This is a genomic window from Bradyrhizobium sp. USDA 4354 (genome assembly GCF_054060315.1).
This window is the reverse complement of sequence record NZ_JBSSDC010000001.1, coordinates 6,923,085-6,980,755: the sequence shown is the minus strand read 5'-3', so window position 1 is coordinate 6,980,755 and position 57,671 is coordinate 6,923,085. Positions and strand designations below refer to the sequence as shown.

At 64.9% G+C, this 57,671-nt stretch carries 44 protein-coding genes and 3 pseudogenes (2 of these 47 cut by a window edge); 27 read left to right on the top strand and 20 right to left on the bottom strand.

Annotated elements, in window-relative coordinates; genetic code table 11:
- The 3 genes from ACVIIV_RS32475 to ACVIIV_RS32465 all read right to left on the bottom strand — a co-directional run.
- Nucleotides 1-250, bottom strand: partial view of a TRAP transporter large permease gene (locus ACVIIV_RS32475; RefSeq protein ID WP_456747821.1) — the beginning only. Its footprint begins 1,175 nt before the window's first position; only the first 250 of its 1,425 coding nucleotides appear in the window; it begins with the start codon at nucleotides 248-250; the stop codon falls past the left edge of the window.
- Nucleotides 247-810 (bottom strand): TRAP transporter small permease subunit, encoded by a 564-nt coding sequence (locus ACVIIV_RS32470; RefSeq protein ID WP_456747820.1) that lies wholly within the window; start codon nucleotides 808-810, stop codon nucleotides 247-249. Before ACVIIV_RS32470 ends, ACVIIV_RS32475 begins: the two co-directional genes overlap by 4 nt.
- A 94-nt stretch (nucleotides 811-904) precedes the next feature.
- Nucleotides 905-2,011 (bottom strand): TRAP transporter substrate-binding protein, encoded by a 1,107-nt coding sequence (locus ACVIIV_RS32465; protein ID WP_456747819.1) that lies wholly within the window; start codon nucleotides 2,009-2,011, stop codon nucleotides 905-907.
- A 1,488-nt stretch (nucleotides 2,012-3,499) separates the two neighbouring features.
- Here ACVIIV_RS32465 and ppc point away from each other — a divergent pair.
- On the top strand, nucleotides 3,500-6,289 hold the full coding sequence (gene ppc, locus ACVIIV_RS32460; RefSeq protein ID WP_456747818.1) for a phosphoenolpyruvate carboxylase: 2,790 nt from the start codon (nucleotides 3,500-3,502) through the stop codon (nucleotides 6,287-6,289).
- A gap of 76 nt (nucleotides 6,290-6,365) precedes the next feature.
- Here ppc and ACVIIV_RS32455 read toward each other — a convergent pair whose 3' ends face one another.
- From ACVIIV_RS32455 to ACVIIV_RS32440, 4 genes are all read right to left on the bottom strand, one after another.
- Nucleotides 6,366-7,532: an SMP-30/gluconolactonase/LRE family protein gene (locus ACVIIV_RS32455; protein WP_456747817.1), complete on the bottom strand. Its 1,167-nt coding sequence runs from the start codon at nucleotides 7,530-7,532 to the stop codon at nucleotides 6,366-6,368.
- 113 nt (nucleotides 7,533-7,645) lie between these two features.
- On the bottom strand, nucleotides 7,646-8,560 hold the full coding sequence (locus ACVIIV_RS32450) for an SDR family NAD(P)-dependent oxidoreductase (RefSeq protein ID WP_035709243.1): 915 nt from the start codon (nucleotides 8,558-8,560) through the stop codon (nucleotides 7,646-7,648).
- Nucleotides 8,561-8,684: 124 nt separating this feature from the next.
- A complete protein-coding gene (locus tag ACVIIV_RS32445) occupies nucleotides 8,685-9,824 on the bottom strand; it encodes a thiolase C-terminal domain-containing protein (protein WP_456747816.1) in 1,140 nt (379 codons plus the stop codon).
- A 3-nt stretch (nucleotides 9,825-9,827) separates the two neighbouring features.
- Complete coding sequence (locus ACVIIV_RS32440; RefSeq protein WP_128917044.1) at nucleotides 9,828-10,241, bottom strand: Zn-ribbon domain-containing OB-fold protein; 414 nt, start codon at nucleotides 10,239-10,241, stop codon at nucleotides 9,828-9,830.
- 179 nt (nucleotides 10,242-10,420) lie between these two features.
- Here ACVIIV_RS32440 and ACVIIV_RS32435 point away from each other — a divergent pair, with 179 nt between their 5' ends.
- The 4 genes from ACVIIV_RS32435 (at nucleotide 10,421) to alkB (ending at nucleotide 14,015) form a co-directional block, all read left to right on the top strand.
- Nucleotides 10,421-11,770 (top strand): amidase, encoded by a 1,350-nt coding sequence (locus ACVIIV_RS32435; RefSeq protein ID WP_456747815.1) that lies wholly within the window; start codon nucleotides 10,421-10,423, stop codon nucleotides 11,768-11,770.
- Nucleotides 11,763-12,449, top strand: coding sequence for a DUF2848 domain-containing protein (locus ACVIIV_RS32430; RefSeq protein ID WP_456747814.1), 687 nt, complete (start codon nucleotides 11,763-11,765; stop codon nucleotides 12,447-12,449). The genes ACVIIV_RS32435 and ACVIIV_RS32430 overlap by 8 nt, the downstream gene beginning before the upstream one ends.
- A gap of 156 nt (nucleotides 12,450-12,605) precedes the next feature.
- Nucleotides 12,606-13,352, top strand: a complete 747-nt coding sequence (locus tag ACVIIV_RS32425; protein WP_456747813.1) for a 2OG-Fe(II) oxygenase — start codon at nucleotides 12,606-12,608, stop codon at nucleotides 13,350-13,352.
- A 9-nt stretch (nucleotides 13,353-13,361) separates the two neighbouring features.
- A complete protein-coding gene (gene alkB / locus ACVIIV_RS32420) occupies nucleotides 13,362-14,015 on the top strand; it encodes a DNA oxidative demethylase AlkB (RefSeq protein ID WP_456747812.1) in 654 nt (217 codons plus the stop codon).
- An 89-nt stretch (nucleotides 14,016-14,104) separates the two neighbouring features.
- Here alkB and ACVIIV_RS32415 read toward each other — a convergent pair whose 3' ends face one another.
- The 6 genes from ACVIIV_RS32415 to hpaH all read right to left on the bottom strand — a co-directional run bounded on the left by ACVIIV_RS32415 (nucleotide 14,105) and on the right by hpaH (nucleotide 20,482).
- Entirely contained in the window at nucleotides 14,105-15,733 is a 1,629-nt protein-coding gene (locus ACVIIV_RS32415) for a thiamine pyrophosphate-dependent enzyme (protein ID WP_456747811.1), read from the bottom strand.
- Nucleotides 15,734-15,758: 25 nt separating this feature from the next.
- On the bottom strand, nucleotides 15,759-16,628 hold the full coding sequence (locus ACVIIV_RS32410) for a fumarylacetoacetate hydrolase family protein (protein WP_456747810.1): 870 nt from the start codon (nucleotides 16,626-16,628) through the stop codon (nucleotides 15,759-15,761).
- On the bottom strand, nucleotides 16,628-17,611 hold the full coding sequence (hpaD, locus tag ACVIIV_RS32405; protein WP_456747809.1) for a 3,4-dihydroxyphenylacetate 2,3-dioxygenase: 984 nt from the start codon (nucleotides 17,609-17,611) through the stop codon (nucleotides 16,628-16,630). Before hpaD ends, ACVIIV_RS32410 begins: the two co-directional genes overlap by 1 nt.
- A gap of 108 nt (nucleotides 17,612-17,719) precedes the next feature.
- Nucleotides 17,720-19,258 (bottom strand): 5-carboxymethyl-2-hydroxymuconate semialdehyde dehydrogenase, encoded by a 1,539-nt coding sequence (gene hpaE / locus ACVIIV_RS32400; RefSeq protein ID WP_456747808.1) that lies wholly within the window; start codon nucleotides 19,256-19,258, stop codon nucleotides 17,720-17,722.
- A complete protein-coding gene (locus tag ACVIIV_RS32395; RefSeq protein ID WP_456747807.1) occupies nucleotides 19,251-19,649 on the bottom strand; it encodes a 5-carboxymethyl-2-hydroxymuconate isomerase in 399 nt (132 codons plus the stop codon). Before ACVIIV_RS32395 ends, hpaE begins: the two co-directional genes overlap by 8 nt.
- A gap of 26 nt (nucleotides 19,650-19,675) precedes the next feature.
- Entirely contained in the window at nucleotides 19,676-20,482 is an 807-nt protein-coding gene (gene hpaH / locus ACVIIV_RS32390) for a 2-oxo-hept-4-ene-1,7-dioate hydratase (protein ID WP_456747806.1), read from the bottom strand.
- Nucleotides 20,483-20,593: 111 nt separating this feature from the next.
- Between hpaH and hpaR the strand changes: the two genes are divergently transcribed.
- From hpaR to ACVIIV_RS32350, 8 genes and pseudogenes are all read left to right on the top strand, one after another.
- Nucleotides 20,594-21,112 (top strand): homoprotocatechuate degradation operon regulator HpaR, encoded by a 519-nt coding sequence (gene hpaR, locus ACVIIV_RS32385; protein WP_456747805.1) that lies wholly within the window; start codon nucleotides 20,594-20,596, stop codon nucleotides 21,110-21,112.
- A 115-nt stretch (nucleotides 21,113-21,227) separates the two neighbouring features.
- Nucleotides 21,228-22,004: an HpcH/HpaI aldolase family protein gene (locus tag ACVIIV_RS32380; RefSeq protein WP_456747804.1), complete on the top strand. Its 777-nt coding sequence runs from the start codon at nucleotides 21,228-21,230 to the stop codon at nucleotides 22,002-22,004.
- A gap of 163 nt (nucleotides 22,005-22,167) precedes the next feature.
- Complete coding sequence (locus ACVIIV_RS32375; RefSeq protein ID WP_456747803.1) at nucleotides 22,168-23,691, top strand: UxaA family hydrolase; 1,524 nt, start codon at nucleotides 22,168-22,170, stop codon at nucleotides 23,689-23,691.
- A gap of 246 nt (nucleotides 23,692-23,937) precedes the next feature.
- Nucleotides 23,938-24,457, top strand: a pseudogene (locus tag ACVIIV_RS32370) (PAS domain-containing protein).
- Nucleotides 24,435-25,739, top strand: a complete 1,305-nt coding sequence (locus tag ACVIIV_RS32365; RefSeq protein WP_456747802.1) for a methyl-accepting chemotaxis protein — start codon at nucleotides 24,435-24,437, stop codon at nucleotides 25,737-25,739. The pseudogene ACVIIV_RS32370 and the gene ACVIIV_RS32365 overlap by 23 nt, the downstream one beginning before the upstream one ends.
- A gap of 176 nt (nucleotides 25,740-25,915) precedes the next feature.
- Nucleotides 25,916-29,185 (top strand): transglutaminase family protein, encoded by a 3,270-nt coding sequence (locus tag ACVIIV_RS32360; protein ID WP_456747801.1) that lies wholly within the window; start codon nucleotides 25,916-25,918, stop codon nucleotides 29,183-29,185.
- 27 nt (nucleotides 29,186-29,212) lie between these two features.
- Nucleotides 29,213-31,726, top strand: a complete 2,514-nt coding sequence (locus tag ACVIIV_RS32355; RefSeq protein ID WP_456747800.1) for a circularly permuted type 2 ATP-grasp protein — start codon at nucleotides 29,213-29,215, stop codon at nucleotides 31,724-31,726.
- Nucleotides 31,723-32,601 (top strand): transglutaminase family protein, encoded by an 879-nt coding sequence (locus tag ACVIIV_RS32350; RefSeq protein ID WP_456747799.1) that lies wholly within the window; start codon nucleotides 31,723-31,725, stop codon nucleotides 32,599-32,601. Before ACVIIV_RS32355 ends, ACVIIV_RS32350 begins: the two co-directional genes overlap by 4 nt.
- A 177-nt stretch (nucleotides 32,602-32,778) precedes the next feature.
- Here the strand turns inward: ACVIIV_RS32350 and ACVIIV_RS32345 are convergent, their stop codons facing one another.
- From ACVIIV_RS32345 to ACVIIV_RS32320, 6 genes and pseudogenes are all read right to left on the bottom strand, one after another.
- Nucleotides 32,779-33,078, bottom strand: a complete 300-nt coding sequence (locus ACVIIV_RS32345; RefSeq protein WP_183240544.1) for a hypothetical protein — start codon at nucleotides 33,076-33,078, stop codon at nucleotides 32,779-32,781.
- A 612-nt stretch (nucleotides 33,079-33,690) separates the two neighbouring features.
- Nucleotides 33,691-34,521: pseudogene (locus ACVIIV_RS32340) on the bottom strand (phosphodiesterase).
- A gap of 280 nt (nucleotides 34,522-34,801) precedes the next feature.
- Complete coding sequence (locus ACVIIV_RS32335; RefSeq protein WP_456747798.1) at nucleotides 34,802-36,082, bottom strand: ABC transporter substrate-binding protein; 1,281 nt, start codon at nucleotides 36,080-36,082, stop codon at nucleotides 34,802-34,804.
- 28 nt (nucleotides 36,083-36,110) lie between these two features.
- The gene (locus ACVIIV_RS32330) at nucleotides 36,111-36,947 is read right to left on the bottom strand and encodes a carbohydrate ABC transporter permease (RefSeq protein WP_456747797.1); all 837 of its coding nucleotides are present in this window, start codon (nucleotides 36,945-36,947) and stop codon (nucleotides 36,111-36,113) included.
- A complete protein-coding gene (locus ACVIIV_RS32325) occupies nucleotides 36,944-37,894 on the bottom strand; it encodes a carbohydrate ABC transporter permease (RefSeq protein WP_456747796.1) in 951 nt (316 codons plus the stop codon). Before ACVIIV_RS32325 ends, ACVIIV_RS32330 begins: the two co-directional genes overlap by 4 nt.
- A complete protein-coding gene (locus ACVIIV_RS32320) occupies nucleotides 37,887-39,038 on the bottom strand; it encodes an ABC transporter ATP-binding protein (protein WP_456747795.1) in 1,152 nt (383 codons plus the stop codon). Before ACVIIV_RS32320 ends, ACVIIV_RS32325 begins: the two co-directional genes overlap by 8 nt.
- 150 nt (nucleotides 39,039-39,188) lie before the next feature.
- Between ACVIIV_RS32320 and ACVIIV_RS32315 the strand changes: the two genes are divergently transcribed.
- The 11 genes and pseudogenes from ACVIIV_RS32315 to ACVIIV_RS32265 all read left to right on the top strand — a co-directional run bounded on the left by ACVIIV_RS32315 (nucleotide 39,189) and on the right by ACVIIV_RS32265 (nucleotide 52,160).
- The gene (locus tag ACVIIV_RS32315; RefSeq protein ID WP_456747794.1) at nucleotides 39,189-40,088 is read left to right on the top strand and encodes a LysR family transcriptional regulator; all 900 of its coding nucleotides are present in this window, start codon (nucleotides 39,189-39,191) and stop codon (nucleotides 40,086-40,088) included.
- Nucleotides 40,089-40,305: 217 nt separating this feature from the next.
- The gene (locus tag ACVIIV_RS32310; RefSeq protein WP_456747793.1) at nucleotides 40,306-41,133 is read left to right on the top strand and encodes a metal-dependent phosphohydrolase; all 828 of its coding nucleotides are present in this window, start codon (nucleotides 40,306-40,308) and stop codon (nucleotides 41,131-41,133) included.
- A 112-nt stretch (nucleotides 41,134-41,245) separates the two neighbouring features.
- Nucleotides 41,246-42,136, top strand: a complete 891-nt coding sequence (locus tag ACVIIV_RS32305) for an alpha/beta fold hydrolase (RefSeq protein WP_456747792.1) — start codon at nucleotides 41,246-41,248, stop codon at nucleotides 42,134-42,136.
- Between the two features lie 236 nt (nucleotides 42,137-42,372).
- Nucleotides 42,373-42,903, top strand: coding sequence for a GTP cyclohydrolase I FolE (gene folE / locus ACVIIV_RS32300; protein ID WP_456748881.1), 531 nt, complete (start codon nucleotides 42,373-42,375; stop codon nucleotides 42,901-42,903).
- Between the two features lie 29 nt (nucleotides 42,904-42,932).
- Nucleotides 42,933-44,456: an FAD-dependent oxidoreductase gene (locus ACVIIV_RS32295; RefSeq protein WP_456747791.1), complete on the top strand. Its 1,524-nt coding sequence runs from the start codon at nucleotides 42,933-42,935 to the stop codon at nucleotides 44,454-44,456.
- 128 nt (nucleotides 44,457-44,584) lie between these two features.
- A complete protein-coding gene (locus ACVIIV_RS32290) occupies nucleotides 44,585-45,160 on the top strand; it encodes an HdeD family acid-resistance protein (protein ID WP_456747790.1) in 576 nt (191 codons plus the stop codon).
- Nucleotides 45,161-45,355: 195 nt separating this feature from the next.
- Complete coding sequence (locus ACVIIV_RS32285; protein WP_456747789.1) at nucleotides 45,356-46,567, top strand: ABC transporter substrate-binding protein; 1,212 nt, start codon at nucleotides 45,356-45,358, stop codon at nucleotides 46,565-46,567.
- Between the two features lie 344 nt (nucleotides 46,568-46,911).
- Nucleotides 46,912-48,126, top strand: a complete 1,215-nt coding sequence (locus ACVIIV_RS32280; protein ID WP_456747788.1) for an acyl-CoA dehydrogenase family protein — start codon at nucleotides 46,912-46,914, stop codon at nucleotides 48,124-48,126.
- Between the two features lie 16 nt (nucleotides 48,127-48,142).
- Nucleotides 48,143-48,436: a glutathione binding-like protein gene (locus ACVIIV_RS32275; RefSeq protein WP_456748880.1), complete on the top strand. Its 294-nt coding sequence runs from the start codon at nucleotides 48,143-48,145 to the stop codon at nucleotides 48,434-48,436.
- Nucleotides 48,437-48,791: 355 nt separating this feature from the next.
- Nucleotides 48,792-48,917, top strand: a pseudogene (locus ACVIIV_RS32270) (double zinc ribbon domain-containing protein); the annotation flags it as partial.
- A 75-nt stretch (nucleotides 48,918-48,992) separates the two neighbouring features.
- On the top strand, nucleotides 48,993-52,160 hold the full coding sequence (locus tag ACVIIV_RS32265) for an ATP-binding protein (RefSeq protein WP_456748879.1): 3,168 nt from the start codon (nucleotides 48,993-48,995) through the stop codon (nucleotides 52,158-52,160).
- Nucleotides 52,161-52,455: 295 nt separating this feature from the next.
- Here the strand turns inward: ACVIIV_RS32265 and ACVIIV_RS32260 are convergent, their stop codons facing one another.
- Nucleotides 52,456-54,195, bottom strand: a complete 1,740-nt coding sequence (locus tag ACVIIV_RS32260; RefSeq protein ID WP_456747787.1) for a methyl-accepting chemotaxis protein — start codon at nucleotides 54,193-54,195, stop codon at nucleotides 52,456-52,458.
- A 223-nt stretch (nucleotides 54,196-54,418) separates the two neighbouring features.
- Between ACVIIV_RS32260 and ACVIIV_RS32255 the strand changes: the two genes are divergently transcribed.
- The 3 genes from ACVIIV_RS32255 to eutC form a co-directional block, all read left to right on the top strand.
- Entirely contained in the window at nucleotides 54,419-55,801 is a 1,383-nt protein-coding gene (locus tag ACVIIV_RS32255; RefSeq protein WP_456747786.1) for an ethanolamine ammonia-lyase subunit EutB, read from the top strand.
- Nucleotides 55,802-55,945: 144 nt separating this feature from the next.
- Complete coding sequence (locus ACVIIV_RS32250; RefSeq protein WP_456747785.1) at nucleotides 55,946-57,532, top strand: B12-binding domain-containing radical SAM protein; 1,587 nt, start codon at nucleotides 55,946-55,948, stop codon at nucleotides 57,530-57,532.
- Nucleotides 57,533-57,538: 6 nt separating this feature from the next.
- On the top strand, nucleotides 57,539-57,671 hold the 5' portion of the coding sequence (eutC, locus tag ACVIIV_RS32245) for an ethanolamine ammonia-lyase subunit EutC (RefSeq protein WP_456747784.1). The gene runs 653 nt beyond the window's last position; the window shows 133 of its 786 coding nt (coding positions 1-133); it begins with the start codon at nucleotides 57,539-57,541; the stop codon falls past the right edge of the window.

Sequence of the window (57,671 nt, the reverse complement as noted above, 5' to 3'; positions counted from 1 at the left end):
GGCGCTCCATGAGTCCCGCCTGCTCGGTGATGAACCCCATGAAGATGAACAGCGGCACGGCGGCGAGGAGTTCTTCCTTCATCATGCCGATGGTCTGGAAGTAACCAAGCTCGAAGACCGTCCCGCCCATGCCCCAGTAGCCGAACGAGAAGGCGAGAAACAGCAACGTGAACGAGATCGGCACACCGATGAAGATCGCGCCAAGCAGCACCAGCAGCATGATGAGGCCGATGAGCGCTTCTGCGGTCATATCTCGACCTTCTCCTTGTGCTCCAGTTCGACGCCGGTGCGCGCCATGTAGATGCTCTTGATCAACTCGGACACGCCCTGGACCAGCAGCAGGAGGCAGGCGAACGGCACGACGAATTTGAACGGCCACAGCACGGGCCGCCACGGTGTCTGGTCCGAAGTCTCGTTGATCAGCCAGGCGTAGTGAAATTCGTTCCAGCTGATCAGGAGCAGCATGATCAGGCTCGGGAAGAAGAAGACGACATAGGAGATCGTATCGATCCAGCCCTTCCTGCGGATCGAGAACTTCTCCCAGAAGAAGTCGGTACGGATATGAGCGCCCTTGTGCAGCGCGTAGGCGGCGCCAAGCATGAAGAGCGAGCCGTACAGCATGTAGGTTGCGTCATAGGCCCATATGGTCGGTGCGTTGAACAGGTAACGCGATCCAACCTCGTAGGCGACGGCGAGAACCAGCGGCACCGAGAGCCACGAGATGATCGTGCCGGTCCGATCCGTGAAGCCGTCGATCATCCTGATGATGGCCAGTAGCGCCGGCGGCTGCCTGCCTGTTATCTCAGCCATGCCTCGCCCCTTTCGCCGATCATTCGTGCGGCGCAAAGCAGGCCGCCTGCGTGCGAATTGAGGGCGGCCAAATCGGCCGCCCTCGGAGGAAGTCCTATTTCTCGGTCGGGAAGTAGTTGTTCGCCATGAAGGAGTATGGCGGGAAGTAGGACCTCTTGTACGGCACCACAGCGCTGGCATAGGCCTTCTGCGAGTCGTGCACCTTCTTGAAGAACGGGTTCCTGGCGCCCTCGGCCGCCGCGATCTCGTCCCACTTCTTGATGAAGGCCAGCAGGATCTCCGTCGGCGTGCGCAGGATCTGTACGCCGTGCTTCTGCTGCATCTCAATCAGCGCATCGGCGTTCTGGCGCTGCCACTTGGTCCACCAGACGAGGAATGTCTCGTTGGCCGCCGACTTGATGATCTCCTGATGTTGAGGGCTGAGCTCCTTCCACACATCGCCGTTGATGACGAGCTCGCCGACCGTCACGTTCTCATGCAAGCCGGGCGAATAGTGATACTTCCAGACGTTGTGGAAGCCGAGCTGCAGGTCCTCGATACCGCCGACCCATTCCGCGCAATCGATCACGCCGCGCTGCGCCGAGGGAATGATCTCGCCGCCCGGCATGTTGACCACCGTGAAGCCGAGCGCCTGCCACACTTCGCCGGCCATGCCGGTCTGGCGGCATTTCATGCCTTTCATGTCCTCGACCGTCTGGATCGGCTTCTTGAACCAGCCGAACGCCTGCGGGCCTGCCGGCAGGATGGGGAATACGACGACGTTGAGCTTGAGCTCCTTCTGATAAAACTCGTTGTAAAGCTCGAGGCCGCCGCCGTGATAGAGCCAACCCATCACGTCCATGAAGTCCATGCCGAAGGTGCCGCCGGGACCGCCGGTGAACAGGATCGCGGTCTTGTTCTTGCCGGTCCAGTAGCCGGCCCACGCATGCGCTCCGTCGAGCACCTTCTTGTGGGTTGCGTCCAGCACCTCGAACGCCGGCACGACCTGGCCGGCCGGCATCGCCTCGATCTTCAGCGCACCAGCGGACAGCTTGTTCACCCGGTCGACGAAATAGGTGAAGTTGTCATAGAGCGTGAGCGACGCCGGCCATGTGGCCTGCATCTTCAACACCTTCGTCTGCGCCATGACTGTTGTGGTGGATACGACAAACGCCGAAGCGATCAGGGCAACGGCGACCATCCCCAGAAACAAGCGTTTCATGAGCAATCTCCTCCCTTGGACAACGTGACCGCGGCGAATTATTCTCTTCGTTGTTCTTGGTCGCCACGTCTTCAAACCACGTCTGTCACCATTCTGCCACCATCGCCGCAAGTTGTCATCTTGCTTTCTGGCCGTAGCAAGCGCTGGAATTGGACATGGTCAAGACGTCAGCGCTTGGCCCTTGGGCGATGAAGCTCCATTCGTTTGTTACGCTGGCTGTCGGTAGCAAACCAGACGCCCCGGGGCGCCTTTGGCTGCGGCTCGTGCCACCAGCCTCACGTTGCTCCAGGGCTATCGCATTTGAGAGCGACCTCTCTGTGGCCATCCTTCGAGACGCCCGCCGTTGGCGGGCCCTCAGGATGAGGACCAAATGCGCTGTAGCAGTTTCAGCGGCATCGATGCCGCTTAGCCTCATTCTGAGGAGACCGCCACCGGGTCCGCGCGAAGCGCGGCCCGATGACAGGCTCCGCGGTCGTCTCGAAGGACGAGGCGCGCGCTCAGCTCGCGAAAAACGCCATATGCGATTGCGCTACGCGTTGCCCGGCGGGCAAAACACGCCACATGCAGGGCAAGGGCGGGGCGCAAAATATTCTGATTGACCGAATTCTCGGTTTCGGGTAAACCGCACTCCATCCCGGCCCGTCAAAGGGACGTTTCGCGATCGTCACGATACGTAGGCTGGGATGCGATGGACGCGGCAGCGCCGGCGCGTGACGGGATGGCAGGGCGGGCCGAGGCCCGTGAGCCGTCACGATCCGCGGACGACACGGCGCGGTCACAGCGTTTCTTTTCGGCATTGGGGGCGAGCACGCGCGAGCTTCCGACTGTTTGGGGAGGGACGTCCGCGGACGGCAAAAGCGTGTGGTCCTGACGCCCGGAGTCTGTGCGTCAAGGCTTGCGGTGGTGAGGCGGCCCGACCGGGTGCGCGCACCGATCATCTGCAAGGCGACGGGGGCAATAGTGCATCGCTCCCCGGGGAGAGCGCGCCATAAGCCGTAAAACCATTGCGCAGGGAAGGCCGGGAGCCCGGCGTTACCTGTGGTCACCCCGCGTGCGTTTTTCGCGTGCGGACCTTGGGTGCCAGCCGGCGCCCGGCCTTCCCTGCGCCCTCTCTTCTCGATGAGGGCGAAACGGACAGCAAAGCTCGGGCGCCTGCGCCGCGAGAAGGCGAGCCCATGTGCATTGACGAGATTACAGGCAACCCCCCGTGCCCCGGACGCAGCGCAGCGCGCCCCCGGCGATGCGAAGCATCGTCCGGTGCGGCGTGATGGGCTGCAGAGCCGGGGCCCATGTTGCGGCAATGTGCTCGGTGGCTTTGGGGGCCGGCTCGGCGCAGCAACGCTTGCGGCGTTGCTGCTTGTCCGGGACACGTGATCATCACCCCCAGCACTGTGCGCCGCCACCAACTGCATCTTGCGCTGCGGTAGAAAAATATCGCACACTCGACGGGCCGGGGAGCCATTGGGAGCTCTAATAGGGGAGCGAGCCATGTCCCTCCAGACCGTACCATCCGACGCCACTGAGCATCGCCCCAACCGCCCTGAGGATGTCCAGGCGCTAGAGGCCGACGCGCGGCTGCGCGACGACATCCGCCTGCTCGGGCGCATTCTCGGCGATACCGTGCGCAACCAGGAGGGAGCTGATCTGTTCGACCTGGTCGAGCGCATCCGCCAGACCTCGATCCGGTTCCACCGCGACGAGGACCGGCTCGCGCGCCGCGAGCTCGAGCAGATCCTCGACAGCATGTCGATCTCCGAGACGGTGCGGATCGTCCGCGCCTTCAGCTATTTCTCGCATCTTGCCAACATCGCCGAGGACCAGAACAACATCCGCCAGATGCGTGCCGGCAAGGATGGCGGCTCCGGCGTGCTGGCGGAGACCTTGGCCCACGCCAGGGAATCTGGCATCGGCGCGGACGTCTTGCGCAGCTTCTTCAAAACGGCGCTGGTCAGCCCGGTGCTGACCGCGCATCCAACCGAGGTCCGCCGCAAGAGCACCATGGACCGCGAGATGGAGATTGCAGCCCTGCTCGACCGCCGCGAGCGCGTTGCGCTGACCGCGGAGGAGGCAGATGCCAGCGACGAGCAACTCCGCCGCGAGGTGCTGACGCTGTGGCAGACCAACCTGTTGCGCCGGACCAAGCTCACCGTGCTCGACGAGGTCGGGAACGGTCTGTCGTTCTACGACTACACCTTCCTGCGCGAGGTGCCGCGCCTCGTCAACGCGCTGGAGGACCGGCTGGAGGAGGGCGGCGAGCATGCGGCAAGCGAGCTCGCCTCTTTCCTGCGCATGGGCAGCTGGATCGGCGGCGACCGCGACGGCAATCCCTTCGTCACGGCCGATGTCATGCGCGGTACGCTGCGGCTACAGTCGAGCCGCGTCATGCAGTTCTATCTGAACGAGCTGCACGTGCTCGGCTCGGAGCTGTCGATCGCGGCCCACCTCGCCGACGTCTCCGAAGAGCTGCGCACCTTGGCGGAGCGTTCCCCGGACACCTCGCCGCACCGGAGCGGTGAGCCCTACCGCCTTGCGGTATCAGGTATCTATGCGCGCCTGACCGCGACGGCTGAAAAGCTCGAGGTCGAGATCACGCGCCGGCCGGTCGGCAAAGCGGCGCCATACGAGAGCGTCAGGGAGCTGCAGGCCGATCTCGACGTGCTGCACCGCTCGCTGATCTCCAACAACGCCCGCGTCATCGCCCGTGGCCGGCTGCGGCTGCTGCGCCGCGCGGTGGATTGCTTCGGCTTCCATTTGGCCCGGCTCGACATCCGGCAGAACTCGGCCGTGCACGAACGCACCATCGCCGAGCTGATGGATGCCGCCAATCCCGGCATGTCCTATCTTGCGCTCGGCGAGGACGCGCGCATCTCGCTGCTCACCAACGAATTGCGCTCGACGCGCGCGCTGGTGTCGCCCTTCGTCAAGTACAGCGACGAGACGATGGGCGAGCTCAACGTGTTCCATGCCGCCGCGGAAGCGCATGCGAAGTTCGGCTCGGATGCCATTCCCCAATGCATCATCTCGATGTGCAAGGGCATGTCGGACATGCTCGAGGTCGCGGTGCTCTTGAAGGAGGTCGGCCTCGTCCATCCCTCCGGGCGCAGCGCCATCAACATCGTGCCACTGTTCGAGACCATCGAGGACTTGCAGGCGTCCAGCGGCATCATGGACCGCATGCTGTCGCTGCACGATTACCGTCGCCTCGTCGACAGCCGCGGCAGCGTGCAGGAGGTCATGCTCGGCTATTCCGACTCGAACAAGGACGGCGGCTTCGTCACCTCGGGCTGGGAGCTCTACAAGGCCGAGATCGGACTCGTCGAAGTGTTCGAGCGGCACCACGTGCGGCTGCGCCTGTTCCACGGCCGTGGCGGCTCGGTCGGCCGCGGCGGCGGGCCGAGCTATGACGCCATCATCGCGCAGCCCGGCGGCGCCGTGAACGGGCAGATCCGCATCACCGAGCAGGGCGAGATCATCTCCTCGAAATATTCCAATGCCGAGGTCGGCCGCAACAATCTGGAGATCCTCGCCGCCGCGACGCTCGAAGCAAGCCTGTTGCATCCGCGTCAGAGCGCGCCGCGCCGCGAATATCTGGTCGCGATGGACGAGCTTTCCAATCTCGCTTTCAAGGCCTATCGCGGCCTCGTCTACGAGACCGAAGGCTTTGTCGATTATTTCTGGGCCTCAACCGTCATCAACGAGATCGCGACGCTCAACATCGGCAGCCGTCCGGCCTCGCGCAAGAAGACGCGCGCGATCGAGGATCTGCGCGCGATCCCGTGGGTGTTCTCCTGGGCGCAGTGCCGCCTGATGCTGCCGGGCTGGTACGGTTTTGGCAGCGCGGTCGAGCAGTGGATCGCGGAGCATCCGCAACAGGGCATGCCGTTCCTGAAGGAGCTCTATAAGGAATGGCCGTTCTTCCGCATGCTGTTGTCGAACATGGACATGGTGCTCGCCAAAAGCTCGATCGCGATCGCCTCGCGCTATGCCGAGCTCGTGCCGGACGAAGCCTTGCGCGAAAAAATCTTCGGCCGCATCCGCCGCGAATGGCATTCCTGCATCGAGACGCTGCTCGACATCATGGGCCAGGACCGATTGCTTCAGAGCAACCCGCTGCTGGAGCGCTCGGTGCGCCACCGCTTCCCCTATCTCGATCCGCTCAATCACGTCCAGGTCGAGTTGCTCAGGGAGCACCGCGCGCAGAACCCGGACGAGCAGGTGCTGCGCGGGATTCAGCTGACGATCAACGGCATCTCGGCCGGGCTGAGGAATACCGGGTAGGGCGAATAGCGAATGGCGAGTAGCAAAAAGGAAGCATGTTCACTATTCGCCACTCCCCGCTCGCCATTCGCATGTCTCACGGCTTCATCGCGCCCTGCACACTGGTGTAGACGGCATAGAGCGATGTCGAGCCGCAGATATAGAGCCTGTTTCGCTGCTGGCCGCCGAAGCACAAGTTCGCAACCGTTTCCGGAATATGGATCTTGCCGAGCAACTCGCCCGACGACGTATAGCAGCGCACTCCGTCTTCGTTCGGATCGCCCCAGCCGACCGAGCACCAGACCCGTCCTTCGGTGTCACAGCGGACGCCGTCGGTGATGCCGGGCTTCGGCATGTCTGCAAAGACCTTGCTGTTCGAGACTTTGCCTGCCGCAACGTCGAGGTCGAATACGCGGATATGCGAAGGGTTGTCCGGCCCGTCCGTGAACCCTGTGTCGCAGACGTAGAGCTTCTTCTCGTCGGGTGAGATGGCGAGCCCGTTGGGCTCCACAAAATCGTCGACCACGACCTTGACCTCTCCGGACTTCGGGTCGACCCGGTAGACGTTCTTCTTGTCCTGCTCGGGCTCGGCCTTGATCCCCTCGTAGAAACCGCCGATGCCGTAGGCGGGATCGGTGAACCAGATCGCGCCATCGGCAGTCACGACCGCATCGTTCGGGGAGTTCAGCCGCTTGCCGTTGAACTTGTCGGCAATGATCGTGATCGAGCCGTCGAGCTCGGTCCGCGTCACACGCCGGCCGCTATGCTCGCAGGTGATGAGCCGTCCCTCGCGATCGATCGTGTTGCCGTTCGAGTTCATCGACGGCTGGCGGTAGACGCTGAGATGACCGTCATCCTCGGTGAAGCGCATGATGCGGTTGTTCGGAATGTCGCTGAACAACACGTATCGCCCGGCTGCGAAATAGACGGGCCCCTCGGCCCAACGGAAGCCGGTTGCGACGCGCTCGACCGCCATGGTGCCGGCGAAGGCAGGGAAACCGGAGGGGCCGAAGGACGGCGGTCCCTTCTTGGCCGATTCCAGATGAGAATCGGGATAGCGGCTACCCGGCAATGGTCCGAGCGGCAGCGGCGCCGTCGATCTCGTCGGTGCGCCGGTCTGGCCGAGGGGGGCGACGGAAGCTGCTAAGGCTCCGTTCATGGTGACGCCCGTCGCCGCAACTGCGGCCGCCGCGCCCTTCAACAGGGTGCGGCGCGCGAGAGACGGCTCGCTGGTACCTGCGGGAATGGTCAGTGGTTTTGTCATGGTTGCCTCCCGATTTTTTCGTTGGGAGCAAACCATCCGCCCGCAATCGGGCGTAAAGCGGGCGATCTCCGGCCGGGCAGTCGGAGCTCGCAATGCAGCAAAGGCTGGGACGGTTACACCGGATCCCAGGTGAAGATGTCGGCGGAGCGGTCGAGCTTGTAGAACGAGCCCTTCAGCGCCGGCATGCCGTGTTCCGCGATCGACTGCGGCGTCCAGCCTTCGCTCCGCTGCACCGAGCGGATCGGCCGGTTCTGGCTGAACAGGAAGATCTCGTTCATGCGCACGCCAAAGATCTGGCCGGTGACGTCCTTGGCGGAGTCGCCGAGCAGATAGCCGCAGAGCGGGGCGATCTTTTCCGGTCCCATCTGCTTGATCTTCTCGACCCGCGCCTTCTCGGCCTCGGTCTCGGTCGGGATGGTGCCGATCATGCGCGTCCAGGCGAACGGCGAGACGCAGTTGGAGCGGACGTTGAAGCGGCCCATGTCGAGCGCGATGGATTTGGAGAGTCCGACGATGCCGAGCTTGGCGGCGGCGTAGTTGGCCTGGCCGAAATTGCCGATCAGGCCGGAGGTCGAGGTGAAGTGCACGAAGGAGCCACTCTCCTGCTCGCGGAAGATGCGCGCCGCGGCGTGGCTGACATAGAACGAGCCCATCAGATGCACCTTGATGACGGCCTCGAAGGCTTCCACGCTCATCTTGTGGAAGATCATGTCGCGCAAAATGCCGGCATTGTTGACGACGCCGTCCAGCCGGCCGAAATGATCGGTCGCGGTCTTCACGATCTTGCTCGCCGGGATCGCTTCCGCGACGCTCTCGAAATTGGCGACCGCGGTGCCGCCACGCTTCTTGATCTCCTCGACCACTTCCTCGGCGGGCGCCGCGTTCGAGCCGGCGCCGTCGGCGGCTCCACCGGGATCGTTGACGACGACCTTGGCGCCCTCGCCGGCGCAGAGCAGCGCGATCTCGCGCCCGATGCCGCGGCCTGCGCCGGTGACGATGATGACCTTGTCTTGCAGTGATTTGCTCATGTGGTTCTCCTGTTGTGTCCGTCATTCCGGGATGGTGCGAAGCACCAGACCCGGAATCTCGAGATTCTCAGGTGCGCAATTGCGCACCATAGTTCGCGCTGCGCGCCCCGGAATGACGGTGCCATTACCTCTCGTTCGTAAACACGATCGTGCCACTCGCGGCAAACATCCCGCCGACACCGTGGCACACCGAAATCTTCGCGTTCGGCACCTGCGCCGGCGCGATGCCGCGCATCTGGCGGACGCTCTCCTGCAGCGCGTACATGCCGTACATGCCGGAATGCATGTAGGAGAGGCCGCCGCCATTGGTGTTGAGCGGCAGCTTAGCCCCGGGGCGCGTGTTGCCCTCCGCGATGAACCTGCCGGTTTCTTCATATGGCATGAAGCCGAGGTCGCCGAGCCCGAACAGCGGCAGATGCGCAAACGCATCATAGATCATGAGATGATCGACGTCCTTGTGCGCGATGCCGGCCTCCCTGAAGGCGAGGGGGCCGGCAACCTTGAACGCGCGCGAGGAGTTGAAGGTCTCCATCTGGCTGACCATCGGCGTTTCCACGCTCTCGCCGGTGCCCATGATGTAGACGGGCTTCCTCGGAAAATCCTTGGCGCGGTCCGCCGAGGTCAGGATCAGCGCGCCACCGCCGTCGGTGACGAGGCAGCACTGCAGAAGCCGGAACGGATAGGCGATCATGCGCGAGTTGAGCACGTCGGCGACCGTGATCGGCTCCTTCATCATCGCACGCGGATTCTTCGCCGCCCATTCCCGCTGCACAACCGCTACCGAAGCAAGCTGCTCATGGGTGATGCCGTAGGTCTTCATGAAGCGCAGCACGGGGATCGGGAACATGCTGGGCGGGCCGTAGACGCCATAGGGCGCCTCGAACTGGCCTTGCAGGCTGTCGGCGGGAATCGAGCGCGGCAGCTTGCCGATCATCGACTTGCCGCTCTCGGCATGGGTGATCAGCACGGTCTTGCACAGGCCGGCCTCGATCGCCGCCGCCGCATGGCGGACATGCAGCATGAAGGAGCAGCCGCCGACCGAGGTGCCGTCGACCCAGGTCGGCTTGATGCCGAGATAGTGGCAGACCTGCTGCGGCGTCTCGACCGCGGTGGCGAAGCCGTCGATGTCGGAGAGCCTCAGTCCCGCATCCGCGATGGCATTGAGCGCCGCATCCGCATGGAGCTGGAGCTGCGAGGCGTTGGGGATGACACCGAGCTCGGTGGTCTCGGCCGCGCCGACGACGGCAACCTGGTTCCTGCGCATGGCTTACCCCTTCGCCGGACGAAACACGGGGAGGGTGATCTTGTCGTCGAGCGCCTGGAAGGCGACCTCCAGTTTCATGTCAAGCTCGAGCGCCTCCGGCGTCTGCGGGCAGTCGATGATGTTGCTCATCATCCGCGGTCCCTCGGCAAGCTCCACCACCGCGATCGCATAAGGCGGCGTGAAGCCCGGCGCGGCGGGACGATGGTTGATTACGTAGCTGTAGAGAAAGCCCTTGCCGCTCGCCTTGAAGACCGAGACCTTGCGCGAGGCGCAGGAGGGGCAGAACGGCCGCGGTGGGAAATAGACATGCGCGCAGGCGTCGCAGCGCTGCAGGCGCAGTTCGCCCGCCTTGGTGCCGTCCCAGAAATGCTGGGTCTCCGGCGTCGGTTTCGGTCGCGCGCGCTGCGGTTCGGCCATCTCGGAGACCCCTCCCAAAAAGGCAGACTTCACGCCTGCCTGTTTCGATCTTGATGCGACAATCAACCATGGCGCGTCAACGGTCCAGCAATGCGCATGCATGCCATCATGCGCACAATGCTTGTGTCGAGCTGAGCCAGCGCTATAGATTGCGCGCGCCAATATTCCGTGAGACAGACATGCCCGATTTTCCGACACTGGCGAAGCTCGCCGACGACCTCGAAAGCGGCCGCACCACCTCCCGCAAGCTGGTCGAGGCCTGCATCGCCAGGATCGCCGATCCCTCAGGCGAAGGACAGCGCGCCTTCATCCGTGTCGACAAGGAGGCCGCGCTGGCGACCGCCGACGCCATGGATGCCCTGCGCAAGGTCAAGGCGGCGCCGTCGCCCTATGCCGGTATTCCCATCTCGATCAAGGATCTGTTCGACATCAAGGGGCAGACGACGCGCGCCGGCTCCCGTGCGCTCGACGATTCCGATCCGGCCGAGCACGATGCGGCGGCGGTCGCGCGGCTGCGCCAGGCCGGCTTCGTGCTGATCGGCCGCACCAACATGACCGAGTTCGCCTATTCCGGCATCGGCATCAACCCGCATTACGGCACGCCGAAAGGTGCCTGGAACCGGGCCGAAGGTCACGTGCCCGGCGGCTCCTCCTCGGGCGCCGCGGTGTCCGTGCTCGACGGCATGGCGCATGGCGCGCTCGGCACCGACACCGGCGGCTCCTGCCGCATTCCGGCCGCCTTCAACGGCATCGTCGGCTACAAGCCGACGCAGCGGCGCGTGCCGCTCGACGGCTCGGTGCCGCTGTCGTTCTCGCTCGACAGCATCGGGCCTCTAGCGCGATCGGTCAGCTGCTGTGCCATTCTCGATGCCGTGCTCGCGAACGAGCCCATCAGCGCGCTGAAGCCGCGGTCCGTGAAGGGCATGCGGCTCGCCGTGCCGACCACGATCGCGCTCGACGATCTCGATGCAGAAGTGGCCAAGACCTTCGAGCGCTCCCTGAAGACGCTTGCCGATCACGGCGCCATCATCGAGCGGATCGAGATGGCCGAATTCCACGACGTCGGCCCGATGAACGCCAAGGGAGGTTTTGCCGCCTCCGAAAGCTACGCCTGGCACCGCTATCTCATCACGGCCAAAGGCGACGTCTACGATCCCAGGGTTGCCGTGCGCATCATGCGCGGCGAGGCGCAGAGCGCGGCCGACTACATCGATCTGCTCAACGAGCGCCGCTCGCTGATCGCCCGCGTCAACGCGCGCATCGCGCCCTATGACGCCCTGGTGCTGCCGACCACCGCCAACACCCCGCCGAAGATTGCCGATCTCGCTGATGACAAGGCCTTTACCACCCAGAACCTGCGTGCGCTGCGCAACTGCACCCTCATCAACATGATCGACGGCTGCGCCATCTCGCTGCCCTGTCACCGCGAGGGCGACGTCCCGGTCGGCCTGATGCTGGCGGGCGCGGGCGGCTCGGACCGTCGTATCTTCGAACTTGCTGCCGGCATGGAGGCCGTCATTCGTGTTTGATCTCACTTTCACCGTCGATGCCCAGGACACCACCACGCCGCTGACACTGGCGATCGACCAGATGGTCATCGCCGGCTGGACCGGCCGCGACACGGTCGCGCGCGACAAGCACATCGCCGAGCTCGAAGCCATGGGCATCGCGCGCCCCGCCTCGACGCCGATCTACTACCGCGCCTCGGCGCGGCGGCTGACCCAGGAGGACAGCATCGAATGTTGCGGCGGGGACTCGTCCGGCGAGGTCGAGTTCGTGCTGATCGGCTGGCAGGGCCGCATCTTCGTCGGCTGCGGCTCCGACCACACCGACCGCAAGGTCGAGGCCTATAACGTCACGGTCTCCAAGCAGATGTGCGACAAGCCGATCGCCTCGACGCTGTGGGAGCTCGAGGACGTCATCAGCCATTGGGACAAGATGATCCTGCGCTCCTACGCCACGATCAAGGGCGAGCGCGTGCTCTATCAGGAGGGCACGCTCGATGCGATGCTGCCGGTCGCCGATCTCATCGCGCGCGGCTTTCCAGGTGGGAAGTTCCCCGACGGCTGCGCCATGTTCGGCGGCACCTTCGCCGCCAAAGGCGGCATCCGCCCCGCCGATCGCTTCGAGTTCGAGCTGGAAGACCCGGTGCTGAAGCGGACGATCAGGCACGGATATGATGTGACGACGCTGCCGGTGAGGGGCTAGGTCTACCCCGCCGTCATTGCGAGCGAAGCGAAGCAATCCAGAATCCCTCTGCGGAACCAGTCTGGATTGCTTCGTCGCAAGGGCTCCTCGCAATGACGGGGAGATAGTCGGAAATCGGGTGGCGGTAGGCGGTCCGGTCTTGCGAAGGTGGTGGCTATGACAGCAACAGCACGCAAATCGCCTCCTTCGCCCTCAGCCGACCTCGCCGCCCGCGTCGATGGCCTCGACTGGCCCCAAATCACCGCAGAACTCGACACCCAGGGCTGCGCCGTCCTGAAGAATCTGCTCACACCCGACCAATGCCGCGCCGTCACCGCGCTCTATCCGGACGACGCGCACTTCCGCAGCCGCATCGTCATGGGCCGTCACGGTTTTGGCCGCGGCGAGTACAAGTATTTCGCCTATCCGCTGCCCGACCTCATCGCGCAGCTCCGTCCGGCGCTCTATGCGCATCTTCAAGCCGTCGCCAATCGCTGGAACGAGGCGATGGGCATCGACATCCGCTATCCCACAGCGCATGCGGCGTTTTTGAAGCGCTGCCACGAGGCCGGGCAGGTGCGGCCGACACCGCTGCTGCTGCAATACGAGGCCGGCGACTACAATTGCCTGCACCAGGATCTCTATGGCGAGCATGTCTTCCCGCTCCAGGTCGCGATCCTGCTCTCCGAGCCCGGGCGCGATTTCACCGGTGGCGAGTTCGTGCTGACCGAGCAGCGCCCGCGCATGCAGTCCCGCGCCGAGGTCGTGCCGCTCGCGCAGGGCGATGCGGTCGCCTTCGCTGTGCATCACCGCCCGGTGCAGGGGACACGCGGCACCTACCGCGTTAATCTGCGCCACGGCGTCAGCCGGATCAGGGCCGGTCATCGCCACACGCTGGGTGTGATCTTCCATGATGCCAAATGAGCGTTGCGATTGACGGGTGATCTGTTCGATACGGTCGCCGAGGCGCAGCCGTCGCGCGAGGAGATTGCGAACGGCGCCGTGCTGCTGCGCGGCTTCGTCAAGCCGATCGAGAGTGAGCTGATCGAAGCGGTGCGCGCCATCGTCGCGCAATCGCCGTTCCGGCGAATGACCACGCCCGGCGGCTACCAGATGTCGGTGGCGATGACCAATTGCGGCGAGCGCGGCTGGATCACCGACCACACCGGCTATCGCTATGATCCCATCGATCCGCGAACCGGCGCGCCGTGGCCCGCGATGCCGCCGGTGCTTCGGGATCTCGCCCGTCGCGCGGCGGAGCAGGGCGGCTTCCAAGACTTCGCGCCCGATGCCTGCCTCGTCAATCGCTACGAGCCCGGAACGCGTCTGTCGCTGCATCAGGACAAGGACGAGCTCGACTATTCGGCGCCGATCGTCTCGGTCTCGCTCGGCCTGCCCGCGACCTTCCTGTTCGGTGGCCTGGCACGCGGCGACAAGCCGCGTCGGTTCCGCCTTGTGCATGGTGACGTCGTGGTCTGGGGCGGGACCAGCAGGCTGGCCTATCATGGCGTCGCGCCGCTCGCGGATGGCGAGCACGCACTGCTGGGACGGAAACGGATCAATCTGACGTTTCGGAGGACGCGGTGACGCTTGTCGTCATTCCGGGGCGATGCGAAGCATCGAACCCGGAATCTCGAGGTTCCGGGTTCGCCTCTGCGAGCCGCCCCGGAACGACATCAAGGCCTTGGCGGGTGAATGAATGCCCAGGGGCTCACTTCCGAATCCCCGGTCACCTCGACCGAGATCAGATACGGCCCGCCATGGGCCAGCGCCTTCTCCATCGCTGCCTTGAACTGCTCCGGCGCCGTGACGCGCGCAGCCGCAACGCCGAAGGACTCCGCCAGCTTGACGAAATCCGGATTGACCAGGTCCGACGCTACCACGCGGCCGTCGAACCGTTCGCGCTGGTCGCGGCGGACATTGCCATAGGCGTTGTTGTTGAACACCAGCGTCACGACGCCGATGTTGAACTGCACGGCGGTAGCGAGCTCCTGCACACCGAACATGAAGCCGCCGTCGCCGGTGATGGCGACCACCGGCTTGTCGGGGTTTGCCACCTTGGCGCCGAGCGCGGTCGGAAAGCCCGAGCCGAGCGTGCCCTGGTAGCCCGAGGTGATGAAGGTGCGCGGCTGATACACCGGGAAGCCGTACCAGGAGGCGAAGCCGACCTGCGACAATTCATCGGTGACGATCGCGTTGTGCGGCAGCACTTCGCGCAGGATGTTGAGATACGCCATCTGCGGCTGGATGCGCTGGATCTCGGCTTGCGCCGCCGCGGTGGCCTCGCGGATGTCTCCGCGCCGGCCACGGGACCTCGCGTAGCCGGCCTTCTTCACGGCCGCGACGAGATCGGCCGCACTGGCCCTGGCATCGGCGACGATGGCGGCATCGGAGATGATCCGGCGCATCTCGGCCGGATCGATATCGATCCGAATGGATTTCAGTCCACTCGGTTGATAAGGCCAGCGAAAGCCTGATGCTGGCAGTTCGGCGCGAGTGCCGATCGCGATCATCAGGTCTGTCGTGGGCCACAGCTTGTAGGCGGCCGCCATGGTGAGGCCGAGCTCGTGCGCATTGGAGACGATGCCGCGGCCGCTGCGGAAGGCGACGACGGGCGCATCGATCATCTCGGCAAGCTCGAGGATCTCCTCGCCCGCCTCGATCGCGCCACTGCCGACGAAGATCATCGGCGCCTTGCTGGCCTTGATGAGCGCTGCGGCCTGCTTGATCATGTCAGGATCAGGCTGCGGCGCAGGCAGAGGCTCCAGCACCTTCGCGACGGGCGTGGCGGCGCGCTGCGTGAAGACATCCCAGGGCATCTCGACCGAGGCGGGGCCGCGCCGTCCCGACATCATCTCCTGGAACGCGCGCGCCACGACGGTCGGCGCGTTGCCGGGATATTCGATGCGCTCGGCCCATTTCACATAGGTGCGCAAGGTCGCGAGCTGGTCCGGCATCTCGTGCAGGTGACCGCGGCCTTTGCCGAGAAATGGCGTCGGCACCTGCCCGGTGACGCACAGCACCGGCTCGTTGCACCCGAATGCGGTGAGCAGAGCGGCGCTGGCATTGAGCACGCCCGGGCCGGGCACCACGCTGAACACGCCGGGCCGGCCGCTGGCGCGCGCATAGCCGAACGCCATGTAGCCGCAGGCCTGCTCGTGCCGCGCGCCGATCACCTTGAGCTGGGCCTGATGAAACGCGTCGAACAGTCCGTAGACTTGCGCGCCGGGCAAGCCGAACACGGTGTCGACGCCATGGGCGACCAAGCCGCTTACGATCGCTTCGCCGCCGGTGAGGGTGGTCATTTGGCTATTCCACTTCGCTTGTTGTTCAGGCTTCGTCGACGACGCCGTTGCGCAGGCGTCCGATGCCCTCGGCCTCGACCTCGACGATGTCGCCGGGCTTCAGGTACCGTGGCGGATCGAACCGCGCACCTGCGCCGATCGGCGTGCCCGTGACGATGATATCGCCGGGGACGAGGGTTGCGAAGGTCGAGATATAGTTCAAGAGATAGCGGAACGAAAACATCAGCCGGCTGGTGCGATCGTCCTGCCTGAGCTCGCCATTGACATGCGTGGTGAGACGAATGTCCGCAATCTGCGATTCCTGCGTGTAGGGTACCAGCCACGGGCCGAGGCTGCCGCTTGAGTCAAAGTTCTTACCTTGGGTGACGTTGAACTTGGCGTGGCGCAGCCAGTCGCGCACCGATCCCTCGTTGCACAGCGTGAGCGCGGCAATGTGATCGAGCGCGGCGCTTTCCGGGATGTGCCGGCCTTGCTTGCCGATCACCAGCACGATCTCGCCCTCATAGTCGAGCTGGCTCGAGGCGCGCGGGCGCACCAGCGGCGTATCGTGGCCGACGAAGGAGCGCGGCGAGCGCATGAACATGCTCGGATATTTCGGCGCGACCTGGCCGTCCTTATATTCGGCGTTGCGATCCGGATAGTTGACGCCGATGCAGATGATCTTCTCCGGAGCCGGCACCGGCGGCAGCCAGGTGATCTCGCTGAGCGCGTGATCCGGCGCGCGGCCGGCGGCGTCCTCGGCAAGGCTGATGAGCTTGCCCGCAGCGATCACCTCGCGCAGCGTGGGATAGTCTCTTGCGTGACGCGCGGAGAGATTGACGATGCCGCCCTCCAGGACGGCGCCATAGCTGACATCACCCTTGACGGAATAGGTGGCGAGACGAGGCAGCTTCATCAATCCGCCACCAGCACGTCGGCCACGAATTTCGGCTCACGCACGGCCTGGCCCGTGAAGGGCGAGCCCTGCTCGAACCAGGAGCGCGGCGCCGGTGCGCCCCACAGCGTCTGGCGGCGGGGATCGCGCAGGGACCAGCGCAGCGGCTCGTGGTCGTGATCCCCGGTGAAATAGTCGCTGGTGTAGAGCTCGAGGCGGTGTCCATCGGGGTCGCGGACGTAGAGAAAGAACGCGTTCGAGATGCCGTGACGTCCGGGCCCGCGCTCGATGTTCTTCACGAATCCTTGGGAAGCCATGACGTCGCAGAGATGGATGATGTTCATCGCCGTCGGCGTCCAATAGGCGAAGTGGTGCAGCCGCGGGCCTTTGCCGTTGGTGATGGCAAAATCGTGCACATTGCCCTTGCGATGCATCCAGGCCGCGGCGATGCGTCCGTTCGGTCCGTCCTCCTCGGCATATTCGGTGAGGCGGAAGCCGAGCCGCGCATAGAAATCGACGGTGTCCTGCACCTCGGCGGCGAAGACGTTGAAATGGTCGAGCCGCTGCGGGTGGCAGCCCCGGTAGAGATCGTAGCGGCGCAAAAGATGCGGCCGCCGCTCCATCGCCGCGTAGAGCTCGATCCGGAAGCCGAAGGGGTCGGTGAATTGCAGCGTGCGGCCCTGGAAGGCCTGATCGACGAAGGCGCAGGCAAGGCCGTTCTCGGACAGGAACGCGGCGGCCTTGTCGAGGTCCTTGTCGTTGCCAACCTTGAAGCCGAGCCGCGCGCAGGCCGGTGCGGCCGCCTTGCGCAGCACCAGCGAATGATGCTGGTGCTCCTCGGCGGCACGCAGGTAAACGACCCTGTCGTCGGCATCCTCGACATGGAGGCCGACCGTGGTCTCGTAGAACTCGCGGCTCAGCTTCAGATCTGTGACGTCGAGCACGACGTGGCTCGAACGGATGATATTGAACGGCGGCTCGAAATTGTGTTGCGGTACGGGCATCGGCGTTTCCCCTCGGTCTTCAGTCATTCCGGGGCGGCTCGTAGAGCCGAACCCGGAATCTCGAGGTTCCGGGTTCGACGCTTCGCGCCGCCCCGGAACGACGGCGGTTCAAATTCCCAGCTTCTGAATCTTGTGCGTGCCCCGCGCCAGCGAGACGTGCTTGGTTTCCATGTAGAAGTCGAACGAGTAGTCGCCGCCGTCGCGGCCGATGCCTGAGGCCTTCATGCCGCCGAATGGCGTCGGCAGATGGCGGACGTTCTCCGAGTTCAGCCAGATCATGCCGGCCTCCAGCGCATCGGCAACGCGCAAGCCGCGGCCCATGTCGTTGGTCCAGACATAACCGGTGAGGCCATAGCGGATGTCGTTGGCGACCTCGATGGCGTCCTTCTCGTCGCGGAAGGGCAGCACGGTGAGGAAGGGGCCGAACACCTCCTCCTGCGCCACCCGCATCTTGCCGTTGGCGCCGGTGACGAGGGTCGGCTCGACGTAATGTCCGCCGCCCGGGCCGTCATAGGCCTTGCCGCCGACCGCGATGGTCGCGCCGTCCTGGCGCGCGACGTCGAAATAGGAGCAGACCTTTGCCAGATGCCGCTCGTGGATCAGCGGTCCGATCTCGGTGGCGGGATCGAGAGGATGGCCGATCCTGAGCGCCTTCACGCGCGCGGTCAGCTTCTCCACGAACTTTTCCGCAATGCTCTGCTGGATCAGCAGCCGGCTGGAAGACGTGCAGCGTTCGCCGTTGAGCGAGTAGATCATGAACACGACGGCATCGAGCGCGCGGTCGAGGTCGGCATCGTCGAACACGATCACCGGGTTCTTGCCGCCGAGCTCGAAATGCACGCGCTTCAAGGTCGGCGCGCCCTGAACCATGATCGCCGATCCCGTCGCGCTCTCGCCGACGAAGCCGATCGCCTTGATAGCGGGATGCTCGGTCAAAGCCTTGCCGGCTTCCTCGCCAAAGCCGTGCACCGTGTTGAGCACGCCGTCGGGCACGCCGGCTTCCTTCACGAGCCTTCCCAGGATGGAAGCGGTCACCGGCGACCACTCGGCCGGCTTGTGTACGACGGTACAGCCGGCGGCAAGTGCCGGGGCGATCTTCCAGGTCGAGAGCATGAACGGCGTGTTCCACGGCGTGATCACGCCGACCGGGCCGATCGGCACGCGGGTCGAGATATTCCAGTGCTCGTCGCTCGGCGTGTTGAGGCCGTCGCGCGCCTCCGCGCATTTGTCGGCGAAGAAGCGGAAATTCTCGGCGGCGCGGATCGCGGCCTTGGCCATGAAGCGATAGGCTTGTCCGGTGTCGATGCATTCGAGCACCGCGATGTCCTCGGCATTATCCTCGATCGCATCGGCCACCCGATGCAGCAGCTTGCGCCGCATCGCCGGCCCCATGTCGCGCCAGGACTTGAACGCGAGCGAAGCGGCCGTTGCCGCGCGATCGATGTCCTCCGCATTGCCACGCGCGACGCTGGCGAGCACGGCGCCGTCGACCGGCGACTTCGTCTCGAACGTCTCGCCGGAGATCGAGGCGACGATCTTGCCGTCAATCATGTGGCCGATGCCGTCCGCGCGCAGCTTCTTCAGCAGCGGCGCGACGCGGTCGCGGTTGGCCTGGAACACATCGGCTCTCGGTGTGGGCTTATCCATGGGCAGCCTCCGCTTTCAGGGCGTCGTGGATGTTGTTGCGCTTCCAGCTCACGTCCTTGTCGTTGATCTGCATGTCGAACGACAAAGCGAACTTGCTAGCGGCGAAGACGGGATCGAGATGCTTTGAGAGCGCCTGGAAGACGTGCTCGCCCGCTTTCTGACGGGTCTTGAGGTCGCGGCCCTCGCCGATGCGCAGCACCATGTCCAGGAACCCGTAGTCCTGCCGTGCGTCGGCGATCGCATAGTGCTCGCACCTGACGGCGCGAACGCGGATGCCGCCGAGCGGGAAGATGCCGGTCTCGACCGCCGCCTTGCGCACGACCTCGCACACCGCGGCGATGTCGAGGCGGCCATCGAGATTGGCCGAATATTCGATCGTGAAATGCGGCATCGCGGTTTCACTCCCTGTCTTCTTCTTCAGGCGAAGTAGCAGCTCACCGAGCCGTAGGCGCCATAATCGGCCTGGATTGTGTCGCCCTTGCGGGTCTCGATCGGACGGATGAAGGAGCCGGCGAGCACGACCTGACCGGGCTCCAGCGCAAGGCCAAGCGGCGCGATCTTGTTCGCAAGCCACGCCACGGCTGTGGCGGGATGGTTGAGCACGCCGGCGGCAAGACCTGTCTCTTCCAGCTGGCCGTTCCTGAAGCAGAGCGCGCCGATCCAGCGCAGGTCAGCATCGACCGGGCGGATCGGCCGTCCTCCGAGCACGATGCCGGCATTGGCCGCATTGTCGGCGATGGTGTCGAAAATCTTTCGCGCCGCGTTGGTTTTGGGGTCGACGCGCTCGATCCGCGTATCCAAGATCTCCAGCGCCGGCACCACGAAATCGGTGGCGTTCAGCACGTCGAACATGGTGCAGTCGGGGCCCGCGAGCCGCTTGCTCATGACGAAGGCGAGCTCGGCCTCGACGCGCGTTGCGATGAAGCGCTCGGTCGGGATGATCCCGCCATCGGCGAAGAACATGTCGTCGAGCAGCACGCCGGAATCCGGCTCGTCGATATTGAGCGCGCTCTGCATCGCCTTCGAGGTCAGGCCGATCTTGTGGCCCTTGACGGCGCGTCCCTCCGCGATCTTGACCTCGACCCAGGCCTTCTGAATCGCGTAGGCATCAGCGATGCTGATCTCGGGGAAATCCTGCGACAGCTGCCGGATCTGCGTGCGGGTCTTCTCCGCCTGGTGCAGACGCCTTGCGCAAGCCTGGATATCGTCGTTGGAAAGCGCCATTCGTCATCTTACAAATCGTGGTGCCAGGAAATACTTAACATGTTAAGTGAATGCGTCAAACAGAATTTCGGCTTGCTGCACCGCAAACATTTTGCGGATTGAAAGGGCGTCATGACGAAGAAATCCGCCGATCCCGCCAACGGAAGCGCGCCTGCCGCGCGCCAGGTACCGATGCGCGACTTCTCGCGCTCGCTGCCGATGTCCCTGCTGCGGGCACGCGAGGCGGTGATGCGGCAGTTCCGCCCCTCGCTGCGCGAGCACGGCCTGACCGAGCAGCAATGGCGCATCCTGCGCGCGCTGGCGGCGATCGAGGCGGCGGAGGTCACGGAACTCGCGCGCACCGCGTTCCTGCTCGGGCCGAGCCTGTCGCGCATCCTGCGTGATCTCGAGGCGCGCAATCTGATCGAGCGCAAGACGGCGAAGGCGGATCAACGCCGCAGCATGGTCTCGATCTCGAAGGAGGGCGTGAAACTGATGGCCTCGGTGGCGCCGACGTCGGAAGCGATCTATGCCGAGATCACGCGGCGCTTTGGCGCACGCAAGCTTGCCGAATTGCAGGAGATGCTCGGCGAGCTCGAACGGAGCCTTGCGGAGCTTGGAAGCGCGGACGAGACAATAGCCGGGGAGTGAAACCAGATATGCGTGCGTGCGCGGCGAGAGCCATGGACATTCACGTTTTTTTTCGCTCAAAGTGCGGCCCAACCCGATCCGCGGCGAGTGAGAGCAACAGGGAAGGAAAGGCAACGTGGCGAACAAAGTCAAAGAGATCTGGAAGTCGGGCAAGGCGGTCGTCAACGCGTGGCTTGCGATTCCCTCCGGCTTCTCGGCCGAGATGGTCGCGCAATGCGGCTTCGACAGCGTCACGGTCGACATGCAGCATGGCGTGCAGGACTATCTCTCGATGGTGCAGTGCTTCCAGGCCATGGACAAGCATCCGGTCACGCCGATGGTCCGCGTGCCCTGGAACGAGCCGGGCATCATCGGCAAGGTGCTGGATGGCGGCGCCTATGGCGTGATCTGCCCGATGGTCAACACGCCGCAGGAAGCGCGGAACCTCGTCTCCTATTCGAAATATCCGCCGAAGGGCGTGCGCTCCAACGGTCCGATCCGCGCTGGCATGTACGGCACTGCGGGCTCCTACCAGAAGACGGCCAACGACGAGATCGTGCTGCTGCCGATGATGGAGACCAGGACCGCGGTCGAGAACATGGAAGCGATCCTCGACGTCGAAGGCATCGACGGCGTCTATATCGGTCCGTCCGACCTCGGCTTCTCCTACGGCCTCGAGCCCAAGCTCGATCGCACCGAGCCCGAGATCCTCGCGATCTACGAGAAGATCATCAAGGAATGCGGCAAGCGCGGCCTCAACCCGGGCATCCATTGCAGCGGCGCCGAAGGCGCCGCGCGCGCCATCAACATGGGCTTCAAGCTGGTGACGCTGTCCAACGAAGTCGGCCTGATGACGACCTATGCCAAGATGCAGGTCAACGCGACCCGCAAGGATTCGGGCGGGAAGGCGTAAGCTTCCGTGTCCCGGACGCGACGCAGCGCGTAGCGCTGCTTCGCAGAGCCGGGACCCAGAAGCCAGCGAAGCACATGACGTAACACTGGGCCCCGGCTCAGCAGCGCACCGTTTCACGCTGCGCTGCGTCCGGGGCACGATAGTTTCGATACAGGAGCACCCCATGACCATCAGCCCCGTCATCCGCCTGCATCCCGATGATGGTGTGTTGATCGCGCGCGCGAGCCTGCCGCCGGGAACATTGGTCGCAGACGGCGTCACCACGGTCGACCGCATTCCCTCCGGCCACAAGGTTGCGATCAAGCCGATCGCCGAGGGCGAGCCGATCAGGCGCTATGGCCAGATCATCGGCTTTGCCACCCAGGCCATCGCGCCGGGCCAGCACGTGCACACCCAGAACTGCGGCATGGGCGATTTTGCCAAGGACTACGCCTATTGCGCCGACGTCAAGCCGACGCCGAATTTCGACCTGCCGGCGACCTTCGAAGGCATCCGCCGCCCGGATGGCCGTGTCGCCACGCGCAACTATATCGGCATTCTCACCTCGGTGAATTGCAGTGCGCACGTCGCAAGCCTCGTCGCCGACGTCTTCAAGAAGAATCCCTTCACCGGCGACAATCCGCTGGCCGCTTTCCCCAACGTCGACGGCGTGGTCGCGCTGACTCACAAGACCGGCTGCGGCATGACGCAGAACGAACCCTTGGCGCTGCTCCGCCGCACGCTCGGCGGCTATGCGCGGCACGTCAATTTCTCCCACGTCATCGTGCTCGGCCTCGGCTGCGAGGTGAACCAGATCGGCGGCCTGATGGAAGAGCAGAAGCTCGCCGGCCGCCTGCGCGCGATGGACATCCAGGAGGTCGGCGGCACCCGCAAGACGGTCGAAGCCGGCATCGCCTTCGTGCGCGAGGCGCTCGCCGATGCCAACAAGGTTAAGCGCGAGACGGTGCCGGCGAGCGAGCTCACCGTGGCCCTGCAATGCGGCGGCTCGGACGGCTATTCCGGAGTATCCGCCAATCCGGCGCTGGGGGCGGCCAGCGATCTCATCGTGCGCCACGGCGGCACCGTGATCCTGTCGGAGACGCCGGAGACCTATGGCGCCGAGCATCTTCTCACCCGCCGCGCCGTCAGCCGCGAGGTCGGCGAGAAGCTGGTCGATCTGATGCGCTGGTGGGACGAGTACACGACGCGCGAAGGCGCTGAGATGAACGCCAATCCGAGCCCCGGCAACAAGGCCGGCGGCCTCACCACCATCCTGGAGAAGTCGCTCGGCGCGATGGCGAAGGCCGGCACCACCAACCTCGTCGAGGTGCTGCGCTACGCCGAGCCCGTCACCAAGAAGGGGTTCGTCTTCATGGACACGCCGGGCTACGACCCCGTCGCGGCCACAGGCCAGGTCGCCGGCGGCGCCAACCTGGTCTGCTTCACCACCGGCCGCGGCAGCGTGTTCGGCTGCAAGCCGGCGCCCTCGATCAAGCTCGCCACCAACACGCCGATGTACAAGCGCATGGAAGACGACATGGACGTCAATTGCGGCACCATCCTCGAAGGCGAGGAGAGTGTCGAGCAATGCGGCCAGCGCATCTTCGATCTCATCCTCAAGACCGCCTCGGGCCAGCCGACCAAGAGCGAGAGCTTCGATTTCGGCGGCGCCGAGTTCGCGCCCTGGGTGCTGGGCGCGACGATGTAGTCGCGCTCGGCGAGCGCCGCCGCGCAACGCAATGAAAAGCGGCCGGCAACTGTCGCTCGCGACCAGTTGCGGCACCCGCGTGTGGTCCGGCGAAATGCAACAATGGTTCGCTACGTAGTGATACGGAGGCGGGCGCCTCACGCAAAAATGTCCCGGCTTACACCCGGTTAACACTGTTGCCGTAGACAGGCGTTCGATGCGGCTCCACAGCGTGGTGGGGCCGGCCGTTACTTGAGGGTCGAACCGATGCAAGCGATACGTCCTACTGGGGTGGAAAATCTCCTCGGTGAGGAGGAGCTGATCGTATCGAAGACCGATCTCAAAGGCCGCATCACCTACGCCAACGACGTCTTCATCCGGATGGCGAAGTACTCGTGGAAGGAGCTGATGGGTGCTCCCCACAGCCTGATCCGGCATCCCGACATGCCGCGCGCCGTCTTCAAGCTGCTGTGGGACACGCTTCAGTCCAAGCAGGAGATATTCGCCTACGTCGTCAATCTGGCGAAGGACGGTAGTCATTACTGGGTGTTCGCCCACGTCACGCCGACATTCGACGAGCGCGGCAATATCGTCGGCTATCACTCCAACCGCCGCAAGACCGGATCAGGCACAGATCGAGCGCATCAAGCCGATCTACAAGACGCTGTGCGCTGAAGAGGCGCGGCATGCCAATGCCAAGGACGGCATGCATGCGAGCTTCGAGGCGATGGTCGGGCTGCTCAAGCAACAGGGTGTCGGTTACGATGAATTTGTGCTCTCTCTCTAAGGCGCAGGGAGCGACCGCGCTCGCGTGTGTTCTTGCCTTTGTTGGGTTTATTCTCTCACTTCTCGGTGTGACCGGGATCAGTGGTGCCGCTTTGCTTGGCGCGATGGTCGCGCTGCTCGGCTACGCCGTCTGGTGCCAGCACCGCACGGCGGTCGCCGTCGACGAGGTGGCCGATGTATGCCGCAAGGCGGCGCGCGGCGATCTCGAGGCGCGGATCCTGAGCGAGCGGCAGGCCGGGCGGATCGGCGCGATCCAGAAGTCCGTCAACGACATGCTCGACATCACCGACGCCTTCGCCCGCGAGGCCTCGGCGTCGATGGATTATGCGAGCCGCGGCAAGTATTTCCGCAAGATCCTCGCGCGGGGCTTGCCCGGCTCGTTCCGCCGCTCGGCGGTCGTCATCAATGCCGGCACCGACAGCCTCGGTCGCCGCGTTGAAGAGATCGCCGGTCTGGCGCGGCAGTTCGGCACGCATCTCGACGCGGTTGCAGGCGGCCTCATGGGCGCCGCGACCGATCTCGAATTCGATGCCGGCCAGATGGCGGCCGCGGCGGAAAAGACCAGCCAGCAGACCTCCGGCGTGCTTAGTGCGTCCGACCAGGCGTCCCGCAACGTCGCCACCGTCGCCAGCGCCGCGGAGCAGCTCGCCTCCTCGATCGCCGAGATCAGCCGCCAGGTGGCCGGCTCGACCACGAGCACGGGGCGGGCGGTGAACGAGGCCAATCGCGCCGGCAGCGAGATCCGTAGCCTTGCGGACGCCGCGATGCAGATCGGCGACGTCGTCAAGCTGATCAGCGAGATCGCCTCGCAGACCAACCTGCTCGCGCTCAACGCCACGATCGAAGCGGCCCGAGCGGGCGAGGCCGGCCGCGGCTTCGCGGTGGTGGCCTCCGAGGTCAAGAGCCTCGCCAACCAGACCGCGAAGGCGACCGAGGAGATCAGCGCCAAGGTCGGCGAGATGCAGCAATCGACCACCAATTCGGTCGCCGCCGTCGAGGCGATCGCGCAGACCATTGCCGAGATCAACGGCATCACGGCCTCGATTGCGGCCTCGATCGAGCAGCAGGGGGCCGCGACGCGCGAGATCGCCCGCAACGTTCACGAAGCCTCGGCCGGCACCTCGCAGGTCTCCTCCAACGTGACAGGCATCAGCGAAGCCGCCGCCGATACGGGCCGGGTGGCCAGCCGCGTCAACAGCGCCTCCGAGCGCGTCCACGGTGAAGTCGAGACGCTCCGCCGCGAGGTGACGCAGTTCCTGCAGCGGCTGACCTCGGCGGCGTAGGCTGCCCGGTGTCTCGTTATGGGGACGCTTTAGCGAGCGAATAGGGAATAGCGAGTGACGAATGGCTTCATTGCCGCCACTCGCCCGTGCCATAGGCACCCTCTGCCCGTTGTTAGTGCTTGATCGCGCTGACCTCAGGTGTTCTGCTCAAAAAAGCTGCTGGAGCACCGCACCCCGTGTCGATCTACGTCGCGCTACATCACGTCACGCACTACAAATACGACCGCCCGATCGACCTTGGCCCGCAGACCATCCGGCTGCGGCCGGCGCCGCATACGCGCACGCCGATCCTGAGCTATTCGCTCAAGGTCACGCCATCAAATCACTTCGTGAACTGGCAGCAGGACCCGCAAGGCAACTGGCTTGCGCGCTACGTCTTTCCGGAGAAGACCACCGAGCTGAAATTCGAGGTCGACTTCACGGCGCAGATGACCGTGGTCAACCCGTTCGACTTCTTCGTCGAGCCTTATGCCGACAGTTTCCCGTTCGAATATCCGAAGGACCTGAAGACCGAGCTTGCGCCTTACCTGGAGACGATCAAGCCCGACCGCCTGTTCGCCAAATTTCTCGACTCGATCCCGCACGAAGCCCCGAACACCGTCAACTTCCTGGTCGAGCTCAATCGCGAGCTCCAGAAGAAGGTCCGCTACATCATCCGCATGGAGCCGGGCGTGCAGACGCCGGAGGAGACGCTTGCCTCCGGCGCAGGATCATGCCGCGACTCTGCCTGGCTGCTGATCCAGACCTTGCGTCATCTCGGTCTCGCCGCCCGCTTCGTCTCCGGCTACCTGATCCAGATCCGTCCCGACATCGATCCGATCGAGGGGCCGCCTGAGGTCGAGAACGATTTCACCGATCTGCACGCCTGGGCCGAGGTCTATCTACCGGGCGCGGGCTGGATCGGATTCGATGCGACTTCGGGCATGCTCGCAGGCGAGGGGCACATCCCAGTCGCTGCCACGCCGCACTATCGTTCGGCGGCGCCGATCTCCGGTGGGGCGGGCTTTGCCGAGGTCGAGTTCGCGTTCGACATGCGCATCCGTCGCATCCGCGAGGCGCCGCGCATCACAAAGCCGTTCTCCGACGAATCCTGGGCGCGGCTCAACGATCTCGGCGAGCAGGTCGATGGCGATCTCGCCGCCCAGGACGTGCGGCTCACGATGGGCGGCGAGCCGACCTTCGTCTCGGTCGACGATCTCGAAGCGGGCGAGTGGAATACGGAAGCCGTCGGCCCGACCAAGCGCGCCCTCGGCGACGATCTGATCCGCCGCCTGCGCACGCGCTTCGCGCCGGGCGGGCTTCTGCATTACGGCCAGGGCAAATGGTATCCGGGCGAGAGCCTGCCGCGTTGGGCCTTCGGCCTTTACTGGCGCAAGGACGGCGTGCCGATCTGGAAGAACGCCGACCTCATTGCGAAGATCGAAAATCCGCGCCGTGCCGAGGTGAAGGACGCCGAGGCCTTCATGGAAGGCACGGCGGCCCGGCTCGGCCTCGATGCCGGCTACATCATGCCGGCTTATGAGGACACCGCGTACTGGCTCCAGAAGGAGGCCGAGCTTCCCGTCAACGTCGATCCCTCCGATTCCAAATTATCCGATCCGGAAGCCCGCGCGCGGATGGCGCGCGTGTTCAACGAGGGCCTCAACGCACCGCGCGGCTTCGTGCTGCCGGTGCAGCGCTGGAATGCGCCGCCGCGTTGGCGCAGCGAGCGATGGCAACTCCGGCGCAATCATCTGTTCCTGATGCCAGGCGATTCGCCTCTCGGTTTGCGCCTGCCGATTGGGTCGCTCGGTTACGTCCCGCCCAACCAATATCCCTACATCGTCGAGCAGGACCCGATGGAGGCGCGGGACAAGCTGCCGGTGTTCACGCTCGCCGCGCGTCCGGAATCCCCGCCGCGGGCCGCGCCCGAGCATCTCAACACCTCCGTCCCGGTGCGCACGGCGATGTCGGTCGAAGTCCGCGACGGCGTGCTCTGCGCCTTCATGCCGCCGGTCGAGCGCATCGAGGACTATCTCGAACTGGTTGCCGCGCTCGAAGTCACCGCGGAGGAGATGCAGCTACAGGTCCATGTCGAGGGCTATCCGCCGCCGTTCGATCCGCGCATCGAGGTGATCAAGGTGACGCCCGACCCCGGTGTCATCGAGATCAACATCCAGCCGGCGAAGAGCTGGCGCGACGCGGTGGAGATCACCTCCGGCCTCTACGAGGATGCGGCGAAGGTGCGGCTCGGCGCCAACCGCTTCCTGGTCGACGGCCGTCACACCGGCACCGGCGGCGGCAATCACGTCGTGGTCGGCGGCTCGAGCCCGCAGGATTCGCCGTTCCTGCGCCGGCCCGATCTCCTGAAAAGCCTCGTGCTGTACTGGCAGCGGCATCCCTCGCTGTCCTATTTCTTCTCCGGCCTGTTCATCGGCCCGACCAGCCAGGCGCCGCGCATCGACGAAGCCCGCCACGACAGCATCTACGAGCTCGAGATCGCGCTCTCGCACGTGCCGCCGCCGGGCACCCAGACGCCGCTGTGGCTGGTGGACCGGCTGTTCCGGCATCTGCTCGTCGACATCACCGGCAACACCCACCGCGCCGAGATCTGCATCGACAAGCTCTATTCGCCGGAAGGGCCCACGGGGCGGCTCGGCCTCGTCGAATTCCGCGCGCTCGAAATGCCGCCGGATCCGCGCATGTCGCTGGCGCAGCAGCTCCTGATCCGCGCGCTGATCGCAAAGTTCTGGCGCGAGCCGCTGAGCGGCAAGTTCGTGCGCTGGGGCACCGCGCTGCACGACCGCTTCATGCTGCCGCATTTCATCTGGGAAGATTTTCTCGACGTGCTCGGCGAGCTCAAGCAGTTCGGCTATCCGTTCGAGCCGGAATGGTATCTGGCTCAGCTCGAATTCCGCTTTCCCGCCTTCGGCCGGGTCCATCACGGCGGCGTGACGCTGGAGCTGCGCCAGGCGCTGGAGCCCTGGCACGTGCTGGGCGAGGAGGGCTCGGCCGGCGGTACCGTGCGCTATGTCGATAGCTCGGTCGAGCGGCTCCAGGTCAAGGCCGAGGGCTTCGTCGAGGGCCGCCACATCGTCACCTGCAACGGCCGCCGCCTGCCGATGACCGCGACCGGCCGCTCGGCAGAGGCGGTGGCCGGCGTCCGCTTCAAGGCCTGGCAGCCGGCCTCCGGCCTGCACCCGACCATCCCCGTCCACGCGCCCCTGACCTTCGACCTGATTGACGCCTGGAACGGCCGCTCGCTCGGCGGCTGCGTCTATCACGTCGCCCATCCCGGCGGACGCAACTACGACACCAAGCCGGTCAACACCTACGAGGCCGAGGCGCGGCGGCTTGCCCGCTTCCAGGACCACGGCCATACGCCGGGTCCGATGCAGCCGCCGCCCGAGGAACGCACAAATGAGTTTCCGCTGACCCTCGACTTGCGGACACCGCTCCTGCAATGAGTATGATGTCGGGGCAGGGAGACGCGCATGGGCGAGGGCGCAGCCGAAGACAACGACCAGGCGGGCAGGGCACAAGCCCAGCGCCGCCTCGCGCAATGGGTCCGCGACTATAGCCGCCTGCCCGGCATCCCCGACGAGTTCCTGGGGCCCGATGGCGCGCCCCGCGCGGTCTGGAGCCGCTTCTTCGATGCCTTCGGCGCGCTCGCGCCCGACGAGATCGAGCGTCGCTTCGGTATGGCCGATCGCCATCTCCGCGAGGCCGGCGTCACCTACCGGGCGCCCGGCGATAGCGCCGACCGGCCGTGGTCGATCAGCCATCTGCCGCTTTTGGTCGACGAGGCCGACTGGCAGCAGCTTTGCGCCGGCATCACCCAGCGCGCCGAGCTGCTCGAGCGGGTGCTGCGCGACATCTATGGCGAGGGCCGGCTCGTCACCGAAGGCGCGCTGCCAGCCGCCGCGATCGCCGGCAGCCCCGAATATCTCCGTCCCGTCTGCGGTGTGCCGCCGCCGGGCGGGCGCTATCTCTCGATCTATGCCGCCGATGTCGGCCGCGGGCCAGACGGCCGCTGGTGGGTGCTCGGCGACCGCACCCAGGCGCCCTCGGGCGCGGGCTACGCGCTGGAGAGCCGCCTGGTGCTGTCGCGCGCCTTCTCCGATCTCTACAAGTCGATGAACGTGCCGCGCGTCGCGCCGTTCTTCGAGGCGTTCCGCGACTCGCTTCGCGCGCGCGCCGATCGCGACGAGCCGCGGATCGGCGTGCTCACCCCCGGCAGCTTCAGCGAGACCTATTTCGAGCATGCGACGCTGGCGCGCTATCTCGGCTTCCTCTTGGTCGAGGGCGACGACCTCGCCGTCAGCGACAACCGCGTCCACATCCGCACCGTCGCCGGCCTGAAGCGGCTGGACGTGCTCTTGCGCCGGGTCGATTCCAATTCGCTCGACCCGCTTGAGCTCGATGCCTCCTCGCGGCTCGGTGTGCCCGGGCTCATCGATGTGCTGCGCAAGGACGGCGTCGTCGTCGCCAACATGCCGGGCTCTGGCGTCCTGGAGGCGCGGGCGCTGCTCGGCTTCCTGCCGGCGCTCAGCCGCCGCCTGCTCGGCGAAGACCTGAAGATGCCGCACATCGCGACCTGGTGGTGCGGCCAGCGCGCGGCGCGCGACGAGGTGCTGGCGCGGCTCGACGAGGTCGCGATCGAAGGCGCCTACCGGCGCGCCGTTCCCGGCTTCGACTCGAGCGGTCCGGTGCTCGCGAGCGAGCTCGACGCGACCGGTCGGCAGCGCCTGATCGATGCCATCAGCGCGCGCGGCATGGACTATGTCGGCCAGGAGGTGGTGCGGCTCTCGACCATGCCGGTGTGGGAGCAGGGGCAGATCACACCGCGTCCCTTCGTGCTCCGCGTGTTCGCCGCCGCCACGCCCGACGGCTGGGCCATCATGCCCGGCGGCTTCTGCCGGATTGCCGAGCAGCCGGACGCGCGCGCGGTGTCGATGGGCGACGGCGCGCGTGCCGCTGACGTCTGGGTCGTCTCCGACAAGCAGGTCTCGACCGCGACGCTGCTGCCGGCGACCGACAAGGTGCGCATCCGCCGCATCGCCGGCGTGCTGCCGAGCCGCGCCGCCGACAATCTGTTCTGGCTCGGCCGCTACCTCGAGCGCGCCGAGGCGACGCTGCGGCTGGTGCGTGCCTTGGGCTCGCCGAGCGGGCCCAACAAGGGCACCGCGGCCTCGGTGCAATCGGCCGAACGCATCCAGCGCCTATTGGTGGCCTGGGGCGCGGTCTCGCAAACGTCGCGCACGGCGCCCGGCCGCATCGTCGCCGAAGCGCTGCAGAGCGAGGCGCGTTTCGGCTCGGCCCTGTCGCTGGTGAGGGCGGCGCAGCGCACGGCAACCTCCTTGCGCGAGCGGCTGTCGCCGGATGCCTGGCAGGTCATCACCGAGATGGCCGAGCGGCTGGCTTACGAAGTGGAGGACGACGACAGCGTGCTGAGCGCGGCCGAGCTGACCTTGCAGGAGCTCGCGAGCTTCGCAGGCCTCGCGCAGGAGAACATGAACCGCGCCGCCGGCTGGCGTTTCCTCGACATCGGACGCCGCACCGAGCGCGCCATCAACACCACCCGCTTCACGCGCCAGTTCGCCTATGACGAGGCCGGCGACGAGGATCTCGACATCCTGCTGACGCTGGTGGACTGCCAGATCACCTACCGCTCGCGTTATCTGCTGGCGCCGATCCTGGCGCCGGTGCGCGACCTCGCGGTGCTCGATCCCTACAATCCGCGGTCGGTGGCGTTTCAGGTCACGACGCTGAACGATCACATCGCCGCGCTGCCGAGCCTGAAGGAGCACGGCCTGATCGAGAAGCCGCAACGTCTCGCGGTCGCGATGCAGGCGATGCTCGCGACCGCGGAGGCCGAGAAGCTCGAGGTCAAGACCCTGTTCGCGCTGGAGCAGGATTTGCTCAGCCTCGCCGACGCGATCGGGCAGCACTACTTCCCGCACGGTCCCAATGCCAGCCGGCCGGAAAAGCTGACGGGGCTGGCGTGATCTACGACATCCGTCACGTCACCACCTACGAGTACGAGAATCCCGTCAGCTTCGCCCGCTGCACGCTGCGGCTGGAGCCCCGAAGCGGCGGCGGCCAGGAGCTGATCTCGCATGATGTCGAGATCCATCCACGTCCGGCCGAGCGCAATGTGCGGCGCGATTTCTTCGGCGCGCTGACCGAGAGCGTCGTGATCGAAGCCGCGCATCGCAATCTGCGCATCGACTCGCGTTCGCGCGTCTCGGTGTCGCGCCAGCCGCCGGCGCGCGATGCGGTCAGCCCGCCCTGGGAGAGCATTCGCGACATCGCGTTCGAAGCAACCAGCCTCAGGCCGTCTTCGCCGGTGGGCTATGTCTTTGCCAGCCCGCTGGTGCCGGTGCTGCGCCCGGTCAGCGCCTATGCGGGGATGAGCTTTGCGCCCGGCGCGGGCATCCTCACCGGCGCGGTCGACCTGATGCGTCGCATCCGCAGCGAATTTCGCTACGATCCCAAGGCGACAGCGATCTCGACGCCGCTCGACGAGGTCTTCGACAAGCGTCACGGCGTCTGCCAGGACTTTGCCCATGTCATGATTGCCGGGCTGCGCGGGCTCGGCCTGCCGGCGGCCTATGTCAGCGGCTACTTGCGCACCATTCCGCCGCCGGGCCAGCCGCGTTTGCAGGGCGCCGACGCCACCCACGCCTGGGTGTCGCTGTGGTGCGGGGCGGAGCTCGGCTGGGTCGATCTCGACCCGACCAACGATCTCCTGATCGGCAACGATCACATCGTGCTTGCAATGGGGCGCGATTTTTCCGACGTCTCGCCGGTCGACGGCATCATCGTCGGCTCGCCCAAGCAGAAGCTCGGCGTCGCCGTCGACGTGCTGCAGGTGGAGTAGGGCGTCTACTCATGAGCGTCGGCTTACCAATGCAAGGCGGAAGGCTGCCGTCTAGAATGTGATCGGCAGCTTGTGACCCGAAGCCGACATTGGTCGGCGAGGGCGCCCAAAATTGAAAAGGCCGCTGGCAATATGTCCAGCGGCCTCCGCGCTCTTTGCCGCCGGGTGGCGCCCGGACTAGAGATCGATGCTAACAGCGATGTTTCGGCCCTGTAGTTCGGCAATCTTCAACCCGTCAGCCATCACCTGCGCGAACTCCGGGTCCTTTGCCACGGCCTCCTGCACTTTGCCGTAGACCTCCCAATTGGCGTAGCGCGTCGCAACCAGCAACTCTCCTGCCCAATGGCCAGTGTGGAAACGGGACAGCCGAAGAAATTCGGCGCCGTGTTTTTCGAAGATTTTCTTCGCCCGCCCGACAACCTTGGTCATTTCCTCGGGCTTGTCGGTTTTGAAGCGAGTGAATTGAACGATCGGCATGGGACTACCTCCTTAGCGATGTAAAATGTCCAAGAGGCATGTATCGAGTGACCTTTGGGAGCGAACCCCAATGCAATCTCGATGAATGTTTGTCTTCATCGATTGATTTTGGTTCAGGGTTCGCAAGAGACAGTAACGCTGCCGTATCTCGGCACATCGTTACTGGCTAAAACCGGTGGGCCGATATCAAGACCTGAGCTGTTCGGGCGTGTACCCGCGAAGGACCGCGCTCGCGTCGAGCGAGAAGGCAATCTGCTCTCGCGAGCAGAGTACGAAAAGTACCTCAGTGACATTGGGAGCCGCGAGACTTAAGCCGCGTGACTGACGATACGAGAACGTTGGGCACGACCGCCGATGAGACGATCGAGTAAAGGCATTTTGCTGCACTGCATGAGTCCGAAAATGGCACCTTTCGGACATGCCGTTTCCTAAGATGAATGTCGGCGTTCGGGGGTGAAGCGGAAGTCGGCATCGGTTAGTTCGACTTCCGAGTCTGGCCCATCTCCAACCTAGGGGGACGCCAACGCGCCGCTATAGAGGTGGAGCGGACTCTACAAGGAGTGCAAGGCGGGTTTATGAGTACACGCCCTGGAAATGGTCGGCGCTCGCCGGTCACCGAACCATGGTCTCGCGATCCCAGGCCTGATAGTCGGGCGAACCTTCGATGCGGATGGCACCATCGTAGCCGTATTCCACCATGTGCACGGTCACATAGTCTTGTCCGAAAAACACGACTCCATACGATTGCGGCAGGTCGGATGCGCTCAGCAGCGTGGTCTCGCAGAACAGCGGAAAGCTCGCATGGTTGGTGCCGCGCAGCGACGAGGCGGGGACGCCTGCAACCGACCCGGCAAGAGGCAAGTGACAATGCCCGAAAAAGACGTGACGGATCTTTGACCGGTTGCGCCCGACGAGACGCCGGAACGGAGCGTCATCCAGCAGGCCGATCTGGTCGAAGGGCGCGAGATGCACCGGCATGGGGTTGTGGTGCATGAAGAGCAGGAATGGCCCGTCATGCTCGGTAAGCCGCGCCTCGAGCCAGACAAGTCGATCCTCGCAATAGCGGCCGGCGTGCGTTTCCGGATGGGCGGTGTCGAGGAACAGGCAGCGGCCGGCGGCGGTATCGTGGATGCCCTGGACGAAACCATTCTCGTCGGCGAGGTCGGGGAAGACGCTCAGGAAGGCGGGGCGTCGGTCGTGGTTGCCGATGCACAGCCGGATCGGCAGCGGATATTCGTCAACGCGTTGCTTGAGTCATTGATAGTCGGCGAGATCGCCCCAATCCGAGAGATCGCCGGTGATCACCATCAATTCAGCGTCATGATGATCCTTCAGAGCATGTGCCAGCGCCCGTTCGAAATTGACGCGCGGATCGCGGCCGCCGATGGTCGAGCCGGGCGCCGTCAGGTGAATGTCGCTCAGATGAAGCAGTTTTATCGCCATCTCCAGTCGTTGGGGCACGGGGGGCCGGAGCGTCCCGTGCCAGCGCAGGGCTATCGCATATGACTCGTGGCGGCGGCCTGCGCGCACGCCTCGTCCTTCGAGACAGCGCTTACGCGCTTCCTCAGGATGAGGCTAATCAGCGTCGGTGCCCGTTGAAACTGCAGCCACGCACTCTCGTCCTCATCCTGAGGAGCCCGCCCAAAGCGGGCGTCTCGAAGGATGGCCGCAGGGAAACGCTCTCAAATGCGATTGCCCTGCGTGCCGGCGGATGTCAGGACGCTCAGCGCGCCGCGCCGGTGGTCTTCGGCAGCAGCTTCTGCACGTCCGCGGTCATGTCGGCGAGGACAGCCTCCGGCTCCCTGGCGCGGGCGCCCGAGATGATCGAGTTGAGATGATCCTTGATCACGTCGGTGATCTTCAGGCCGTTGTCGCCGGGGAAGGCGTACCACTTCGTGAGCAGCGCGAGCTGGCTGACCGCGGTGTAGTTGTTGGGGTTCTTGACGTAGAAGTCCTTCAGGTAGACGTCGTTGGCGACCTTGTTCGGCGGCATGTAACCGGTGGTCTCGGCCATGATCGCGGCGCCCTTGGCGCCGGTCCAGAACTTCACCGCTTCCCAGGCGGCGTCGCGCTTGGCCTTGTCCTTGGCGAGGATCAGCACGACGTTGCCGCCGGCCGGCAGCCTGCCGTTCGGGGAGGCCACGTCCGGGAACGGAATCGTCTTCAACGCGAACTTGCCGCCGGTCATCTGCGTGACCTTGTTGAGGTCCGAGGTCGAGGTGATGTGAAAACCGGTCTTGCCGGCAGCGAACGCCGCGCGCATCGACGGCTGGTCGAGATTGGGCATGCCGCCCTCGTTGACGAGCCGCGCCATCATGTTGATGGCGAACTTGCCTTCCGCTCCGTCGAACGCGACCTTGCTCTCGTCGGCATTGAGCATGGTGCCGCCGCGCGCGAAGACCGGCGCCTGCCACAACCAGTTGCCGGTGATGTCCCAGGCATAGGTGAGGCCGTTGGTGTCGTTGCCGAGCGCCTTGATCTTCTTGGCGAGCGCGATCAGCTCGTCCCAGCTCTTCGGCAGGTTGTTCACGTCGCCGCCGGCCTGCTTCACCAGGTCGAGATTGACGTAGACGATGGGCAGGGAGATCGCGAAGGGGAGCGCATAGACCTTGCCGCTGGCGGTGCCGATGTCAAACATCGCCTGGTGAAAGCCCTGCTTGTCGAAATCCTTTTCGGCCGCGATGTAGCCGTCGAGCGCGGCCGGGATGTTCTTGTCGACCAGGACGCGGATGCGGTTCAAGCCCTGGAAGGACACGTCGGGCATCTGATTGGTCACGGCTTCGCGCAGCACCTTCTGGGTGCCGTCCTCGTAGGATTCATACGGCGCTCGCATGGTGACCTTGATCTCCGGGTGCATCTTGGCGAACTCCTCGGCGATGCGCTTGTGGGTCTCGGTGAACAGCTCCGGATACGGATACTGCATCACGATCTCGGTCTGGGCCTGCGCGAGTGCAGATCCGGCCGCAAGCGACAGAGCCGCCGCGGCGATGATGGACTTCAGCATGGATAGACTCCTGTTTGAGGTGACGCGGTTACTTGATGCCGGTGAGGGTGATGCCTTCGATGAAACGGCGCTGGGCAAAGAGGAAAGCGATGACGAGCGGCGCGATGATCACCATCGCCGCCGCCATCAGCGGGCCGTAGCTGGTGCCGGCCTCGTTGTTGCGGAAATGGGCGACCGCGAGCGGCGGCGTGCGCAAGTGCTCGCTGTTGAGCACGATCAGCGGCCAGAAATAGTCGTTCCAATGCGCGACCACGGAGAAGATGCCGAAGGCGGTCACGGCCGGGATCGCGGCCGGCAGCATCACCCGCCAGACGATGCCGAACTCGGAGATGCCGTCCATGCGCGCGGCATCGACGAGATCGTCCGGCACGGTCTTGAAGAACTGGCGCATCAGGAAGATGCCGAAGACCGAGATCGTGAAGGGCAGGACGAGCGCGGCATAGCTGTCGAGCAGCCCGGCCTTGTGCAGCAGCAGGAAGACGGGGATCGCGGTCGCCTGTGGCGGGATCAGGATTCCGAACAGCACGAGCGCAAACAGCGTCTCGCGGCCGAGGAAGCGCAGCTTTGCGAGCGCGTAGGCCGCCGGCAGCGCCACCATGACCTGCAGCACGAAGACCGAAACCGTGACGATGACGCCGTTGAGCAGGAAGCGCAGGAGATTGGCCTTGGCGAAGGCCTCGCGCAGGTTCTCGGCCAGCGCGAACTGGTGCGGGATCAGGTGCAGCTCGCTGGAAAAGATCTCGGTCTGCGGCTTCGACGCGGTCGAGATCATCCAGATGAAGGGCGCCAGCATGAGCGCGGCGCCCGCGATCAGGAGCACGTGGCGGAGGATCGCCTGGAATGGGATCGAATGCGCGTTGTTCATGTGTAATGCACGCCGCGATCGGCGAGCCTCGATTTGACCAGCGTGAGCAGGAGGACGAAGACCAGGAAGACGACGGTGATCGCCGCGGCGTAGCCCGAGCGGAAGAACTCGAATCCTTCCGTGTACATGGTGTGGATCAGGACCTCGGTGGATTTCGACGGGCCGCCCTTAGTCAATACGTGAACGGTGTCGAACACCTGGAACGAACGAATGCCGGAGATCACGACGACGAAGGTCGTGACCGGCCCCAGCATCGGCCAGGTCACGAGACGGAAGCGCGCCCAGCCGCTCGACGCACCGTCGATTTCGGCCGCCTCGTACAGCTGCTTGGGGATGGAGACGAGGCCGGCGAGAAACAGCACCATGTTGAAGCCGACGGCCTGCCAGATGCCGATCGCACACAGCGCATAGAGCGCGGTGCCGCGGTCCTGCAGCCAGGCGAAGGCCGGCAGGCCCGCGCTGCGCAACAGCCCGTTCACCAGGCCGAACTGCGGATGCAGCATGAATTCCCACACCGCCGCCATCGCGATCAGGGTCGCCATGACAGGCAGGAAATAGATCGTCCGGTACAGGCTGCGCAGGCTGGCGCCGCTCTGGATCAGAAGCGCGATCGCAAGGCCGGCGATCACGGCGCCGGGCACCACGATCACGACGTAAGTCAGCGTGTTGCGCAGCGCGGTCCAGAACACCTTGTCGGCGAACAGGTCCCGGTAATTGGCCAGCCCGATCCAGGAGAAATGCGGCGCGCCGAGCTGATAATCGGTGAAGGAGAGGGCGATCACGCCGGCAAGCGGACCTAGCAGCATGATCAGCATCAGCGCGGCGGCCGGCGTCACCAGTGCGTAAGCGGAGTATGCACGTCGGCTGCCATGGGCCGGCAGCGCACGCCTTGTCGCGCCGGCGGCGGGAACGATGGCCTCGCCGATGGTCATCGAGCCGTCAGACATGGGCAGGCTCACGGATGCGCTCGGCCTGCTCCAGTCTGAGCTCGATCCGTTTCCCGGCCGGATCGAAAACCCGCACCGCGTCGGGCGCAAAACCGAAGGCGACGGAGCTTCCCATCGCCGGCAAATGCCTGACGTCCGCGAGCCGCGCGATCAGGCGCAATCCGGTGCCTTCGATCGCAAGGTGCACGAAGGCCTCGGCGCCAAGATTCTCCAGATGGATGACGGTTCCGGAGAACGGCCCCGCACCGAGGTCGATCCGCTCCGGGCGGACGCCGACACGGCAGTCGCCGGCCGCCGCACTGCATGAAAGCTTCAGGGCAGTCCCCAACACATCGACGCCGCCGTCCTTCCGGATCCGGCCGGGGAGGACGTTGATCTTGGGGCTGCCGATGAATTCGGCGACGCGGATGTCGCCGGGGTCGTTGTAGATCGCCGCAGGCGTCCCGGCCTGAATCAATTCACCGCCCATCATGACGGCGATCCGGCTCGACATGGTCATCGCCTCGGCCTGGTCGTGCGTGACGTAGACGAACGTTGCCTTGAGGCGGCGATGCAGCTCGGCGAGTTCTGCGCGCATGTGGACGCGCAGCTTTGCGTCGAGATTGGACAGCGGTTCATCGAACAGGAAGGCCAGCGGCTCGCGCACCATGGCGCGTCCAACCGCGACGCGCTGCCGCTGTCCGCCGGACAACTGCCCAGGCTTGCGCCGTAGCAATGGGGTGATGTCGAGCTGCTCGGCAATCCCGGCGACGTCGGCGCGAATGTGCCGTTCCTTGGCGCGTCGGCTCGGCAGCAGCGCACCTAACAGCGGCAGCCGTTCGACCGCGGAGAGGCGGCGCATCCGCAACGGTACCGCAATGTTGTCGAAGGTGCTCAAATGCGGATAGAGCGCGTAGGATTGGAATACCATCGCGAGGTTGCGCGCGCTCGGGCGAATGCCGTCCACGGGGCGGCCGTCGATGTGGACCTGGCCGGAATTCTGCGGCTCGAGCCCGGCAATGATGCGGAGCAGGGTCGACTTGCCGCAGCCGGAAGGACCGACCAGCGAGATGAACTCGCCGTCCTCGATCCGGAAATCGATGCCCTTCAGGACGTCGGTACCGTCAAAGGATTTGCGGATTGCGGAAAGTTCGATTTGCGCCATGCGCGCTGATCCCCTGCTGGCCTGTTGCGGCGCATGAGGAGTTAAGGAGCGCATCTGACATTCACATAACGGTCAATGGCCTTCCTTATGGTCATCCCAGGCTTTGCTTTCGCCGGGAAGACGGAGAATATTGACCTTGGAGTTCTTGTCGTGGCGTTGACGTCGTCGCGCGTCCGGGCCGTCAATGCAGTGTTCGAGACCGGCAGCTTTGCGGCCGCGGCAAGGCGGCTGGGGGTGTCGCAGCCGGCAGTTGCGCAGCTCGTGCGCGACCTGGAGGCCGAGTTCGCGGTCGCGCTGTTCGACCGGCATGGCCAGAGCCTGATCGCGACGCCGCTGTGCCGGCGGCTCTACGCTGCAACGAGCCGCATGCAAGCGATCGAGGCGGACGCGCAGGCCATCTTGCAGCAGCGCGACGAGCTCACGGGGGGTGAGCTTCGCATCGGGCTCGGCAACGCCATGCCGGGCATGGCGCTGATCGCGGCGTTCCGCAATCTCTATCCGAAGATCCAGATCAACATCGAGATCGGCAGCTGGTCGGCGATCATGGCCGCGGTGGTCGACCAGCGTGTCGACGTCGCCGTATTACCGGAGGTGCCGCAGGACAACCGCTTCCGGCGCGAGCCTTGCGTCCAGCAGCGCGTCGTTGCGATCTGCCATCCAGTTCACGACCTCAGCCGTGAATCGCGCGTGTCGATTGCCGGCCTCATGCAATATCCGCTGGTGTTTCGGACCCGGGATTCCGCGACCCAGCGCGCCGTGGACAGGGCATTTCGCGTCGTCAACCTGCGTGCCAGTCCGGCGATCATCGTCAATACGCGCGAGGGGATGCTGGAGGCGGTCGCCAATCGGCTTGGCGTCGGCTTTGTCTGGGAGCACGGCTCGAGCCGCATCGATCGGATCGCGAAGGTGGCGATCGCGGAAATCGAGGCGGAGTCGCCCGAATACATCTTCTCGCTGGCCGGCAAGCGCGGCAAGCTGGTCGAGCTGTTCTATCTGGCCAGAAGTCTTTCGCGCCGCGCCGACGGCGCCGATATCCTGGCCGCGCCCTGAAGCGGCAGCCGCGCCAGAGGCTTTCCAGCTGCCTTGGGTTGTGCTGAAATGTGACGGCAACCGCGATGTTGCGCAGCAGGACGGCAAGATATTTACGTATTTTCGCTCCGGATTTGGTTACCCGGCCCAAGATGGGCTATGCTTCCCGCTGCGTCGAGGACAAGAATGAGACGTCGGGAGATGGCATGGGACACCAGCGGCGGACGGGGCTGCATCCATGATGACCTTACCGAGACTGGCGGCTGAAACCCTGGAGAAGTTGCTGGGCTCGTTCATGCGCCGCAGGTACGACGAGTCCTATGCCAGGGTCCTGGAAGGCTCCACGCGCACCGCGATGGAATGCATCGGCAATAGTGACGCGCTCTACCATAACATCGAACATACGATGCTGGTGACGCTGGCCGCCCAGGCAATCCTCATGGGGCGCAATCTCCACACGCACCTTGCGGCGGAGGACTACCTCCATGTCCTGATCGCCTGCCTCGCCCACGACATCGGCTATGTCCGGGGTCTGTTTCCCGAGGATGACGAAGACGGTTTTGTGATCGACGAGGCCGGCACCAAGGTGTCGCTGCCGCGGGGCGCTTCGGATGCCAGTCTGATGATGTATCACGTCGACCGCTCGAAGCTGTTCGTGCGGCGGCGACTGCCCCCGATCCGCGGCCTTGACAGCGAGCGCATCGCGCGCGCCATCGAAGGCACCCGTTTCCCGGCTCACGAAGGGCAGGAATATGACGACGAAGCCTCGATCCTGCGCGCGGCCGACTTCATCGGCCAGCTCGGCGATCCCAACTATCTGCGCAAGGCCAACGCGCTCTATTACGAGTTCGAGGAGGTCGGCATCAATCGTCAGCTCGGCTACGATTCGCCGGCCGACATCGTGAACCGCTACCCGCAATTCTATTGGAACAGCGTCGCGCCGCACATCCAGACCGAGATCGGCTATCTCAACAAGACCGAGATAGGCCGGCAATGGATCGCCAACCTCTACAGCAACGTGTTTCGCGCCGAACGCGACATCTCGCTGTCCGGTCCGCAGAAATAAGCTGCGATCTTGTAGCCCGGATGAGCGCAGCGACATCCGGGTCCGGCGTCGCCAACTCCCGGATGTCGCTGCGCTCATCCGGGCTAGGGTCCCCTCACGCCGTGAGCCAACCATGCAACAAAAAACCATCGCCACGGACGTCCTCGACATCGCCTATCGCGAATACGGCGCTTCAGGCGGCTGGCCGTGCATCCTCGGCCACGGCTTTCCCTATGACGTGAACGCCTACGCCGAGACCGCGCCCTTGATCGCACAGGCCGGCGCACGCGTGCTGGTGCCCTGGCTGCGCGGCTATGGGCCGACGCGGTTTCGCTTCCCGGAGACGCTGCGCTCCGGCGAGCAGGCGGCGCTCGGCGCCGATCTGCTCGCCTTCATGGATGCGCTCGGGATCGCGCGCGCGATCGTCGGCGGCTATGACTGGGGTGGGCGTGCAGCCTGCGTGGTTTCGGCGCTGTATCCGGAGCGCGTGATCGGGCTCGTCTCCGGCAATTCCTACAACATCCAGAATATCGCCCGCGCCATGGAGCCGGCTTCGCCGCCGGAGGAGGCGGCGCTCTGGTATCAATATCTCTTCCACAACGAGCGCGGCCGCCGTGCGCTGGAGCGCAACCGCCGCGGCTTCGCGCGCCAGCTCTGGGCGATGTGGTCGCCGAAATGGACATTCGACGACGCGACGTTCGAGACAAGCGCCGTGTCCTTCGACAATCCTGATTTCGTCGATGTCGTGATCCATTCCTACCGCCACCGCTACGCGCTGGTGGCGGGCGATCCCGCCTATGCCGCGATCGAGGCAAAGCTTGCCGCGCAGCCGCCGATCCGCGTCCCGACCATCGCAATCGACGGCGACAGCGACGGCGTCAATCCCGGCACCGCCCACCACGCGCGCAAGTTCGAGGGCTTCTTCGAGCGGCGCGTGTTCGCCGATGCCGGTCACAATCTGCCGCAGGAGCGGCCGGCCGAATGGGCGCAGGCCGTGATCGATATGCGCAGGGCGGCGACTTAGTGCCTGGTCCGGCGCCCTGCCGGCCGGCCGGTCCGCCGGCTTCCTATTTTTCCCTGATCTCGGGAACCTTTTCCGATTGGCGCCGTCCAAGCTGAGGGACCGCTTGTGGATGCGGCCCGTCGGAAGGGGAGATCATTGATGAAGTCACAAGTGTGCGCAGGTTGGAGCGCGTCGCGGTTGCACAGGCGCCAAGCGAACGGCCCGATCGGGCGGAGGTCGAGCAGGCGGTCCGGACCATGATCCGCTGGGCCGGCGACGATCCCGCGCGCGATGGCCTCCGCGAGACACCTGATCGGGTTGCGCGTGCTTTCGAAGAGTATTTTTCCGGCTATGCGCAGGACCCGACGGAAATTCTGCAAAAGACCTTCGAGGAGATCGAAGGCTATGACGAGATGATCGTTCTGCGCGGGGTTCGCTTCGAAAGCCATTGCGAGCACCACATGGCGCCGATCGTTGGCCGCGCCTGGGTCGCCTATATCCCGCAAGGACGCGTGGTCGGCATCTCCAAGCTCGCGCGGCTCGTGGACATCTATGCCAAACGCCTCCAGATCCAGGAGAAGATGACTGCTCAGATCGCCAACACGATCAACGACGTGCTGGAGCCTCAAGGCGTGGGTGTCATCATCAAGGCAACGCATCACTGCATGACAACGCGCGGCGCGCACAAGCCCGGGACTGATCTCGTTACCAGTCGCATGCTGGGGGTGTTCCGCGACAATGCGCTGACACGCCAGGAGTTGTTGGGCCTGGCCAATTCGGACACGTGAGCCACACGGGGAGCCAAGGAGACGGCGCCATGACCGAGGACAAGAAGCCGAGCGGGCCCGATCTGACCAGGGGCGTGTCGCTCGCCGATTTCAAGGACGGCAAGCTGCTCGGCCATGTCGGCGAGGAAGACGTCCTGCTGGTGCAGTCCGGCAGCGAGATCTTTGCGATCGAGCCGGCCTGCAGCCACTACCACGGCCCGCTCGCCGAGGGCTTGGTGGTCGGCGACACAATCCGCTGTCCCTGGCATCACGCCTGCTTTTCGCTACGCACCGGCGAGGCCGCCCGCCCGCCGGCGCTGAACGCGCTGGCGGTCTGGGAGGTCAAGCGTGATCGGGACAACATCGTCGTTCAGCGCAAGCGCGAGCCGCCGAAGCCGTCGGCAGCACATCGCAGCGCGCCGACGCCGGAGAAATTCGTGATCGTCGGCGGTGGCGCGGCTGGCTTCGCCGCAGCCGACACGCTCCGGCGCGAGGGGTTTGCCGGTGCCATCACCATGCTCAGCACTGACGGTGCGATGCCGGTTGACCGGCCGAACCTCTCCAAGGATTATCTCGCCGGTAACGCACCGGAGGACTGGCTGCCGTTGCGGCCCGAGGATTACTATCGGGACGCCGGCATCGATCTCAGGCTCAACACGAATGCTTCTGCGCTAGATCCGAAATCTCGTAGCGTCACGCTGGGCAATGGCGACAGGCTGCGGTTCGACCGGCTGCTGCTTGCGACCGGGGCCGAGCCAGTGAAGCTTCAGATCCCCGGCGCGGACCAGCCGCATGTCCACACCTTGCGATCCGTCGCCGACAGCCGCGCCATCATCACGGCGGCAGCCAGCGCAGAACGCGTGCTCGTGATCGGCGCCAGCTTCATCGGCCTCGAGGTCGCGGCTTCCTTGCGCGCGCGCAAGCTGGAAGTCCATGTGGTCGCGCCGGAAGAGCGGCCGATGCAGAAGGTGCTCGGCGCCGAGATGGGCGACTTCGTCCGGTCGCTGCATGAAGAGAACGGCATTATCTTCCACTTGAAGGATACGGTGGAAAAGCTCGATGGCAAGCGCGCGACGCTGAAGAGCGGGGCTGTCATTGAGTCTGACCTCGTCGTGGTCGGCATCGGCGTCAAGCCGCGCCTCGCGCTCGCCGAGCAGGCGGGCCTTGCCGCCGACCGCGGCGTCAGCGTGAGCGAATATCTGGAAACCAGCGTCGCCGGCATCTTCGCGGCCGGCGACATCGCGCGCTGGCCCGATCCGCATTCCCGGCAAACCATCCGCGTCGAGCATTGGGTGGTAGCGGAACGGCAGGGGCAGACCGCGGCGCGCAACATGCTCGGCAGGCGCGAGCGCTTCGATGCGGTGCCGTTCTTCTGGTCCCAGCACTACGACGTGCCGATCAACTATGTCGGCCACGCCGAGAACTTCGACCACGTCGCAATCGACGGCAGCATCTCCGGCAAGGACTGTCTGCTGAAGTACCGCAAGGCCGGCCGTGTGCTGGCGGTCGCTTCAATTTACCGCGACCTCGACAATCTCAAGGCCGAGCTCGAGATCGAGCGGTCGCGCGCCTGACGCACAGTATTCGACCTTGATTTGCGTCAATGTTGTTGCCGTCAGCGGCTGCTTTTCTGGCTGCCGTCCCGGAACGGCCTGTGCTATCCTGGCGAGTGCCTCCGGACGTCGCATGCAGGAGTAGCGTCATGACAAGTGCATCGGATACCTCCCCTCGTGTTGGCCTCGGCTCCGGCATTGCGGCGCTGCATGCCAAATGGGGCTGGATCGTCGCGCTCGGCGTCGTCTATCTGATCGCCGGCTTCGTCGCGCTTGGCAGCATGGTGATGGCGACGGTAGCGAGCGTGATCGTGGTCGGCGCGATGATGATCGTCGCCGGGATCACTGAGGTGATCGGCGCGTTCCAGATGAAGAGCTGGGGCAGGTTCCTGATCTGGGCCTTGCTCGGCGTGCTCTACGTGATCGCGGGCTTCCTGACCTTCCAGAATCCGCTGTTCGCGGCCGTCCTGCTCACCCTGTTCCTCGGTGCGTCGCTGCTGGCCTCCGGCGCAGTCAGGCTGTTTCTCGCCTTCAGCATGAAGCGGGAGAGCCCGTGGGTCTGGGTCGCGCTGTCCGCCGTGATCACGCTGCTGCTCGGGTTGCTGATCCTGGCGCGCTGGCCGGTGAATAGCGTCTACATCCTCGGCCTGTTCCTCGGCATCGACCTGATCATGGCCGGCGCCGGCTGGATCAGCCTCGGCTTCAGCCTGAAGCGGCGCGGCTAGCGCAGGATGTGAGCAGGGCTTGGATCGCCTCTCCTTACGGGGAGAGGTGAAGCGCGGAGTCATGCGCTATGCCGACGCCGGCCATCAGCAACTCGACGCAAGACCATCTTGCGGAACTCCGCTGATCTGACGTGCTGACAAAAAGCAGCATGCCGCGTGACCGCCTCACGCGGCGACAATCATCGGGGAGAAACCATGAAAGCCGCTTTGGCCCTGGCCGCAGCGTTGGCTGCCGCCTGCCTGTCCACGTCTGCCACCGCGCAAAAATCCTACGGCCCCGGCGTCAGCGACACTGAGATCAAGATCGGCAACACCATGCCCTATAGCGGGCCGGCCTCGCCGCTCAGTATCACCGGCCGGGTGATCTCCGCCTATTTCGACGAGATCAACGAGAAGGGCGGCGTCAACGGCCGCAAGCTCAATCTGATCTCGCTGGATGACGCCTTCTCGCCGCCCAAGACCATGGAAGCCGCGCGGCGCCTCGTCGAAGGCGACGGCGTCGCCTTCATCTTCGCCACCATGGGCACCGCGCCGAGCTCGGCGATCGCGAAATATCTCAACAGCAACAAGGTGCCGCAGCTCTTCCTGATCAGCTCGGCCTCGAAGTGGAATGATCCCGCCAACATGCCGTGGTCGATGGCGCTGCCCTGGGCGCCGAACTACACCAGCGAGGCCGCGATCGACGTCGCCTATGCCCGCGCCAAGAATCCGAATGCGCGCTTTGCGGTGCTCTATCAGAACGACGACGCCGGCAAGGAGTACTTGCGCGGCGTCAAGGATGCGCTTGGCGCAGATGCCGACAAGGCGATCGCGATGGCCTCGAGCTTCGAGGTCGCCGATCCCACCGTCGATTCCCAGGTGCTGACGCTCGCCAACACCAAGGCTGACGTCTTCATGATTTACTCGGTGACGCCGCGCGCCTGCGCGCAGGCGATCCGCAAGGCGCATGAGGTCGGCTGGCAGCCGACGCGCTTCCTCGCCAGCGGCTGCGCAAACAAGGCCACTGTCATGGTCCCAGCGGGCCTCGAGGCCGGCAAGGGCGTGCTGTCGCTCGGCGCACTCAAGCCGTTCGTCGCCGAGCCCAAGAACGATCCGGCGATGACGGCCTATATCGACTTCATGAAGCGTCGCCTGCCCAATGCCGACGTCAACAACGTCGCCGGGCTCTACGGTTACACCGTCGCCGAGGCGCTGGTGGTGCTGCTGAGGCAGTGCAAGGACAATCTGACGCGCGAGAACATCATGGCGCAGGCCACCAATTTGAAGAACGTGCCGCTGTCGCTGCTGATGTCCGGCATCACCCTCAACACCACGCCGCAGGATTTCCGCCCGATCAAGGACGGCTATATGCTCCAGTTCGACGGCAACGACTGGGTCGTGGCAAGCGAGCTCTTGCGCGGCACGTGACCGGCAGGGTTCTCTCCGCGAACTCGGAATCGTAGGGTGGGCAAAGGCGCCCTTGCGCCGTGCCCACCACCTGCTCAATACGGAAACAGGAGCGTGGGCACGCTTCGCTTTGCCCACCCTACGAGACTGTCATCGCGGTTGATGAAGCGCATCCTTCGAGACGCCCGCTTCGCGGGCTCCTCAGGATGAGGGCGGAGTATGCGGCCGCAGGTGCAACAGGCGCGAATGCCGCTTAGCCTCACCCTGAGGAGACCGCGAAGCGGTCGTCTCGAAGGGCGAGGCGTGCGTTCAGATGGCGCTGAAGGGGAAATGCGATCCTCTTCGACGCGAACAGGAGAACCCCAATGGACTTTCAGCACTCCGCCCGTTCGCTGGAGCTGCAGGACCGCGTCCGCCAGTTCATGCGAGCGCATGTCGAGCCGGTCGAGGAGCTCTATTACGAGCAGGTCAAGCCGGAGGCCGCGCGCTACAAGACGCCTCCTGTGCTCCAGGACCTGAAGCGGCTGGCGCGGGAGCAGGGGCTCTGGAATTTGTTTCTCTCTGGCGAGCACGGTCCCGGCCTGACCAATCTCGAATACGCGCCGGTGAAGGAAATCATGGGCCGCATCCTCTGGGCGCCTGAAATCTTCAACTGCTCGGCGCCCGACGTCGGCAACATGGAGGTACTGGCAAATTACGGCACCAAGGCGCAGCAGGAGCGCTGGCTGACGCCGCTGCTGGAAGGGCGGATCCGCTCCGGCTTCTCGATGACGGAGCCGCAGGTCGCCTCCAGCGATGCCACCAACATCCAGTGCGAGATCAGGCGCGACGGCGGCGACTACGTCATCAACGGCCGCAAATGGTTCACCTCGGGCGCGATGAACGAGGATTGCGAGATCCTGATCGTGATGGGCAAGACCGCGCCCGACCATCCCGACCGTCACCGCCAGCAATCCATGATCCTGGTGCCCAAGAACACACCCGGCGTGCGCATCGTCCGCGACATGCTCACCTATGGCTACGACGATGCTCCGGTTGGTCATCCCGAGATCGTCTACGACAACGTCCGTGTGCCCGCCGAGAACATCCTGCTCGGCGAGGGCCGTGGCTTCGAGATCGCGCAGGGCCGGTTGGGGCCCGGCCGCATCCACCATTGCATGCGGTTGATCGGCTGTGCCCAGCGCGCGCTGGAATTGATGTGCCAGCGATCGGTCTCGCGCGTCGCCTTCGGCAAGCCGCTCGCCGAGCAGGGCTCGGTGCGCGAGGACATCGCGAACTCCTTCTGCGAGATCGCGCAGGCGCGCTTATTGACGCTCCAGGCCGCGGACAGGATGGACCGCGACGGCAACAAGGCCGCGCGCGACCTCATCGCCGCCGCGAAGATAGTGGTGCCCAGCATGGCCGCCCGCGTCATCGATCGCGCCATCCAGATCCACGGCGCCGCCGGCGTCTCGCAGGACACGTTCCTCGCGCGTGCCTACGTCTACGCCCGTTTCATCCGCATCGGCGACGGACCGGACCAGGTGCATCTGTCGGCGGTGGGGAAAGAGCTGATCCGGCGGGGCGGGGTGATGGGGTAGGGACTTCGGTGCGTGGATCAACGAGCATCTCGCCGACAAGCGATTCCTCATGGGAGACAAGTTTACGGTCGCTGACGTCTATCTATTCGCCTTGACAGGCCGGGGCCAAAAACTTTGGCTGAAGTCCTATCACAATGAGGCACCATATCCGCTGTCGGCGGACGGTTGCTGGGCCCATCATGGCCGCGAACTTCGACATCGCATGGAAGATTTGCAGTCAAGCCGCGGCGGTACACCGCTTCCGGTTCAAACACAGAGTTGCCTACGTGACGAGGCCCTTCATCGCTTCGACAGGTGTCAGTTAGGGTGACCGCTCAAAACAGCAGCAGCGCGTTGCCGCGTTTTTCGCGTTCGGGTCGTGGGAGGCTGTGGACGCCCTTCTCAGATTGAAAATGAGCTTGAGCGGCTGAGTGTTAGCCAGTTCATAATTCTCGTCGAGCCTGTCGGCGTAAGCTTTCTGGGACAACCGCTCGGGACGCAATGATGACACCCGATTGGCTCATTTTCCCTATGACTATCGCCTGTGTTTGCTTCTTGATCATTGTGAGTTTGATCGTCCTTGGCGCGTGGTAGGCGGCTCACAAAGAGCATCTTCAAATACTTCTGAATATTTGCCCCTGGACCGACGTGAACTCAAATAGTTCGGCAATTCGATCGGGTGCGGCATGGACTGTCCGAGTTGCGGCAGAGTCAATCCAGAGGGAAAAAAGGTGTGCGGCGATTGCGGCGCACCGTTACACTGCCGCTGCCCTGCTTGCGGCGCCGACAATCCGTCGAGCAAGAAATTCTGCGGCGACTGCGGTGCCGCGCTTATGGCGATGGTAGAGCCGCGAGTAACAGCTACGGCGGGCGAATCGACGCTAGCCGTGTCACGGGTCATGGAGCACTCGAGCTTATCATCCGCCCCGAGTTCCTCGGCCGAGCGTCGCCAGCTGACGGTGATGTTCTGTGACCTCGTCGGTTCGACGGCGCTTGCGACGAAGCTCGATCCGGAAGACTTAGGGGAGATAATCGCCCAATACCGCGATAGCGTGGCGGCGGTAGTCCGCAAGTACGGTGGCACCATCAGCCGCTACATCGGCGATGGCATGCTCATCCTGTTCGGCCATCCGTCAGCACATGAGGACGATGCCGAACGCGCGGTGCGCGCCGCGCTCGAGATCGCCGGGTCAAGCCACGCGCCGGCAGCCCCACCGGAATTCGAGCTGCGGGTCCGCCTGGGGCTCGCGACCGGTCTCGTTATCGTAGGCGACCTTATCGGCAACGAAGCCGCGGAGGCACAGGCGGTGCTTGGCGAGACGCCGAATCTGGCCGCTCGACTGCAAGCGCTCGCCGAGCCAGATGGAGTGGTCATCGCTGAGGACACGCGGCGGCTCATCGGCGGGCTCTTCGACTACGAGGATCTTGGCGCGGTGACGCTGAAGGGCTTCGCCGCGCCGGTGCAAATCTGGCGGGTGCTGCATGAGGGAACGGCGGAAAGCCGCTTCGAGGCGCTACACCCCTCAGTCCTCGCGCCACTGGTTGGACGTGAGGATGAACTAACGCGGCTGGAGAGGGGCTGGCTGAGTGCGCGGACGGGTTCCGGTCAGGTGCTGCTGCTCGTCGGCGAGGCAGGGATCGGCAAGTCGCGCCTCATCGCGGCTCTCCAGGAGCGTATCGAACGCGAGCCGCACACCTGCTTGCGCTATTTCTGCTCGCCGCATCATCAGGAAAGCGCGCTTTATCCCTTCATCGCACAACTCCAGCGAGCGGCTGGTTTCGATCGTGAGGACACCCCGAGGGCCAAGCTCGACAAGCTCCGAGTGCTGCTATCCCCGGGGTTGCCGTCCGATGAGGACGTGGCGATCCTGGCCGAGTTGCTGTCGATTCCGAACGGTGATCTGTACCTACCGAGTCCCCTTACGCCGCAACAAAAGAAGGAGAGGAGCCTCGCCGCTCTGGTTCGACAGCTTGAAGCTCTCGCGCGCCGACATCCAACTATGGTCGTGTTCGAGGACATGCAATGGATCGATCCGAGCTCGCGCGAGCTGCTAGGCCGGACGGTCGATCGTGTCGCAAGCCTACCGGTCTTGGTGCTGGTCACCTATCGTCCCGAGTTTCGATTGGTCTGGACCGGGAAGCCGCACGTCGGCTTGCTCGTGCTGAACCGGCTTGACCAGAGCGCGGGCGCCGCATTGATCCGGAGCGTGGCCGGCGCCCGGACGCTGCCGACCGAAATCGTCAATGAAATTGCTGAACGAACGGATGGCGTGCCGCTGTTCGTTGAGGAGTTGACCAAGGCAGTGCTCGAAACGAGCCCCGAGGGGATCGCGCGGGCCATCTCCTTCGCGCCGCTGCCCGGACTTGCCGTGCCGGCCACGCTGCATGCTTCGTTGATGGCGCGGCTCGACCGGATCGGTCCGATAGCAAAAGAGGTGGCGCAAATCGGCGCGGCCATTGGCCGCGAGTTCTCCTACGATCTGCTTACCTCGATCGCGCAACGGCGCGACAGCGAGTTGCGGGCGGCGCTCGACCGGCTGATCAGCGCCGGGCTCGTGTTTGGGAGTGGCGAACCGCCCGACGCCAATTTCCTGTTCAAACACGCGCTGGTGCAGGACGCAGCCTACGGCACGCTGCTGCGCGGCCAGCGCCGCGAGCTGCACGCGCGGATCGCTGGCGCGCTCGAGGAGAGGCTCGCTGGAGGCATGCAGGAGCAACCGGAGATCCTCGCCCACCATTGCGGGCATGCGGGTCTGATCGAGAAGGCGGTTTCCTACTGGCAGGAGGCCGGTGAGCGTTCCAAGGCTCGATCGGCAATGACAGAAGCGATCGGGCAGATGCGCAGGGCGCTCGATCTGCTATCCCGCCTGCCGGATACGTCCGGGCGCCAACGCACCGAAACTGAACTTCAACTCGCGCTCGGCGGTGCACTGATCGCCGCGCAGGGCCATGCGTCCGACGAGACCGGCAGGGCCTACGGCCGGGCGCGCCGCCTCTGCGAGTTATGCAACGACAAGTCGAACCTGCTCAAGGCGCTCTGGGGCGAGTTCGTCCACTATCACGTGCGTGGTGAAACGGACCGATCGCATCCCATCGCCGAGGCTCTGCTCGACTTGGCCGGACGACAGAACGACGCGGCGATTCTGGTCGCAGGACATCGGGCGGTCGGCGACAGCTGGCTTCATCGCGGGCAATTGGCTTTGGCGCGCGCCCATCTCGAGCGGGGGCTCGCCCTTTATGATTCCGCCCAGCAGCGCTCTCTGACGGCCCTGTTCGCAGAAAACGCCCGTGTCGCAATACTCTCGTTCTTGTCACTGACGCTCGGCCTGCTTGGTTTCGCCGATCAGGCGCGCGTGCAGGGCAGTGAAGCTCTGGCAGAGGCGCGCGATTCGTCCCACCCGATCAGCCTCGCATTCGCGCTGAGCGTCGCCTGCCGGTTGCATTTCGTACTCAACGATGCGGAAACGGTACGGCGCCGGGCTGAGGAGCTGATCACGCTTACCACCGAGCAGCGCTTCGCCTTCTTTCTCGCGATGGGAAGGGCATATCGGGGCTGGACGCTGGTCGAGGGCGGCGACGCCGAGGCTGGGATGGACTTACTGCGGCGTGGCATCGACGGATTCCTGGGGTCCGGTGCGGCATGGATTCTTCCATTCTATCTCGCCCAGCTCGCGACAGCGCACGCAAAAGCAGCGCGGTTTGACGACGGGCTGAGCCAGCTATCCGACGCCTTGGCATTAACCAAGAAATCGGGGGTGCGCTGGTTCGAGGCCGAACTGCACCGGTATCGAGGCGACTTGTTGCTGATTGCTCGCCCGGACGCCGAGGCCGAAGCGGAGTCCGAGTTTCGCCACGCCATCACGATTGCTCGCCAACAGGAGGCGAAACTTTGGGAACTTCGCTCTGCCCTCAGCCTAGCCCGACTTTGGCGCGACCAAAACAAGCGCGACGAAGCACGCCGTCTTCTGGCGCCGGTCTACGCTTGGTTCGATGAAGGCTTCGACGTGCGCGACCTGAGGGAAAGCAAGACGCTGCTGGATGAACTGGGCTTGTAAGCATGTGGTACTCACTAGGCGCGACAAGCGCGCCAAAGCGATCTCCGGTTTTGCTCAAGGCCGTCCAGCACGTCCGCCGGATTGCTCCAGGACGGCGATCCGGGCAATGCGCCATGATGACATCATGCCGCTGTTTTGCCCGACGAGTCAAATTGATTTCGCAAAATCCGCAATGAGTCGCGCGGGGGACTAACGCATTGATTCAGTTGCCCCCGTCTACTGTGCATGGGGTTGTTTTCGCATTTTTTGTCTTGAGCGGCCCCACAAGCTGGCTTCGCAGGCCACGTCCGCGCCGTCACGCCGCCCTCGCGGTCCGGCTGTCCACCGCCCCTGAGCGCAGGTTCTGGAAGAACTTCTCCACCTCCCGCGACAGCGTCTGCGCCGTCTCGGTCAGGCTGCTCGCCGCCGTGAGCACCGAGGCTGCCGCCGTATCGGTCTCGCCGATGGCATCGCGCAGCGAGGTGATGTTCGCCACGAGCGTCTCATTGCCCTGCGCGGCGCTTTGCGCGTTGGACGAGATCTCGCGCGTGGCCTGATCCTGCTGGCCGATGGCGCCGGCGATCGCCGAGGTGACCTCGTTGATCTCGCGCACGGCGCCGCCGATCTCGCGGACGGCGTCGACTGCGTTGCGGGTCGAGGCCTGGATCATCGCGACGTTCTCGCCGATCTCGGCGGTCGCCTTCGCGGTCTGGCCGGCGAGCGCCTTCACTTCATGGGCGACCACGGCAAAGCCGCGGCCGGCATCGCCGGCGCGCGCGGCTTCGATGGTGGCGTTGAGGGCGAGCAGATTGGTCTGCTCGGCGATCGCCTGGATCAGGTTGAGCACGCCGTCGATGCGCTGCGTGGCCGCAGCGAGGCTCTCGATCTCGGAGATGGACTTTTCGGTGCGCTGGCCGGTCTGCTCGACCGCACCGGCGCTCGACCGCACCTGGCGGCCGATCTCCACCACCGAGGCCGACAGCTCCTCGGCCGCGGCTGCGACCGCCGTGACGTTGTGCGAGGCCTGCTCGGTGGCGTTTGCCGCTGTGCCGGCACGGCTGCTCGCATCCGCAGTGACACGCGTGATGGTCTGCGCGGTCTCGCGCATGACCGACGCGTTGTCGCTGAGGCCGCGCATGATCGCGCCGATCGCCTCACGAAATTCTTCGACGGATCGTTCGATGTGACGGGCACGCTCCTCGCGCGCGGCGGCGTCTTGCGACACTTGCGAGGCAAGGTTGCGGTTGCGGGCCATGGCGTCCTGGAACACCCGGATCGCGCGGGCCAGCGCGCCGATCTCGTCGGCGCGGTCCGAGTGCGGCACCACGACATTTTCGGCGCCATCGGCGACCTGCTTGATGGTGGCGGTGATGGACGCGAGCGGCCGGGCGATCGAGCGGGCGATGATGACGATGCCGATCACGACGAGGGCCAGCGCCACGCCGCCGAGGCAGGTCAGCACGAATGACAGTTCGCGATTGGTCTCGGTCTGCTGCGCGATCTGCCTGGCGCGCTCGGCATAGACCTTGGACAGCGCCTCGAGATCCTTGTTCAGGGCGGAGCGCACGCTGCGATTGGCGTCGTTGTCGCCCCATTCGCGGCCCGCGGCTGCATTGATCTCGACGCCGCGGCGCACCAGCTCCTTGCGGAACTCGACGAACTGCTCGATGCGCTTCTTGAAGGTGGCAAACTGCTCGGCATCGTCGGCTTTGACGATCGTCTCCCAGCGCTTCACGACGTCGAGGATCTGGGCGTTGAACTTGAGCAGGCCATCGCCGTATTTCTTCACCACGGCCGGCTCGGTCGACATGTAGACGCCGCGCGATTCCATCACGACCGCATAGACCAGCGAGTTGACCCGTTCGACGTTTAGCGCAGCGGCATTCGCCGTCTCGATCGCGCTGGTCAGGTCGGCGCTGCGGCGGCTGTTGTAGTCGGACAGCATTGCGATCGCGGCCGTGAGCAGCGCGAACAGCGCGAAGATCGCGTAGAGCTTGGTGGCCAGCGTGAAACGGCCTGCCAGCTTGGTGGCATTCCCAGATCGGTCGGATGTCATGGTGGTCAGGGACCCGGAATGGCCTGAAGCGGCCGGTGAACGGAATTGTGTGGAATTGATGCAAAGCTTTGCAGGAGGAAGGTGGACGCGGCGTTAACGCGCCCGTTGGTTGCCTCCGTCGTTGGTCGAACGAAAGGTAAGTCATTTCAGCGTCTTGATCCGAAGGTTTAGTTTCAGGATAGTCCTGGAGTCGGCCGGTGGCCGAGGAACCCCGGAGAGGCCCTTGGTCTACCGCCACAGCATCGACGCCACGACCTACACCTTCCCTGATCTGCGCGACCTGCTCGCCAAGGCGACACCGCCGCGCTCCGGCGACCGGCTGGCCGGGGTCGCCGCCGACACCGCCGCGCAGACGATCGCGGCGCGGATGGCGCTCGCGGACGTCCCGCTCGGCCAGTTCCTGCAGGAAGCCGTCATTCCCTATGAGACCGATGAGGTCACCCGCCTTGTCTTCGACAGCCATGACGCCAAGTCCTTTGCGCCGGTGGCCTCGCTGACGGTCGGAGCTTTCCGCGACTGGCTGCTGTCGGACGCCGCAACGCCGGAGGCGTTGAAGAAGCTCGCGCCCGGCATCACGCCGGAAATGGCGGCCGCGGTGTCAAAGCTGATGCGCAACCAGGATCTGATTCTGGCGGCGCGGAAATGCGAGGTCACGACCGCCTTCCGCAACACCATCGGCTTGAGGGGGCGGATGAGCACGCGGCTGCAGCCCAACCATCCGTTCGACGATGCCAGGGGCATCACCGCCTCGATCCTGGACGGCATCCTGCTGGGCGCCGGCGATGCCTGCATCGGCATCAATCCTGCGAGCGACGATCCCGCCGTCATCGCGCAATTGCTGCGGCTGCTCGACGAGATCATCGCGCGGCTGAAGATCCCGACGCAAGGTTGCGTGCTGACCCATGTCACGACGACGCTGTCGCTGATCGGGCAGGGCGTTCCGGTCGACCTCGTGTTCCAGTCGGTCGCCGGCACGGAGGCCGCCAACCGCAGTTTCGGCATCGATCTCGCGCTTCTGAAAGAGGCGCAGCAGGCCGGGCTGTCGCTGGGGCGCGGCACGGTCGGGCAGAACGTGATGTATTTCGAGACCGGCCAGGGTTCGGCGCTCTCGGCGGGCGCCCATCACGGCGTCGACCAGCAGACCTGCGAGGCGCGCGCCTATGCGGTCGCCCGCGCCTTTGCTCCGCTCCTGGTCAACAGCGTGGTCGGCTTCATCGGTCCGGAATATCTCTATGACGGCAAGGAAATCATCCGGGCCGGGCTGGAGGATCATTTCTGCGGCAAGCTGCTCGGCCTGCCGCTCGGAATCGACATCTGCTACACCAACCATGCCGAGGCGGACCAGGACGACATGGACAATCTCCTGACGCTGCTCGCCGCCGCCGGCGTCACCTTCATCATGGGGGTCCCCGGCGCGGACGACGTCATGCTGAACTACCAGTCGACGTCATTTCACGACGCACTCTATGTTCGCGACGTCTTCGGTTTGCGCCGCGCGCCGGAATTCGACGACTGGCTGGTGGGCTCGGGCATAACAGGCGCCGATTTCCGTCTTGCCGGCGATGCAGGCCTGCTGCCGGATTTTGCCTCGCGGCTGATCGCGTGAGGCGGCGGCAGATGCCATAGGAAACCATCGGCGCCTCCCGGAATTATGCTTGTGCCACGATATTGAGAAATTCCGGCGACGGCATTACCCTATGTGTCTGGCTGGCAATTTCCGCACCATCGGTCGAGTGGCGGGGGAGCTTTGATGCGAGCTGAAAGTAACGGAACGTCCCGGCGGATTCTCTGCGTGTTTCCGCGCTATACCTCGTCCTTCGGCACGTTCGAGCATTCATATCCCCTGACCGATGGCGTCCGCGCCTTCATGCCGCCGCAGGGACTATTGCTGATCTCCGCCTATCTGCCGCAGGATTGGCAGGTCAAATTCGTCGATGAGAATCTGCGCCGCACGACGAAGGAGGAGTTCGAATGGGCGGAAGCCGTCTTCGTCAGCGGCATGCACATCCAGCGCCAGCAGATGAACGACATCTGCCGCCGCGCGCATGAATTCGATCTGCCGGTCGCGCTCGGTGGGCCGTCCGTCAGCGCCTGCCCGGATTACTATCCCTCGTTCGACTATCTGCATGTCGGAGAGCTCGGCGACGCCACCAACCAGCTGATCGAGATCCTGTCGCGCGATGCCTCGCGTCCCGCGGCTCAGGTGGTGTTGACCACCAAGGATCGCGTGCCGATGACGGAGTTTCCGATCCCGGCCTACGAACTCGCCGACGTGAAGAAGTACTTCCTCGGCAGCATCCAGTATTCCAGCGGCTGTCCCTATCAGTGCGAGTTCTGCGACATCCCCGGCCTCTACGGCCGCAATCCGCGCATCAAGACGCCGCAGCAAATCGTCGCCGAGCTCGACCGCCTGCGCGAATGCGGCATGACCGACACCGTCTATTTCGTCGACGACAATTTCATCGGCAACCGCAAAGCTGCGATGGACCTGCTGCCGCATCTGATCGAATGGCAGAAGAAGACCGGCTACGTGGCGCGGCTCGCCTGCGAGGCGACGCTCAACATCGCCAAGCGGCCCGAGATCCTCGAGAAGATGCGCGAGGCCTATTTCGTCACCATATTCTGCGGCATCGAGACGCCCGATCCCGACGCGCTGAAGGCGATGCACAAGGACCACAATATGATGGTCCCGATCCTGGAGGGCGTGCGCACCATCAACGCCTACGGCATGGAGGTGGTCTCGGGCATCATCATGGGGCTCGACACCGACAAGCCGAACACCTCGGAGGCGCTGCTCGCTTTCGTCGAGGAGTCCCGGATTCCGCTGCTCACCATCAACCTGCTCCAGGCGCTGCCGAAGACGCCGCTGTGGGACCGTCTGGAGCGCGAGGGACGCTTGGTCCACGACGACGGCCGCGATTCCAACGTCGACTTCCTGCTGCCTTACGACGAGGTCGTCGCGTCATGGAAGCATGCCATGGCGGTCGCTTACGCGCCCGAGAAGGTCTACGCGCGCTATCAGCATCAATGCGACCACGTCTATGCGAACCGCCTCAAGGTGCCGTTGCCACCGGAGATGAAGACTTGGCCCAACATCAAGCGCGGCCTCGTCATGCTGCGCAACATTTTCTGGAAGGTCGGCGTGCTTGGCGATTACAAGCGCGTGTTCTGGAAGTTCGCGCTGGGACGCATCAAGCGCGGCGATCTCGAGGGCTTGATCGGCTGCGCCACGATCGCGCATCACCTCATCACCTTCGCGCGCGCGGCCTCGAGCGGCAAGCAGAACGCCTCGAACTATTCGATCCGGCTGCGCGAGGCCGCCGTTCCCGCCGAATAATGCGACATGTCTGATCCGGCCCCGCCGCGCCGTCCGACGCTCGATTTGCGGGCGTTCACGCCCGCGCGCGTTGCACTGGGCCGCAGCGGCGCGAGCGTGCCGACGAAGGCGCTGCTTGATTTCACGCTGGACCACGCCC

Coding starts and splice junctions, on each gene's coding strand:
- ACVIIV_RS32260 (WP_456747787.1), bottom strand. CDS start 54,195: ATGACATCCGACCGATCTGGGAATGCCACCAAGCTGGCAGGCCGTTTC.
- ACVIIV_RS32305 (WP_456747792.1), top strand. CDS start 41,246: ATGCAACAAAAAACCATCGCCACGGACGTCCTCGACATCGCCTATCGC.
- ACVIIV_RS32310 (WP_456747793.1), top strand. CDS start 40,306: ATGATGACCTTACCGAGACTGGCGGCTGAAACCCTGGAGAAGTTGCTG.
- ACVIIV_RS32410 (WP_456747810.1), bottom strand. CDS start 16,628: ATGAAGCTGCCTCGTCTCGCCACCTATTCCGTCAAGGGTGATGTCAGC.
- ACVIIV_RS32415 (WP_456747811.1), bottom strand. CDS start 15,733: ATGACCACCCTCACCGGCGGCGAAGCGATCGTAAGCGGCTTGGTCGCC.
- ACVIIV_RS32280 (WP_456747788.1), top strand. CDS start 46,912: ATGGACTTTCAGCACTCCGCCCGTTCGCTGGAGCTGCAGGACCGCGTC.
- ACVIIV_RS32335 (WP_456747798.1), bottom strand. CDS start 36,082: ATGCTGAAGTCCATCATCGCCGCGGCGGCTCTGTCGCTTGCGGCCGGA.
- ACVIIV_RS32450 (WP_035709243.1), bottom strand. CDS start 8,560: ATGAGCAAATCACTGCAAGACAAGGTCATCATCGTCACCGGCGCAGGC.
- ACVIIV_RS32295 (WP_456747791.1), top strand. CDS start 42,933: ATGACCGAGGACAAGAAGCCGAGCGGGCCCGATCTGACCAGGGGCGTG.
- ACVIIV_RS32325 (WP_456747796.1), bottom strand. CDS start 37,894: ATGTCTGACGGCTCGATGACCATCGGCGAGGCCATCGTTCCCGCCGCC.
- hpaR (WP_456747805.1), top strand. CDS start 20,594: ATGACGAAGAAATCCGCCGATCCCGCCAACGGAAGCGCGCCTGCCGCG.
- hpaH (WP_456747806.1), bottom strand. CDS start 20,482: ATGGCGCTTTCCAACGACGATATCCAGGCTTGCGCAAGGCGTCTGCAC.
- ACVIIV_RS32290 (WP_456747790.1), top strand. CDS start 44,585: ATGACAAGTGCATCGGATACCTCCCCTCGTGTTGGCCTCGGCTCCGGC.
- ACVIIV_RS32425 (WP_456747813.1), top strand. CDS start 12,606: ATGACAGCAACAGCACGCAAATCGCCTCCTTCGCCCTCAGCCGACCTC.
- ACVIIV_RS32435 (WP_456747815.1), top strand. CDS start 10,421: ATGCCCGATTTTCCGACACTGGCGAAGCTCGCCGACGACCTCGAAAGC.
- ACVIIV_RS32455 (WP_456747817.1), bottom strand. CDS start 7,532: ATGACAAAACCACTGACCATTCCCGCAGGTACCAGCGAGCCGTCTCTC.
- ppc (WP_456747818.1), top strand. CDS start 3,500: ATGTCCCTCCAGACCGTACCATCCGACGCCACTGAGCATCGCCCCAAC.
- ACVIIV_RS32465 (WP_456747819.1), bottom strand. CDS start 2,011: ATGAAACGCTTGTTTCTGGGGATGGTCGCCGTTGCCCTGATCGCTTCG.
- ACVIIV_RS32365 (WP_456747802.1), top strand. CDS start 24,435: ATGAATTTGTGCTCTCTCTCTAAGGCGCAGGGAGCGACCGCGCTCGCG.
- hpaD (WP_456747809.1), bottom strand. CDS start 17,611: ATGCCCGTACCGCAACACAATTTCGAGCCGCCGTTCAATATCATCCGT.
- folE (WP_456748881.1), top strand. CDS start 42,373: ATGATCCGCTGGGCCGGCGACGATCCCGCGCGCGATGGCCTCCGCGAG.
- hpaE (WP_456747808.1), bottom strand. CDS start 19,258: ATGGATAAGCCCACACCGAGAGCCGATGTGTTCCAGGCCAACCGCGAC.
- ACVIIV_RS32375 (WP_456747803.1), top strand. CDS start 22,168: ATGACCATCAGCCCCGTCATCCGCCTGCATCCCGATGATGGTGTGTTG.
- ACVIIV_RS32320 (WP_456747795.1), bottom strand. CDS start 39,038: ATGGCGCAAATCGAACTTTCCGCAATCCGCAAATCCTTTGACGGTACC.
- ACVIIV_RS32470 (WP_456747820.1), bottom strand. CDS start 810: ATGGCTGAGATAACAGGCAGGCAGCCGCCGGCGCTACTGGCCATCATC.
- ACVIIV_RS32330 (WP_456747797.1), bottom strand. CDS start 36,947: ATGAACAACGCGCATTCGATCCCATTCCAGGCGATCCTCCGCCACGTG.
- ACVIIV_RS32445 (WP_456747816.1), bottom strand. CDS start 9,824: ATGCGCAGGAACCAGGTTGCCGTCGTCGGCGCGGCCGAGACCACCGAG.
- ACVIIV_RS32440 (WP_128917044.1), bottom strand. CDS start 10,241: ATGGCCGAACCGCAGCGCGCGCGACCGAAACCGACGCCGGAGACCCAG.
- ACVIIV_RS32250 (WP_456747785.1), top strand. CDS start 55,946: ATGCGAGCTGAAAGTAACGGAACGTCCCGGCGGATTCTCTGCGTGTTT.
- ACVIIV_RS32355 (WP_456747800.1), top strand. CDS start 29,213: ATGGGCGAGGGCGCAGCCGAAGACAACGACCAGGCGGGCAGGGCACAA.
- ACVIIV_RS32395 (WP_456747807.1), bottom strand. CDS start 19,649: ATGCCGCATTTCACGATCGAATATTCGGCCAATCTCGATGGCCGCCTC.
- ACVIIV_RS32345 (WP_183240544.1), bottom strand. CDS start 33,078: ATGCCGATCGTTCAATTCACTCGCTTCAAAACCGACAAGCCCGAGGAA.
- ACVIIV_RS32285 (WP_456747789.1), top strand. CDS start 45,356: ATGAAAGCCGCTTTGGCCCTGGCCGCAGCGTTGGCTGCCGCCTGCCTG.